The organism is Halobacillus trueperi, assembly GCF_003386945.1.
GTDB classification, from domain to species: domain Bacteria; phylum Bacillota; class Bacilli; order Bacillales; family Halobacillaceae; genus Halobacillus; species Halobacillus aidingensis.
In genome coordinates, this window is record NZ_QUAE01000003.1 from 1 (window position 1) to 56576 (window position 56576).

The following is a 56576-nucleotide window of genomic DNA, read 5'->3' on the forward strand; positions in this document are numbered from 1 at the left end:
TCCCACTGTTAGGAGTATAAAGCGCTCAGTATCAAGCTTTCAGGATTCAAACACCTCTGCACGGGAATTTGATCCTTATACTCCCATCGCTGGATTGTTGCTTATTCGAGAAGGAGGTTTCGAGACACTAATTAGGCAAAGGGGCGGAGGGGAATGGGGAGACTCCTGCGGGAAAAAAGTGCTTGGTGAGACCCCGCAGAGCGAAGCTCGAGGAGGCTCACCGCGCTCCCGCGGAAAGCGACTCATTCCCCGCAGCCCCATCCACTCAACAAAAGTCTCGAAACTGAGTCTTCCACAATACTGCCATATAGCTTAATAAAGAACATGAATTGAAATAAGCTGGATGTGATTTTTCAGACTTCTTTTCTTATCGTATTTTTATTTTTCTGAAACCTTTATAATCTTAGTACGTACTACATGAAGAGGCAGAAAAAGGAAGGAGATATACAATAGATGAAAAATTGGAGAGGTAAGTTAGTTTGGCTGCTTCCTACAATCATTGTTCTAATCGCTGTAAGCTTGCTGTTTTCTCATAATTATCAAAAAGTCACTGAACCGCCGGATGAGGGTTGGAGCCGCGCCTTGGATATTGGAACAACTCCTGTTTTACGGCCACCCAATGTAGGCATCCACGATGGAAACCCATCCGTTTCTTTTCTTACCGAAAAGGGGATCCATCAAAACATTTACAATGATCAATATGAAATAAAGGAACAAAACTCATATGATATTCCTGTCGATAAATTCACTCAATTCTACATAAGTGAAAACAAGGTAATTCATGCCGATTATTATGGTATGTACGATCAAGAGACAGGGGAGAAAATCACTGACCTTCAAGCTTTTTATCCTCTCGAAAGCAGGGCTTTTTACAGAAATGAGGATAAAATTTATAGCTTTGACGTAAATGAATCTGCTAGTGAAGAGCTTTTGTCACTGGAAAACCCGAAAGCCTCTGTCCATATGGCAGAGACAGACAGTGGTACTTTTTTATTGACAGATGAAGTGACGTCCTCAGGAAATTTACTGACATACTACCAGGTGGAAAAGAACAGCATAACCCCACTAGGTGAAGCAACGTTCTCTGTCAAAGAATCTGAACAGGTCAATGATATCCAATTTACGACCAAAAATGACAGTTACCAATTGCTTGTCACAACGATACAAAAACAAAGTCAGTCCGGTAAAATACAAAATTACTATTACTATGCAGAGGCTCCTTTTGGAGAAAACCCTAACCTGAACAGAGTGAATTTTCAAGATCCGTACTCCACATATGAACTGAAAGAAATATCTGATCTCAGCATTCATAATACAGAGAACGGACCAGTACTCCTCTTTAAAGCAAACGGTTGGACTGACACGCTTTTCCGGCCTGGCCTGCAATTTAACATATACCAAGCAACCATCAGTGAGAGTAGTGCTACAACAGTAACACGATTAAGCAATACGCCTTCATTTTCTAATTTTCCAGTTAGACTAAATGAACAATCGGTTTTATGGGTAGACAATGGAGGAGAGAGTCATAAGCTACTATTAGCTTCAAGCAAACCTGAAGTAATTGAACGGGCCGACCAGATAACAAAACAAGGTTTGTTGCTAGCTTCAGGAAAGACTATTGGTATGCTTTCCTCAGGGTTATTTGCCCTAATCATCTCTACCTTCTGGTTCTTATGGCCTTTGCTATTCATGATTTTTATTATGTTCTCGAAAGCCGACGCTCTTGACCAAGACCGTTCCTGGGTTCTCTATACAGGAATACTCATTTACTTAATGGCAGCCATTGTAGCAAGGGATCCGATGTTTTCGGATGCGCTTCTCGCTAGAGCTCCAGAGTATTTAAGTTTTCCAGGCAGTCCTATATTGTTTCTTCTTGGCTTTGCAGGAATTGCTTACGGGATATTAAAGGCCGGGGCACGTTCAAAGGATTGGTCCACCCCTATCCAATTGACCTATTTCATAGGGATGCACATCCTGTTCATAACTGTCTTTTTTGGTCCATACCTTATGTAGAAAAAAACGACCAGAGCTATTCTCTGGTCGTTTGTCTATTTCTTTTCATGAAAATTCAAACGCTCGATCCAATGGAATAAATCTCTGCATTTATATGTGGGTTGGTGTTCCTTATCCTTGATTTCATCGAACGTACTCAAACCAGTTTCCACCATTAATGTATCCATGCCAGCTGTCATTCCAGCTTTAATATCTGTGTTGTAATTGTCCCCTACCATTAAGACATCCTCTTTATGATAACCTAACCGTTTGAGTGCCCGAGACATAATTAACGGCTCAGGTTTACCTACAAACACTGGCTCCACACCGGTACTCACAGAAATGACGGATGTCAAAGCTCCATTTCCTGGCACAAGACCCCGCTCTGTAGGAATGGCAATGTCTCCATTTGTACTTATGAAAGCAGCTCCATTCCTCACTTCCAAACAGGCCAAGGCCAGCTTCTCATAATTAATTTCCCGGTCAATACCAATCACCACGAAGTCTGCTCCCTCTTGCACCAATTCCAAGCTCTCTTGGCGTAAAGCGTCGTATAACCCTTCTTCACCGATGGCAAAAACGCGGGCTTTTTCTTTTTGACTGCTTATATACTCCGCTGTTGCAAGACTGCTCGTATAAACTTGCTCTGGCTTAGCACGGACTCCGATATGATTGAGTTTCTCTGCAATTTGATCAACGGTTTTTGAAGAGTTATTTGTCAAATACATAAATGGAAGGTCTTTCTTTTTTAAGTGATCGACGAATTCTGACGCTCCTTCAATTCGTTCAGCGCCTTTGTACATGGTTCCATCGAGATCAATGAGATAACCTTTGTATTCTTTCATGTACATACCTTTACACACTCCTCAGGTTTTGGAAAAGGCAGACACGGGTCCAAGCTCATTATCCAAGTAATTACGGACACGTTTTGGGAAAGCTTGTAACGAGTGTTCTTGTTCCTGCCAAACTTTAACGATTTGATCATGGTCTACTTCTGTATATTGTTGTACAATCATTTTTCTAAGTTGAACAAACTGCTTGTATGCTTCCTGCTCATCCTCAGGTAATACCTTTTCATCTGTCAGGATGTCTATAATATCTTCATAACTTCCTGGGTCTCTCATGATAAAACCATCGATCATCATGTTCCCAACATCAATGATGGCTTCTATGTTCAAGTGTGTCATCCGTTCTAAAAGAAGCTGGTCTGCAAAACGCTTATTAGAGTGTGCCGCCATTTCTTCTTGTATCTTTTCCATATATGATAAAATCTCTTCAATTTTTTCTCGATTGACAAAATACATCTTGTTAACCTCCCACAAAAATGACCTTTTTCATTCATGATACCATAAAAGTCTTACTCTCACGCTGCCTGATTTTTAGTGTCTGATTTCATAAAAATCGGGCATACTATTGCTAAAGTTTTTTCGTAGCGGATTATAAAACCAACGAACAGGAGATGATTACATCATGGCACAACGTCCGCTTTTAGAAGACGTCACTCAAAGTACAAGCACTCGATTTGTTTCATTCACAGCAGGTAGTCACCGTTTTGAACTTGCTCTCATGAAGGCCGATTATTTTCAAAACCAAACGATGGTCATCAACTTACCAAAAAACCGTCAAGCCTTGCTTGATCATAAGAACATCAACGAAATCGGCCATTTGGAACATATGTTTCAACTCAGTGCAATGGAAGCAGAAGAATTAAGGAATTACCTTCCTGATCTCCTCTGAGAACGGGCATAAAAAAACCTCCTTCGACAAAAAATAATGCGGAAGGAGGTTTTTTTATGGGTAAAGAAAAACGTAAGTATTCGGATTTTGCCAATGTCGAAGCCCAACGTAATTACTTGACTCCCGAACAACTTCCTGAAGGGCCTTATGGTGCACCCAGAAACAAATATGAACCTGTAACCAATGATAAGAGTGCGCCATGGACCGAGGAGCAGCGATATTACAGTGCTTTTAATTATGAAAATAAAGGGCTCCACCAGGATCTTCCTCGTCAAGAGGATGGTGCTCACCCCACTCATGATGAAAAAGATAAAAATGTAAAGCCCTCTGAGGAAGCTCATTAAAACAAAACAAAAAACGGCGTGCGATGATTGGCGCGCCGTTTCTTATTGACGAATTCTTTTCAGTACAAAGTAGGAACAACCGAAATTACAGTATTCATACAAATAATCTTCAAGCGTACTGATTTTGGTATCAAACGTTGCTTTGGAATTTTGATCATCATAAAACCCTTTTAAACGTAATTGACCATAACCCCAATCTCCAACGATAAAATCATATTTATTCAGGATATCACTAAAACGACTTTCCACTTCTTCTTGTTGAAAGCCTTCTTGATAGTCCTCCAGGATCTCATATGTTTTCCCAGCCAGCTCAATCATTTGTATCACCTCTATCCTTTTTCAGTGTATCACATTTTTTCACATGTTAGGAAATACAACAAAAGCAAAAAGTATGTTTCCGATAAAACTGCTCAATCTAATGATTATAAACAGTTACATGAAGGAGGAACTATAATGAAAAAGATATGGAGAGTATTCACCCTACTGTCCCTTGTCACACTCATTGTTGCGGGATGTCAGGAAACAAAAGAAGAGCAAGCAAAGAATATGATGGATGATGACACGTTGAATGGCAATGCCATGGACGGATATAACGAGAAGCCAAAAGATGGGCAAGTTGGTTATGTGCGCTTTAACAAAGATCAATTAAATCAAGATGCTGAAGAACATCGTGAAATCAAAGTCAATCGTGAAGAAATGGCGGATATGATTTCCCGGATGATTCTCCGCTATGATCAATTCGAAGACGTAGCCACAGTAGTTACGGATAATGAAGTGCTCGTCGCGTACAAAAAAGCAGACGACACCGATCGAGAATCAGCGGCCGATATGGTTCAGAAGACGGCTTATTCTTTAGTCCCAAGCTTTTACCATGTGTATGTCTCTGACAATCCTGCTTCCTTTGGAGATATTCAAAGTTTAAGTAATTCCACCGTGTATGATCAAGGGTATAACGATACGATCGACAGCATCATCAAAAAAATGAAGAAGTCACCACAAGGAAAAGTCGAGGAATCCAACCCTCAACAACCGGATGTTGGACCAAATATGAATACAGAAGAAGAAACCGGGATGGAAAACTGACATCACCCCAATTTTTCCATTCATAACAAAAGCATGCCTGCCTCATGCTAAAGATATCAAAACATTGAAGGTGAGTTTATGAAATACATCGGTTCAATGATCTTATGTCTTAGCATGTGCGTACTTTTCTCTGCAGGTTCCATACATGCAGATGAAGAGAGCGATGCACGAATGGCATTATATAAGAAAACTTCAGCTATTACTGATATCCCCTGGGAGTATCTGGCGGCTATCGATCAATACGAAAGGCAAGTTCATGACGATCCTAAAGAGGGGCGGGTTACTGCTATTGAAGCGGATCCGATGTTCTGGACTGGTTCTGCTGGAGAAATGCCCTCAACATTCTTCCCGGAAGGCTGGGGTTCAGATGGAGATGGTGATCAAAAGATTCAGTTGGATAATGACGAAGACGTGTTATATTCGATAGGCACATACTTGAAGTCCTACGGTACCACGAGTGATGATATTAAAATCGCCCTTTGGAATTATTACAAGAGAGACCTTACCGTTCAAACCATTATGAATACAGCAAGAGTATTCAAAAAATTTCAGACCGTTAATTTGACAAACCGTGACTTCCCCCTCCCCCTTCAGGCAAATTACAGTTATAGAAGTACATGGGGGGATGCTCGAGGCTTTGGAGGAAGACGCATTCATGAAGGCACGGATATTTTCGCTAATTACGGCGTTCCCGTTAAATCTACAACTTATGGAGTTGTAGAGATGAAAGGCTGGAATAAGTTTGGTGGTTGGCGGATTGGAATTCGGGATATTTATAACATTTACCATTATTACGCCCATTTGCATAGCTTTTCAGAAGATATTAAAGTGGGGGACATCGTACAACCTGGTGATGTAATTGGATCGGTAGGAGCTTCTGGATATGGACCTCCTGGAACATCCGGAAAATTCCCTCCACATCTTCATTACGGGATGTATCAAGATAATGGAAAAAATGAATGGTCCTTTGATCCTTACCCTTTTCTGAGGAAGTGGGAAAGGATGACAAAAAATTAAAAGCGCCGCACTTCATTGTGCGACGCTTTTCTTGTTATTTTGATTTTTTTACGGCATTCGTAATACTGGCAGCCAGGCCGCCCCATATCACGAGCATTCCGATAATCATCATTGTCACTGCACCAGCTGTCATATTAGCTTACCTCCTTTTTTACCTCTTCAACGGCTTTTGAATCCCAACGCTTCAATGTCATCAAGAAGCCGAAGACAATGGCGAAGGCTGCCACGAACCAGCCGCCGAATAAAATAAATCCATCCGCATATCCTTCGTAGTTCCCTGTTTCTGTATCGAACTCTTTAAGAAGGTTCTTCTTGAATAAGCCAAACATCATAAATCCAAGAACAATTGGTGTGATGATACCAAGACAGACCTTCCACCATCCACCAAGGCGGAGATCAGAAATACCGTTCGCATGAGTTTGGAAGTCATTGAGGTTACGTAAGAACCAAGCAATAACCACGACTTCAACAAGGCCGACGAACGCCACTCCGAATTGGTTAATGAAGTAATCAGCAGCATCAAGGAGATAAAGTCCCCCTTGTGTCGCGAAAAGCAAGGAAATAACAGCTGCAAGTCCACCACCAAGTCCTACAGCAGCTTTTCTTGAAAGTCCAAATTTTTCGCTCAGAGCAGCTACGTATGTTTCTGAAATAGAGATTAACGAAGATAGTCCGGCTAATACTAATGATGCGAAGAATAGGAAACCGAATAATCCATTCAGTGCAGGGAATTCATTGATGATTTGCGGGAATACCACAAACGCAAGTCCTACCCCGCCACTAACGACTTCACTCACGGGTACGCCGCTCTGGGAAGCCATAAATCCTAATGCACCAAACACTCCTATACCAGCTAATAGTTCAAAGCTTGAATTACCGAAGCCAGCAATGAACGCATTGTTCGTTAAGTCCGATTTCTTCGGTAGGTAACTGGAGTACGTAATCATAATCGCAAAGGCGATCGATAAACTGAAGAAAATTTGACCATAGGCCGCTACCCACACGGAACTATTAGCAATTGCACTAAAGTCTGGAGCAAAGAAAGTCTGAAGACCTTCTGCCGCCCCCGGAAGAGTGATCGCCCGGATGACAATAATTATGAAAAGGACAACCAATGTAGGGATAAAGATTTTGTTTGCCGCTTCAATCCCTTTTTTGACTCCTTTGAAAAGGACCCCAAGAGTAATCAACCAAACGATAAGAAGTGGAATAAGAACACCAGGTACAAGGCTTCCTGTCTGACCAGGATCTACGGATAATTGCAAATAATCGCTAAACAAAAAGCCTTCTGTGTCATCACCCCATGAAAGGTTGAATGCAAAGAAACTGTATGAAATTGCCCAGGCAATAATGACGGCATAATATGTTGAAATAACAAATGATACAAGTACTGCCCACCAGCCAAGCCATTCTGTTTTACGGTTCATTCTGAAGAATGAAAGTGGTGCTGACCCTCTAAATTTGTGGCCGATGGTGAATTCCATAACAAGTAGCGGAATACCCGCTGTTAACAGAGCAAATAAATAAGGAATGAAAAATGCCCCACCACCATTTTCATAAGCTACTGCCGGGAAACGCCAGATGTTACCTAAACCGATGGCTGAACCGACGGCTGCCAGTATGAAACCGGCTCGTGTTCCCCATTGTGCACGATTTTCCATGCGAAAGACCTCCCTGAGTTAAACATCCTAAAAAAGATGTTTTTTAATTTTTATTTTTCTGATTATTCTGCTTTAAATTATAACTAGCAATGCACAGCTTGTCAAAATAATTTTTAAATTTTCAGAAATTGGAAGGGGAGTTAAAAGCCTTGAGTAAAATGTACTACCATAATATGGATTAATATGTTTTTATCATACACGATATATACTATATGGCAGGACTTTGTAAGTCACGAAACTGAGTCTTCAACAATCAGCCTATGTAAAGAATTTTTGAATGGGGAGATGATGACAAAAAAAGAGAGTATGGATTTGCACGTTCCATACTCTCCCACAAAGTATTCCTTTTTATTTTACTCCGTTGGCTGCCGATTAAACTTGTGAATAATGAACGCTACAAATGTGACAATAATCAACGTCATCAACAATGGCAGCCACACTCCACCAGACAAGCCTAAGATAACATAACCGATGGAAGCAGCTCCTGCAGCGATAAGGGCATAAGGGAGCTGTGTGAGTACGTGATCAATGTGGTTCGATCCTGCCCCTGTCGAGGAAAGAATTGTCGTATCGGATATCGGTGAACAGTGGTCACCAAACACAGATCCAGCGAGTACTGCTGACAGTGCCGGCAAAATCAGTGTAGGGTCGGATACTGCCGCGATTTCTCCTGCAATCGGAAGCATAATTCCGAATGTTCCCCAAGATGTACCTGTTGATAATGCCATGAAGCCAGACAATAAGAAAATAATCAAAGGCAGATAGGCAAGGTTGATATCTGCTTGAGTAAATTGCTGGGCTAAATATTCACCAGTTTGAAGCTGGCCGATAATATCACCGATCATCCAGGCAAAAACCAAGATGTAAATCGCTGGTAACATGGCTTTCATCCCTTGACCAAAGACGAGAGAAATTCCTGATTTAGGTTTTGGTTGACTGATATACAGCACAAGCGCAACAACAACAGAAACGACTCCACCTGTGAACAATGAGATATTCACATTTGTGTTTGCAAAGATGGAGAGAAGATCGACACTGCCTTCTGTGTTGCGCATTCCTGTGATGACCATTGTTAACACAGTTCCGACAACAAGAGCAAAGATAGGCCAAATCAGATGAGAGATCTTCCCATGGTTATGCTCCTTGAATTCATCATTCAAATCACCAGGAACGTCCCTTTTTTCAGGGTTGTTCAATTCTCCTGTTTCAATGGCTCGTTTCTCATGAACTTTCATCGGACCAAGATCCAATCTTAAGTAAATCGTCAAGAATACGAGCAATAACGCCGCAAACACATAGAGATTTGCTGGAATCATTAACACAAATGCTTCAAAAGCTTGATACTGTGTGATTTCATTCGCAGCCAGGATACTTCCGATCGTTCCAATAATATAAGCTCCCCAGCTGGAAATAGGTGAAATAACAGTAATCGGAGCCGATGTGGAATCGATATAATACGCCAATTTTGCCCGGGATACTTTATATCGATCGGTTACAGGGCGCGCTACTTGTCCTACAGCCAGTGCATTGAAGTAATCATCAATAAAGATGATGATTCCCAAAAGCGCCGGAACAAGTGTTGCCCCTTTTCTCGTGCGAATACGTTCGACAGCCCAACGACCAAACGCACGACTTCCTCCTGATGCTGTCATGAAGGCAGTGGTAATTCCTAATAAGAATAGAAATGATAACAAATAAATGTTGCCCATATTCAGTGCGCCTTCACTGACGAAGATGTTTGCGAAAATCGACCAGATTAACGCTAGTCCTCCGCCAATATCCATTTGTGTGAGCAGGAATGCTCCTACGATGATCCCAATCCCTAAGGATAGGATGACTTTCCTTGTCAGCAGAACAAGGATTAACATTAATACTGCTGGAATTAAAGAATAGATGGTTCCTTCCATGATGTTTCCCCTCCGTAAATCTTGATGTAACGGGATTGGAAGGCTACTGCGGATAAAAATGAGGAATAAAAAAAGACAATGATAGAAAATAACCTACCATCGCCTTTGTAAGTGGCAATTTGATTATCCTCCATTTCGATCAGTAGCGCCCCATGCACCCAAAAGCATGCATGACAGTGTATCTCTTGTTCAGATATACACCAGCGTCTTATAGTTTGACGAACTACAAAACACTTCGGCAAACATCCCCTTCCATCAATCATCGTCGCTTGTCTCGCTCCAATTGATTACTGATGGTGTTTGCACCTCTACCTCACCGATCTGATAAGGTCACGCATATTCAATTCTCAGTAATTTTAACAATTCCAAGCATTTATTGCAAGGGTTCCATTGGATAGGAAAATGATGGATCCCCTTCCCCTCCCATACCACCATAAAAATTAGGAACTTTACCTAGGATGGTAGCTTGATCAATAGGAATATTATTCGTTACGACAGTTGTTTCTGTAGAAAATGGAATAACAATCCGGACATTCACTTCAAAATGAATCGTCAATTCAAATAAAGCAGCGTTAATCCCATATTCCGTCATCTTGATATCGACTTCTGATTGAACGTCTCCAATCACTCTAAGTTGAACAGGAACTTTTGGCCCAAGGTTCGCTAGTAAACTGTTGTTTGTTGCTACCCCAATAGGAAGTTCAATAAGTGTTGCTGGTTGTTCTCCTAATTCCTCCTGTGTGCGATCGGGATCAATATTCGGCTCCAAAGAAGTATCCTCCATCGGAAGCTCGCCAAGCTCCATCCTTTTTAAAAAGTTCTGAACACGTATGGTCGTATCACGAAGTGCGCGGTTAACAACTACAGAGTTCCATCCCATATAAACAATATTTCCTTGGTTATCTTTTTCCATATTCACAAGGTCATTAAATTGTAGATCTTCTGCGATCGTTTTACTGACTGCTTCATTAATGGCATCCCTAGCCAGCTGTTGAGCTTTTGTTTCAGCAATTTCAACGAGCGCCGGAGTCACACCTCGGTTAATGAACCAAAGGCTTAACGCTGTGAAAAGGGCGAAAAACAGCAGACTAAGCACAATCCTTTTTCCGATCGTGGAACCAGTAGTCGCACTCTTTTTTGGCATAGAACAACCCTCCTCATCTATCTATATGAAAGAAAAGAAGGGTTTAAGCATCAACTTACCGATGTCAGATGACAATTCTTGATCAGGATATTCAATTCTTTGGACAAGTCGATGTCTCTTCCTCTTGTACCATCTCTTTTTATTTCCCTTACTATGGGACGATCGCTTCACGTCCATCTTCTATATACACATAAGTAATATCAAAGCTTTTTAACCGTTCAATGATCCGCGGTGTAAAAGCTACACCTTGTTGGAGGAGCGCTTGACCGCTTTCATTGTATATGGTTTTAGCTAATACAGCTCCGGGTACTAGAGAATTTGTTGCAACGACTCTCATAATAAACTCCTTACAATCCGTTATGTAAGAGAGCTACCTACAAAGGTAGCTCCCAGTGTTATGACTTAAGTGCTTCAGATAAAAGGTCTCGCAATAGTTCCGGCATAAAATATTTCTTTGTCTTGGAATAGGCGATTTCAGGAAAGAATCGGCCAAACGTAAATGTGTCCGCTGTAGCAAACCGATACGTACGATCATAATCAATCGGTTCACCAGCAAAAGTGACATGCTTTACATGTTCTTCTCCATCATCATCCATTTCTATGTCAATACCTGCAAAAACCATCTTCCCAATCACTTCACCTCTAAAGCCAAAGCCTTTCAGCCTTATTTCCGTAAGTTCTTTCGTATGAGCAGCTCGTATCACTTCCATCAGCTCATCCCCTCTCAATTCCACAAGACAGGGGTTCATCGGGTGTGGACAAATGCGATGAATATCTTCATAAGTAATTTCCCCAGCGGATAAATGGTCGAGGAGCACACCTGCATTTAACATCGCTATATCCGCCGATGTCCATAAGCGTAATTGTTCAGTCAAGCGGTTCATAAGCGGGGTGTCATGAAACCATGCAATGTGCAGAGGTTCCCGGAGATAAGCTACGGGAGTGCCTAGTTCATGAACAGCTTTAGAACGAATCTCTTTGACTTTTTTTGTGACTCCATCATCTTTTTTCAGTTGTTCCGTTGGTATGGCATAGGCCTCTTTCTTCTCTAGATGGCGCGTATCGATGTTCCATTCCACAGCAACTTCACCGAGATGCGTCCCGTGTTTACCTGCTGCTGTCAACAAGGCACCATCAATATATTCACCATTCTTAAAAAGGTGGTGCGTGTGGCCCCCGATAATAATATCAATGTCTGAATAACGCCTCGCGATTTCTTCGTCTTCATTAATACCAAGGTGTGATAGTAAGATAATGATATCCGCTTGATTTCTCAACTCTTCAATTATCCCATCCAATATATCGAATGGCGAGAGCACATCCCACCCTAATTGCTGGTAAAACGCTTGAAATGGTGCAGTCAAACCTAATACGCCGATTTTCGTCCCATATTTGGACTCAAGAATGTGGTAGGGCTTTAACCAAGCAGGTGAAGAGGAGCTCTTACAATCCAAATTGGCACAAACGACACGAAAAGTTGCATGATCGTATAAGGAGTGAAGATCTTCACTCGCTAAAGTAATGCCTTCATTGTTGCCGATCGTTGCTACATCATATCCAGCTTCATTTAATAACTCAACATTGCCCTTCCCCATCAAGCCCTCAGCGATCGGATGAAAACGATCGACATGGTCTCCATTATCAAAAAGCCAGTACTCTTCCCCTTTTTTCTCGTGTTTCTTTTTCTTTTCGTTAAAATACCCGACGATTTGTGGCCAATTTTCAAAGTGACTGTGCAGATCGCTTGTATAATAAAAGTATAATTTTTCCTTCATCATCAGTCTCCTCACCCTAAACCTTGCCAAATTAAACGTATGCCAATCAATACGAGCAGTACCCTCAGAAATCTCTCCACGACTTGTCCATCAAGGCGTCGATTGACCCATGCTCCAAGTGTTCCTCCTAAGTAGGCTCCTGGAATAAACCAGAGCGTATGACTCCAATCCACATGCCCTAAAAGAACATGGGTCGCAGAGCTTGTTATGCTTGCAAAAAAAATCATAAACATAGAAGTCGCTGTTGCAATATGAGGGGGGATGTTCAATAGTAAAATCATAGCTGGGACCATTAAAGATCCTCCACCTATGCCTAATAAACCAGATAACATTCCTACGCAAAACGATAAGATAAACCCAACCCAAAAAGGCATCCGGTACTTATACACTTTCCCGTCCACTGTTTTCTCTCTAGACATACCTGTTTTAAATAAGGAATGACCTGATGGTCTCCGCGGAATGAAAAACAGTAAAGAAACCGCAATCATAACAATTCCAAAGAAAAGAGAGAAACCATCCGTTTCAAAAAATTGATTCAGCCAAGAGCCTAAAATGCCTCCCGGAATGCTGCCAATCAAAAAAACTAGTCCAATTCCTGTATCCACACGGTTGTGCTTCATGTACGAGATGGCTGAAGACATCCCTGTAAAAATCATCACAACTAAAGAAATCCCCACGATTGCCTGGGGGTTTACCCAATCGAAGGAAGCAAAATGATCACCTAAAAACAGGAGAACAGGAACTAAAATAACGCCTCCTCCAAGGCCTGCCACACTACCGACTAGGGCTGTGATTAAACCGATCAAAAACATAACCAAAAACATATCGAATCTTCCTTAACTCTTAATAGATAATATTATAGTATCATGTTTTGTATTCATAAAACATCTTGCCTGGAATGGAGGATCAAACAAGAGCAACAAAATAGGCGCTGTTAAACTCACATAAGCTCCCGATCGTGGAAGACTCAGTTTCGAGAATTTTGTTGAGTGGATGGGGGCTGCGGAGAATAGCTCGCTTTCCGCGGGAGCGCGGTGAGCCTCCTCGGACTGCGTCCTGTGAGGTCTCACCATGCACTTTTTTCCCGCAGGAGTCTCGCCATTCCCCTCCGCCCCTTTCATATAAGGATCTCGAAACCACTACCACAAATAACAAAGTTCCCAATCTCTGTCGAAATGCAGAACTCTATGGCCTCCCCATTGAAATGCTGTTCCAGCGTGCTTTATGACTCCTGGACAAGGAAGTTGGAAGACGCTTCTTCTAAGTATAGTGGGTTCGTTTTTCACACTCATCTAATGGGGTGGTTGGGAAGCTGCGAGACTCCCGTGGGAGAAAGGAGATAGGCGAGATCCCGGAGGACGCAGTCCGAGGAAGCTCGGCACTCCCCCACAGGAAAGCGAGTAGCTTCCCAGCCACCCCTGACGCCAAACAGGGCAACGAACCCCGGGAACACCGGCCCACGATGAAAAAGCCGTGCAGATGATATCTGCACGGCTTTATTCCTTTTATTAACCGATGGAACCTTCCATTTCAAATTTGATTAGACGGTTCATTTCCACGGCATACTCCATTGGGAGCTCTTTTGTGAACGGCTCAATGAAGCCCATCACGATCATTTCTGTAGCTTCTTCTTCAGAAATACCGCGGCTCATCAAGTAGAACAACTGCTCTTCTGACACTTTAGAAACTTTCGCTTCGTGTTCAAGAGAGATGTTCTCATTCATGATTTCATTGTAAGGAATCGTATCGGATGTGGACTCATTATCCATGATGAGCGTATCACACTCAACATTGGAACGAGCACCTTCGGCTTTTCGACCGAATTGAACAATTCCTCGATACGTTACTTTACCACCATGTTTAGAGATGGATTTAGAAACGATCGTAGAAGAAGTGTTCGGTGCCAAGTGGTGCATTTTAGCACCGGCATCCTGATGCTGTCCTTTACCAGCTAGAGCGATGGAAAGCGTCATACCACGCGCTCCTTCACCTTTAAGAAGCACAGCAGGATACTTCATCGTCAATTTGGAACCAAGGTTTCCGTCGACCCATTCCATTGTAGCATTGGACTCTGCAACGGCACGTTTTGTTACAAGGTTGTACACGTTGTTCGCCCAGTTTTGAATCGTGGTATAACGGCAATAGGCGTTATCCTTAACAAAGATTTCTACAACGGCACTGTGCAGAGAGCTTGAAGAGTACGTTGGTGCTGTACAGCCTTCTACGTAGTGAACAGAAGAGCCTTCGTCAGCAATGATCAAAGTACGCTCAAATTGCCCCATATTCTCCGAGTTGATACGGAAGTACGCTTGCAAAGGCGTTTCAACTTTCGTATCTTTCGGTACATAAATGAAGGAACCTCCGGACCAAACCGCTGAGTTTAGTGCAGAGAACTTGTTATCGGATGGAGGGATGACCTTACCGAAGTACTCTTTGAAAATGTCTTCATTCTCTTTAAGAGCAGAGTCCGTATCCTTGAATATAACACCCAAGTCTTCAAGATCCTTCTCCATGTTGTGATAAACAACTTCAGATTCATATTGAGCTGAAACACCAGAAAGATACTTCTGTTCTGCTTCAGGAATCCCAAGACGATCGAAGGTGTTCTTGATTTCTTCGGGAACTTCATCCCAGGATCGTTCAGAACGCTCTGATGGTTTCACATAGTACGTAATGTCATCAAAGTTAAGCTCTGAAAGATCGCCACCCCACTGTGGCATTGGCATTTTATAAAACTGCTCAAGAGACTTCAGACGGAAGTCGAGCATCCATTTTGGTTCTTCTTTATAGTTGGAGATCTGTTCAACGACTTCTTTCGTCAAACCCTTTTGCGTACGGAAAATCGAAACATCTTTTTCGTGGAATCCGTATTGGTACTCTCCCACTTCTGGCGCTTTTTTGGCCATGTTACATACCTCCTTTTGGTATTGACAAAAGCTTAGTCTTGTTTCTCTTCATCGACACCCTTTTCCATCGCTTTCCAGGCTAGTGTCGCACATTTGATACGAGCCGGGAACTTTGAAACCCCTTGTAGAGCTTCAATGTCACCCAGGTCAATATCTCCTTCATCAACATCATTGCCTTGCATGAGTTCAGAAAAGAGTTCAGACATTTTCAGTGCTTCGTCAACGGGCTTCCCTTTGATAGCCTGCGTCATCATGGAAGCAGATGAAAGACTGATGGAACAACCTTCTCCATCAAACTTAGCTTCTTGGACATGACCATCTTCAATTAACAACTGAAGCTGAATGCGATCCCCACACGTTGGATTATTCATATCAACCGTCATAGGGTTCCCGTCAATCGACCCGCGATTACGCGGATTTTTATAATGGTCCATGATGACTTGACGATATAGCGTATCTAAATTATTAAAAGACATCGCCAAAATACTCCTTTGTTGTTTGTAATCCTGCAACAAGTCGATCTATATCTTCTTCATTATTATACAAGTAAAAACTTGCTCTTGCCGTCGCTGACACTTCCAACCAACGCATCAACGGCTGAGCACAGTGGTGCCCTGCACGTACAGCAATTCCTTCAGCGTCTAATACCGTAGCAAGATCGTGAGGGTGAACATCTGAAAGATTGAAAGTGACAAGACCTGCTCGATGCTCTGGACCATAAATGGTCATGCCATCAACTTTATTCATTTCTTGCATGGCATAAGAAGCCAGTTTCTCTTCATGCTCTTTGATTTCATCCAAACCAATGTCCGTAAGAAAATCAATGGCTGCACCTAGGCCGACAGCTCCGGCAATAATGGGTGTTCCGCCTTCAAACTTCCAGGGCAGTTCTTTCCATGTCGAATCATAAAGGTTAACGAAGTCGATCATTTCTCCACCAAACTCGACAGGCTCCATTTTTTCAAGAAGCGCCTTTTTTCCATATAAAACTCCGATTCCAGTTGGGCCGCACATCTTATGACCTGAAAACGCATAAAAATCAGCGTCCAAGTCTTGAACATCGATCTTCATGTGAGGAGCACTTTGAGCACCATCAACAAGCATGACTGCTCCTTGGTTATGAGCAATTTGTGCAATCTCTTTCACCGGATTGATCGTTCCTAGAACATTCGACACGTGCATGACGGCAACAATTTTCGTTTTAGATGTTACTGTCTTTTGAACATCTTCTAAAAGAATCGTGCCATCAGATTGCAATGGAATATACTTCAAAGTAGCTCCTGTTTCCTTAACAATCTGCTGCCAAGGGATAATGTTGCTGTGGTGTTCCATTGGAGTGATGACAACCTCATCACCTTCACGCAAGTTCGCCCGACCGTAGCTTGCTGCAACGGTATTGATGGCTGTTGTTGTCCCACGCGTAAAGATGACTTCTTGGGAGCTGGACGCATTAATGAAGCGTCTCACTTTCTCACGGGCACCTTCATACTCGTCTGTCGCTCTTGTGCCAAGCGTGTGTACACCTCTATGGACATTAGAGTTGTATCCGCGATAGTACTCATCAAGCTTTTCAATCACCTTGATCGGCTTCTGAGAAGTCGCTGATGAATCCAAATACACGAGCGGATGTCCATTTACTTCCTGGTGTAGAATAGGAAATTCGTCGCGTACCGCTTTTACATCCATTAATATACTTTCCTTTCAATCACTTGTTGTAATTGGCGTTTTACAGCTTCAACAGGCAATTGGTTTACTACTGGCGCAAGGAATCCATGAATGATTAAACGCTCAGCTTCAAACTTGGAAATTCCACGGCTCATCAAGTAATACAGTTGAATCGGGTCCACACGTCCAACCGATGCAGCGTGTCCCGCTGTTACGTCATCTTCATCAATGAGAAGAATCGGGTTTGCGTCCCCACGTGCGTCGCTGCTCAGCATAAGAACACGTGACTCCTGCTCGGCATTAGACTTGCTTGCCCCATGTTCAATCTTACCGATTCCATTGAAAATAGCAGAAGCCTTATCCTTCATCACTCCGTGTTGAAGAATATAACCGTCAGAGCCTTTTCCGAAGTGCGTAATGTTTGCTGTGAAGTTTTGCTTCTGTTTTCCACGTCCAATAGCAACGGTTTTCGCATTAGAGTGTGAATTATCACCAATCAAGTGTGTGATGTTTTCAGAAACGGTGTCGCCTTCGTTCATTTGACCAAGGGCCCATTCAATGACTGAATCACGATAAGCGACTCCACGACGATTGGCATATACAGTTGTACCCGCTTCAAAGTTGTCGACCGCGCCGAAGGATACTTTCGCTCCATCTTTAGCGATGACTTCTGTCACAATGTTCGCGGAAGTTTTTTCTTCTTTATTGTGAGAAATATAGTTCTCTACATACGTCACAGAGCTATTCTCTTCAGCTACGACTAAAATGTGGTTGATCAAGGAAGCTTTTGGATCTTCCTGCCAGAAAATCGCCTGAATAGGATCCTCTATTTGCACATTTTTTGGAACGTAAAGGAAAACCCCTCCGTTCATAAGAGCTGCATGAAGAGCTGTCAAACGATGCTCGTCCATGTGAACGGCATCGTTCATGTAATACTTCTCTACCAATTCACTGTGCTCTCTAAGTGCCGTACCGATATCTGTGAAGATGACCCCTTGATCTTTCAATTTTTGATCAATGGTTCCGTAAGCCACTGTATGGTTACGCTGAATGACCAGGTTTTGCTGTTCTTTTTCTTCATCTAAGAAATCTTTGATTTCATCTGGAAGTTCATCAAGAGATTCAATACGATCACCTGTTACGTGATGGTCGAACTCTGTGAAGTTCCATTTGGAGATATTCGTTTTATCTGGTTTCGGAAGCGGTAAAGATTCCGATTTCTCCAGGGCGCTAAGACGAAGGTTCTTCATCCATTCAGGCTCATTCTGCCCTTGGGAGAATTGTGAGATGTACTCTTTGTCATATGGTAGTGAGACTTCTACTGTCATGATTACCCTCCTATCTTAATTACGCGTTAACGGTTTCGTCTTCGATGCCAAGTTCCTGTTTAATCCAGTCATAACCTTCCGCTTCCAGACGCTGGGAAAGTTCTGGTCCACCAGATTTGACAACACGTCCTTGCATCATAACGTGTACTTTATCAGGAGTAATGTAGTTCAATAGACGCTGGTAGTGAGTGATGATCAAGCAGCCGAAAGCATCGTTGCGCATTTCGTTAATTCCTTTTGCAACGACTTTCAATGCATCGATATCAAGCCCTGAATCAATTTCATCTAGAATGGCAATCGCTGGTTGAATCATCATTAATTGAAGGATTTCATTACGTTTTTTCTCACCGCCGGAGAAACCTTCGTTAAGATAACGCTGCGCCATGTTTTTATCCATATCAAGCGTATCCATCTTAGCATCCATCTCTTTGATGAACTTCATAAGAGAGATTTCATCGCCTTCTTCACGGTGAGCATTAATAGAAGAACGCAGGAAGTCAGAGTTTGTTACACCACTGATTTCACTAGGATATTGCATAGCAAGGAATAGACCTGCTTGAGCTCGTTCGTCCACTTCCATTTCAAGAACGTTTTCGCCATCAAGCAATACTTCACCTTTTGTTACTTCATATTTAGGGTGACCCATAATTGCGGAAGCCAGTGTAGATTTACCAGTTCCGTTCGGTCCCATAACAGCGTGGAATTCCCCACCGTTGATTGTTAAATTTACACCTTTAAGGATTTCCTGACCTTCGATTTCTACATGAAGATCTTTGATTTCTAACGTTGATCCTGCCATAAATGAATACCTCCAGTATCTATTATTATAGAATGTCCATGTTGATCGGAAACAAAGAACTATTCTCAATTTATTCTCATTACAATCTTATATCATTTAGTGCTTGTTATCAACTTTTTCCCATTAACTAAAGCCAAGAGTCCGGACATGTAACGAACAATTTTCTACATTTTTCATGTGTATTATAACATGAAAAAATCAGGTGGCTAAAACACACCTGATTTTTTCATTTAATCGAATGATTTATCTATGCAATTGACGGTCGACCTGGGCAATCATTTTCTGACTCTCTTCGAATTCTCGTTGGCGTTTTTCTTCTACTTTCAAGCGTGTATCCAACTTCCTGCTGTACTCCGCATAACTCATGTTATGAGATTGGTGCATGGCTTTCTCCATATCAGCAGTGTAATTCAAATTCAGATCGTCACTAATAACGAATCAACCCTTTCAGATTATTTACACAATTTAAGGTACCACAAATACTATTCCCAAATAAAACTTCTTAAAACTTTAAATTCATGCAAAAGTGATCTTCATTATTGATGTAAGCGTTTACTGCAAGTGAGTATATAGAATACATCCGATTTCCTTGAATTTTCTAATAATTGAATCAATTGACCGTTGTCGTCAAGTCCATGTACGCATCCTGCACAAGCGTTACGGCCTGACTTAAAGCCGCTCCACCTCCAAATGCCGCAGCAACACCACAGGCTTCTAATATTTCCTTTTCCGTTGCACCCTGGTCGACGCAGCCTTGCGTGTGGTAGATCATACAGTACTCGTCCTGTGCAACAATGCTGATTCCTAATGCCATCAATTGCTTCTCTTTTTTAGATAATTCTCCAGCTTTAAAACATTCTTGTGTGAATTCATCAAACTTATGAGAAACTTCCGGCATGTGCTCTCTGAAGGCTCCCATTCCTTCTTTATAATCATGTAAGTACGTTTGCGTCCACGTCATATTTTGTTCCTGCATATGAAAACCTCCCAATAAAAATAAGTGACTGCGGTTAGTATAAACCGCAGTCACTTATTTTATCCGTTATTCAGCATCACTTGAGACCGGTACAACAGCACCGTCATATTCTTCTTTGATGAAGTTGACGATCTCTTCAGAACGAAGAACTTCTACAAGCGTATTTAACGCTTCATTGTCTTTATCTTCGCTATTAGCAGCAACGACGTTCACATAAGGAGAGTCAGACTCCTCGAGAATAATTGAATCTTCGCTGGGAGACAGACCAGCCTCAATAGCATAGTTTGTATTAATCGCTACAAGCACGTTTTCTTCACGCTGGTAAACTTGTGGAAGGTTAGCTGCATCTACTCCTGTATCAAATTCAATGTTTTTAGGATTTTCTACAATATCCTGTACAGTAGCATCTACTTTTTCCACACTTTCATCCAATTTGATTAGTCCCTCTTTCTCTAAGAGTGAAAGGACTCGACCATGAGTGGATACAGAACGACTCATGACTAGCTGCGTACCTTCTTCAACGTCTTCCAGGTTTTCATATTTTTGAGAATAAACTCCGATAGGCTCAATATGGATACCACCAAGGTTTGCAAAGTCATACCCTTTCTCTTCCTCTTGGGTCTCCATATAAGGAATCGTTTGGAAATAGTTAGCGTCAATACGACCTTCATCTAAGTCTTGGTTCGGTAAAATGTAATCCTGATATTCTTCAATCTTTAATGTGATTCCTTCTTCTTCAAGCATAGGTTTTGCTTTCTCGAGAACTTCAGCATGTGGAACACTGGTAGCTCCTACCTTAATCTCCTTTGTTCCACCTTCTTCACCTTCAGATCCTGATGCATTTTCTTCCTCGTTCGATGACCCGCAAGCTGCAAGAACAAGGATAAGCAATACAGCGATTAAACTCGTCCATAGTTTTTTCATTATTAATTCTCTCCCTTTTATTTATTTTATCTTTTATCCAATTTTCGTGAGATGGCATCTCCGATGAATTGGAAAATAAACACAATTAAAATGATTAAAATAGTACAAATGAATACAACATCAAAGTTACTTCTCTGGAACCCATAGAAATAGGCGAAATCGCCAAGACCACCAGATCCGATGGCACCGGCTACGGCGGTGTATCCAATCAATGCGATAGCTGTTACGGTTATCCCGGATATCAAAGCTGGCATCGATTCCGGAAGCAATACTTTAAAAATGATGGTCGAGTATTTAGCTCCCATAGATTTTGCTGCTTCCACGACACCTTTATCGACTTCTTTCAATGCAATTTCCACCAACCGGGCATAGAATGGCGCTCCACCAATAATCAGGGCAGGCAATGCTGCTTGTGGCCCTCGAATGGTGCCCAGCAGAAAATCTGTAAAGGGGAACAATAATAAAATGAGAATGATAAACGGAATTGCTCTGAATATGTTAACAATGGAAGCAGTAATCCAATTCAACGTTTTGTTATCCCAAAGACCCCCAGGTCCGGTCAAATAAAGGAGAAGACCCAAAAGCAAACCTAAAACGAATGTCCCAGCGACAGAAACCAGCGTCATATACAAGGTTTCATTTGTAGCTGTAATCATGTCTTCCATTCTTACGTTCGGGAACCATTCATTAAACATGTGGATTCACCTCCACTTCAACAGATGTGGATTCAATATATTCAATGGCACGCTCGACTTCTTTTTTGTCTCCATCAAATTGAACAAACATTGTTCCATACGCACCCTTTTGTGTTTGGGTAATCTTTCCATGTAGAATGTTGACGTCTAATTCAAACTTCCTTGATAAATCACTGATCAGTGCCTGATTTGTACTTTCTCCGACAAAGTGAAGACGTATAATTTCTCCAGAACGGTAATTATCTTTGATCAATTGCAAGGAGGTTTCTTTTTCTGGATCTCCCATCACTTGATCCACAAACTTCTTCGTGACTGGTTTTTGAGGATGAAGAAAAACGTCCAACACTTCCCCTTGTTCAACAATTTTACCTTCTTCCATAACCGCCACCTGATGACAAATTTTGCGAATGACGTGCATTTCATGTGTGATCAGAACGATTGTAAGGCCAAGCTTTTCGTTAATATCCACAAGAAGATCAAGAATCGAATCCGTGGTCTCAGGGTCCAACGCGGATGTGGCCTCATCACATAAAAGAACTTTCGGATTGTTTGCAAGCGCTCTGGCTATCCCCACTCTTTGCTTTTGTCCACCGCTCAATTGGGATGGATAAGAACCTCCCCGGCCTTTCAACCCGACCAATTCAATTAATTCATCGACACGTTTTTGCCTTTCCGCTTTAGGGATCCCGGCAATTTCCAATGGAAAAGCGATATTATCATGAACGGTACGTGACCAAAGCAAATTGAAATGCTGGAAGATCATTCCGATTTCTTGTCTGGCCAACCTTAATTTTCCTTTGCTTAATGAAGTAAGTTCCTGCTCATCGACAAGAATGCTTCCTTCTGTGGGATCTTCCAAACGGTTCAGTAAGCGAATAAATGTACTTTTACCGGCCCCACTATATCCGATCACTCCATAAATTTCCCCTTTGTTAATATTAAGACTTAAATCATCCACTGCTCGTACATCCTGATCTTTCGTGTGGAATATCTTTGATAGTCCTTTAATTGTAATCATGCTGCTTTCCCTCCACTTCAAAAAAAGCCACTCTGTAATGAGAACAGAGTGGCTTTTTTAATCATACCTAAAAATCTGTTCTCTCATCTGTCAAAGCTTAATACTTTGCAGGAATTGGCACCTGAGCAAAACAGTTTTGCCGGTTGCCGGGCATCATCGGGCCAGTCCCTCCGCCACTCTGGATAAGAGATTTTAATTTATTAAATTATTATCGCTTTAATTCGTTTAAGTAGTACAATAATGGATTGTAGCACCGTACGAATTTTGTGTCAACTCATAAACAGATTGTTCAGAAAAATAAAGTCGATCAAAACTGAAGAAATGCTTACATCTTCCATACAAAAACATCTAATATTCACTCGATTGACACAATAAAAAAATCCCTTCTTTAATAGAAGAGATTCATCGCTTTTACATTTCTCATCTATCAAAGTCAAAGACTTCGCAGGATTTAGCACCGTTCAGTTTACCTGCCGGTTGCCGGGCATCGTCGGGCCAGTCCCTCCGCCACTCTGGATAAGTGAAGATGTCGATATGAAATTAATAATTATGTTAGCATGGGAAATATATAAGCGTCAATCCATAACCTTCGCCTGATAAAAAGGAGAATGACATTGAGTAAACAAGCCCCTTTATTTGAACTACCTTACATCCACAACCACTCTTCCATTTATAAACTTGAAGAGGACTTAGGGAAAGTTATTGTCTTGACCTTCTGGGCTTCCTGGTGTCCAGATTGTGGAAAAGACTTACCTATGAAAGAACAACTTTTCAAAACGATGGACCATGATAAAGTAAAAATGATGACGATCAATGTAACTGGAAGGGAACGGAATATAGAGGAAGGCATCGAATTCAAGGAAAAGTTTTTAACACAACCAACTCTTTCTGACGAAGGACGATACGTCTATGACTTGTACAATTGTGATGGCGTTCCTTCCACCATCATCATTAATCAACAAGGAGAGATCCATGCGAATTTTGGCGATCAGTCCTCCTTTTTAGATATTGTAAGCAAATTAGGAGAAATCGTATGATATTCATAACAAAAAGACAGCAAAGACTCCGGAGTCTTTGCTGTCTTTTTCATTATCGAACTACTTCCACATTACATATAAGTTTTTTAGAGAATTTTTAAATTCTACAGTAGTGGTCATTTCCTGGGAAATACATACACTATTCAACAAAACCAACCACTTTCTCATACATATAGGAGACAGAATGAAAAGCATAAATCTTTTCCTCTACCTCCCCGCCCCTAGTAACCAGCAGACATGGAACACTTTTAATCTTAAAATGCTGCATCCATTCGGGGTGCAGAGAAGCATTCATTTCCTTAAAAACTTCTCGATCAAATACAGACTCCAGTGTTGTGAGCATTTGACGCGCAAGGTGACAAGTTGCACAAAAAGGGCTATGAACAAAGGTGAGGGTCGTTTGTGGAGATTCGAAGAACTTCTTTACTTCTGTTGTTTTTATTTCCTCCACAGTCATCCTCCTATATTAAATAGATCGACTTTACATTGAAATGTCTACTGAGTAAGGCTCTTGCCAATTCAGGTTCCGGCGTAGCTGCTACTTCCCTGAAAGCCTTATCTATGTAGATATGCTCGGCGTGAGGAAGCTCTTCCGTCAATTGTTTTCTTAATTTGTAGCCAGAGTCATCTTCATCCACTAGAATATACACGGTCCGATCATCTAAGTTATGATCAAAAATCATTTCTTCCATCCGCTCGATTCCTAAAGTACCATGGGTGCAGATGATTTCAATCTCTTCATCAAGAACTTTATTCAACTTCTTCTTATCTGTAATTCCTTCAACAATGACGATTCGTTCTCCATCCATCTTCATCACCTACTATATAGAAACAGACCATGCCAATCAGGCATGGTCTGAACATGATTAAGATCAAACGTGATCATGTCAGACAAGGTTTCTTAAAGCCCTGCCTGTCCAATGCACTATCCTTAGTCTTCATCGATCATTGCTTCATATTCTTCCGGGGTCATCAAGTCGTTGATTTGAGAGTTGTTACTTGGCTCAACAACAACCATCCAAGCTTTATCGTATGGAGATTCATTGACAAACTCTGGACTGTCTTCCAGGTCTTCGTTTACTTCTACAACTTTACCACTAAGAGGGGCATAAAGTTCAGAGACAGTCTTCACAGATTCTACGCTGCCAAATGGCTCATCCGCTTCTAGTTCATCCCCGACTTCAGGAAGTTCTACGAATACGATATCCCCAAGTTCTGATTGCGCGAATTCAGTAATGCCGACTCTTACTTTTTCCCCTTCTTCTTTCACCCATTCGTGTTCTTCAGAATAACGCAGATCTTTAGGTACGCTCATTTCAATTACCTCCAAATAATAATTATAGTTCAACACCAAATATAAACATAAAAGCTATAGGCTTCTATTCCCAATAATGTGCTCACTGAGACCAAACGTTCTCTAATTCTTCTTGCTTGAACCCTACCGTTGTTTTTTCACCATCGGTAAGGATGGGCCGCTTAATCAGCATGCCGTCAGATGCAAGCCACTCAATCATTTCTTCCTCTTCTGCTTCTTTTAGCTTTTCCTTCATGTTCAGTTCTCTATACTTTTTCCCACTAGTGTTAAAGAATTTTTTTGCAGGCTTATCACTAGTAGCTATAAAGCTCTTTAACTGCTCTTTCGAAGGGGGATTATTGACAATATGTACAGATTCGTAGTCAAACCCTTCCTCATCCAACCATTTTTTTGCTTTTTTACACGTACCGCAATTCGGGTACCAATAGAAGGTTAAAGACATCTACACACCCTCCTTCATTCTTGTTGTCTAATATTTTATCATAACGAAGGCAAAGATTTCATTTATTTCTATTATTGTCTTCACAATCACCACATAAAGTTCTTCCATAATAGCTCCCGTTTGTGGAAGACTCAGTTTCGAGACTTTTGTTGAGTTGATGGGGGCTGCGGGGAATGACTCGCTTTCCGCGGGAGCGCGGTGATCCTCCTCGAGCTTCGCTCTGCGGGGTCTCACCATGCACTTTTTCCCCGCAGGAGTCTCGCCATTCCCCTCCGCCCCTTAACCATTTAAGAGTCTCGAAAATACTCCCAAAATAAGCAGCTTTCGAGCGTAATAGAAGTTGGTGAATTCACTCTTAAAACAAGAGCACTTGTATTCTGAAGCTTTCTATAGAGCCCTTTTCAACTAGAAATCTGTAGTTTTGGAAGATGCTCCTACTGTGTATGTGGGTTCGTTTCTCACCTACATCGAATGGGGTGGTTGGGAAGCTGCGAGACTCCCGTGGGAGAAGAAGACAGGCGAGATCCCGCAGGGCGGTAGCCCGAGGAAGCTCGGCGCTCCCCCACAGGAAAGCGAGTTGCTTCCCAGCCATCCCTGACGCGCAACTCAGCAACGAGCCCCAAAACATCTCGAAACTGAGTCTTCCACAATCCTGCCATATTGTTTAACAAGGAAAGGTCATAACGAAGGCCTGCACCTTCGCGTTTTCGAAAGTGCAGGCCCTGTGTCACATTCATTCTATATTTTTTAGACTGAATATTTTTCGGCTTCGATCAATGCTTTGGCGATCTCGCGCTTCTTAGGAATAACGTTCGTCGGTGTATGGCGTGTCAGTTTCCTTAATGCACCAAGCATCATTCTTAAAGAATCCCCGGATTCCGCAGCAATCAATGTTTCCTTCGCATGTCCTTCGATTCGGTTGAAGGCTTCCTGCACATAAACTTGTGTATAAAGAAGTTTCTGTTTGTTCTTCTCTTCACCCGTTTTGTTGATCGCTTTTTCTGTACGAAGGACGGCAGATTCCATATTATAAATCTCGCCTACTATGTCCGCGATATTAACAAGGAGTTCTTGTTCATTTTCCAGTTTCTCTCCGTATTTCTGTGCGGCGAGACCAGCGGCAAGGAGACCAATCTTCTTCGCATTCTTCAATAAATATTTCTCTTGTTCCAGTACTTCTACGCCTGGCTCCTCAGGCATCATCATCATGATTTCTTCTTGAAGGGCTTGAGCTTTTTGAAGTAAAGGCAACTCGCCTTTCATTGCTTTTTTCAACAATGTGCCAGGAACGATCATACGGTTGATTTCGTTCGTTCCTTCAAAAATTCTGTTGATTCGAGAATCACGGTACATTCTTTCTACTTCGTATTCAGCCATGAAACCATATCCACCGTGTATTTGTACAGCTTCATCAGCAGCAAAGTCAAGGAGCTCTGTGCCGAATACTTTGTTTAATGAACACTCAATGGCATATTCTGCAATGACTTTTGCAACGGCTGCTCCGTCTTTCAGTTCTTCCTCTGATAATTTACCCATACTTTGTTCGAATAAGCCTACCGTACGATAGACGGAACTCTCATTTGCATACGTGTTGGCGGCTACGGAACCGATCTTTTCCTGAATCAATGGAAAGCTTGCAATTGGAGTCTTAAACTGTTTACGGTCCTTTGCATACTTGACCGAAAGTTCAATCGCTCGCTTAGCTCCACCTACTCCACCAATAGCCAATTTATAACGACCGACGTTTAAAATGTTGAAAGCGATGACGTGCCCACGGCCAATTTCTCCAAGCACATTCTCGACAGGCACTTCAGCATCTTCAAGGATCAATGTACGAGTGGAAGAACTCTTAATTCCCATCTTCTTCTCTTCCGGCCCTGTAGATACGCCAGGATAATCGCGCTCCACAATAAACGCCGTAAACTTATCTCCGTCGATTTTCGCATACACGACGAACACATCGGCGAACGCAGAGTTCGTAATCCACTGTTTCTCACCATTTAGAACATAATGAGTACCTGCATCATTTAACTTGGCCGTCGTTTTCGCTCCCAGAGCATCGGATCCTGAACCAGGCTCTGTTAGAGCATATGCTGCTATTTTCTCTCCTGTAGCAAGCAACGGAAGGTATTTTTGTTTCTGGTCTTCATTACCGAAGAAAACAATCGGCAGGGATCCGATTCCTACGTGAGCACCATGGGTAACGGAAAAGCCTCCAGCACGAGAAAACTTTTCAGTGATCAATGAAGAGCTAATCTTATCTAACTGTAATCCACCGTACTCTTCTGGTACATCAGCACCTAACAATCCCAACTCACCCGCTTGCTTCAATAAAGCAACGGAATGCTCGAATTCGTGGTTTTCAAGATTATCAATTTTTGGAACAACCTCACCAAGGACAAAATCTTCCGCTGTTTTTGCGATCATTAAATGTTCATCAGTAAAATCTTCCGGTGTAATCACATCTTCTGCAGCCAAATCTTCGACAATGAATCCTCCGCCTTTAATCATCTCTTTCAAATCGCTCATCTTCCTGTTCCTCCCCAAGTTAAATTAATTCAAATACTCCAGCGGCTCCCATACCGCCACCAATACACATGGTCACAACACCGAATTGCTCATTTCTGCGTTTCATTTCATGAATCAGGCTCAACGTGAGCTTTGTTCCTGTACATCCTAACGGGTGGCCTAAAGCAATAGCCCCACCGTTCACGTTAACTTTTTCTTCATCTAACCCAAGTTCACGTATGACTCGAAGAGATTGAGAAGCAAACGCTTCATTTAATTCAAAGAGGCCAATGTCGGATAAAGAAAGACCAGCCATACGTAAAGCTTTCGGTACAGCTTCAATCGGTCCGACTCCCATGATCTCCGGCTCCACTCCAGCCACTGCGAAGGAGCGGAATTTAACTAAAGGAGTAAGACCTTCAGCTTCTGCTTTTTCCCGGTCCATAACCATAACGGCTGCTGCACCGTCACTCATTTGCGAAGAGTTCCCGGCTGTTACAGAACCTGTTGTTGAAAAGGCAGGCTTCAATTTACCAAGCACATCCGGCGTAGTACCTGCTCGAACTCCTTCATCCATAGAGAATAGGGTTTTTGATTCTTTTATTTTGTTGTCTTTCCCAAGCTCACGGTTTGTTACTTCAACTGGAACGATTTCATCCTCAAATTTCCCTTCCTGGATCGCTCTAGCTGCACGTTCGTGACTCTGAACCGCAAATGCATCCTGATCTGCTCTTGAAATTTCAAAACGATTCGCTACTTCTTCAGCGGTATGACCCATGGACATATAGTACTCAGGAGCGTTTTCGACCAACTGAATATTCGGCTTAATCACATGGCCTCCCATAGGAATGAGGCTCATGGACTCCGCTCCACCTGCAATCGCTGTGTCACTGTGACCAAGCATAATTTTTTCTGAGGCATAAGCGATACTTTGCAAACCAGAGGAACAATAACGGTTAACTGTAATTGCTGGCACTTTATGATGAAGTCCGGCAAGGCCGGCAATGTTCCTAGCCATGTTCATTCCTTGTTCTGCTTCAGGCATCGCACACCCGATAATGACATCATCGATGTTGCCCTCATAATTGTTCGCTCTTTTCAAAGTTTCTTTAATTGTCAGAGCGGCCAAATCATCGGGACGCGTATGTGCAAGTGACCCTTTCTTCGCCCGGCCGACTGGTGTACGAGCTCCTGATACGATAACTGCTTCTCTCACGACTCTTCCCCCTCTTTTTTATTAAATTAATTACGTAGCGGTTTGCCTTTCATGAGCATGTGCTGCATACGAGCTTGAGACTTCGGCTCGCCTACAAGACTTAAAAAGGCTTCACGTTCAAGATCTAATAAATACTGCTCATCCACGAGCGTTCCTTCTTTCAACTTTCCTCCTGATAGCACAAAAGCTAGTTTTTCAGCGATTTTAAGATCGTGTTCACTCGCATATCCACTTAGAGCGAGTGATTTGGCTCCTAAAACCATTGTTGCATAGCCTTGCTCACCTACTACCGGAATTTTCGTCCGTTTAGGCGCCTGGTAGCCTGACCTCGCTAACCCGAGCACTTTTTGTTTTGCATCATGGAGAAGGTGATCTCCGTTGACACTAATCGCATCTTGTTGGTCTAAGAAACCATTCTCCTTCGCTTCCTCCGCTGAAGTGGAAACTTTCGCCATAGCGATTTTCTCAAACACACTGTTCGCAACCTTTTGAAGGTCAAAATCAATGCCTTCAGGTATGTTCCTCAAGTGCTTGATATAAAGTTCTTTATTTCCACCACCACCAGGGATCAGACCGACACCAGCTTCTACAAGCCCCATATAAGTTTCCTGTGAAGCCTGGATAGCATCAGCAGGCAGACAAACTTCTGCTCCACCTCCAAGCGTCATTCCGAAAGGCGCGGCAACGACTGGCTTATCCGAGTATTTCATTTTCATCATGCTGTCCTGGAAACCTTTTACGACCATTTCGATTTCAAAAAAGTTGAAATCCTGCGCTTCCATAAGGATCATTCCAAGGTTTGCACCGACACAGAAGTTTTTCGCCTGGTTTCCGATGACAAGACCTTCGAAGTTCTCATCTACATGATCGATGGCAAAATTAATCATCTGAATGATATCAAGCCCAATGGCATTGCTTCTGGAATGGAACTCCAAGCCGGCAACCCCATCGCCAAGGTCGATCAAGCTGGCACCAGCATTTTTCTTAATAACCTCCCGCTCTTCTTTCAAGCGTTTAAGGTTGATGACCTTTTCATTAAAGGACTGCTGCTTGTATTCTCCTGCATGATAGAAGTAAACGTTTCCATTTTCTTTTTTATAAAATGTATCGATTCCTTCATCCAACATTTTCTCTACCCACGTTGGAATCGTCTCTCCTTCTTTCTTCATACGCTCAACCGAAGTTTTCACTCCGATGCTGTCCCACATTTCAAATGGACCAAGTTCCCAACCGAATCCCCAGCGCATGGCCTCATCAATCGACGGAACATCATCAGCAATTTCACCGTATAATTCGGCTGAATAGAGTAGAACTGGTTTGACTACAGACCATACCAAGTCCCCCGCACGGTCCCCTTCAGCATGTACGAGCGTTTTCAATTTTCGCTGCGGGCCTTTTTCCTGTTTCGCCATTTCAGTGGCCTTGGTTTTTAACTTGCCTCGCTTCTCATATTCAAGGGTTTCAGGGTTAAGCTGCAGGATCTCACTACCCTTCTCACCTTTCTGCTTAAGGAAGAAGCCTTGCCCGCTCTTCGATCCCAACCAGCCTTTTTCAAGCATATTTTTCATAAAGGAAGGGGTTTCGAAAGCTTTTTTCTCTTCTCCTTCTACTTGATCGTACACGTTGTTAGCTACATGGATGAAAGTGTCAAGGCCTACGACATCAAGGGTACGGAACGTAGCGCTTTTCGGACGCCCGATCATCGGTCCTGTAACAGAATCCACCTCTCCGACTGAGTAGCCTTTTTCAAGCATTTGCTGGACAGTCACTAAAAGGCCATACGTTCCAATTCGGTTTGCAATGAAATTAGGCGTATCTTTCGCTTCGACGACACCTTTACCAAGAACATCCTCTCCGAATTCTTTCATGAATTGAAGAACATCTGGACTTGTATGTTTCGTCGGAATCACTTCTAATAACTTCAAATAACGTGGCGGATTGAAGAAGTGTGTGCCAAGGAAATGAGCCTTGAAATCCTCGCTGCAATCTTCGGACATAGTCTCAATGGAAATTCCAGAAGTATTGGAACTTACAAAAGAGCCTGTTTTACGGTGGCGATCAACGTCGGCTAAAACCTTTTTCTTGATATCAAGGTTCTCAACGACTACTTCAATGACCCAATCGACTTCGGATAAACGTTCCATATCATCTGTAAAGTTTCCGACTTCAATTAGATTAAGGTTTTGTTTACTCGTTAGTGGTGAAGGTTTTTGTTTAAGAAGTGCTTTTTTATTTTCAGCAGCAATTCGGTTCCTCACAGCTTTATCTTCCAGCGTGAGCCCTTTTTTCGCTTCTGCATCCGTCAGTTCACGAGGGACGATATCCATCATCAAAGTAGGAATTCCTACATTCGCTAAATGTGCGGCGATCCCTGCGCCCATTACTCCTGATCCAAGGACGGCTGCCCGCTTGATTTTGTGATTCATTACATTTCCCCCTATCTTATTTGAATGAATACTCATTCATTTTACAGCCAAAAAAATAAGTACGGCTAATTCGTATCTATGTATAATATAAAATATTTTCAGACATTTCGCAATCCTTTTCTCCATAATTCTGTGAAATCTTACCTTGGATTTTTCTGGTTCATGTATTCTATGCATGATTATCTCAAAGGATGCCCGCATAACCGCGGGCATCTAATTATTTTCCGAATACACCTTTTAACACAAAAGCAACGTTCGCCGGTCTCTCAGCGAGCCTTCTCATAAAATAGCCATACCAATCATTTCCATAAGGGACATACACGCGCATCTTATAACCTTCTTTAACTAACTCCTCTTGTCTTTCCACTCTGATTCCATAGAGCATTTGGAATTCAAATTGTTCCTTTGATATATCCTTTTCTTCAACAAGAGATTTCGTGTATTCGATCATTCGATCATCATGACTGGCTACGGCTGTGTAATTTCCGTTAAGCAAATGGATACGGATAATTTTTTTCAAATTTTCATCTACGTCTTGCTTGTCAGGGAAAGCGACCTTCGGTGACTCTTTATAAGCGCCTTTAACAAGTCGTAAATTCGGATTGTATTTATCGAGTTCTTTTATATCATCAACGGTGCGATATAAGTAGGACTGTAATACGGTTCCGATATGCTCGTAATCCTCACGCAGCTTCTTGAAAATTTCAAGTGTTTTTTCGCATCTTTCGTAATCTTCCATGTCAATGGTAACAAACACATCTTTTTCTTCAGCGACATCCAGGAGCCTGCGCATATTCTCCATGACAAGGTCTTCTGATATATCAAGACCCATGGAAGTTAATTTCAAAGAAAGCTGGGAATCCAACTGATGTTCTGCAATCGCTTCAATCGCTTTTATACAGCCTTCCGCTGCTTCCCTTGCTTCGGCTTCACTATCGATAAATTCCCCTAAATGGTCGATGGTCACAGCCATCCCCTTCTTGTTCAATTCTTTGATTGTTTCAACGGCATCCGGGACCGTTTCTCCCGCTACAAACTTTCCTGCACCAAAGCGAAGACCATATTTCTTTGCCAATTTCGTAAAAAAGCGATTTTTTGATAAAAAAAGAAAAAAGTTTCTGAGTATCCGTTCCATTCTCCAACCCCCTAAACCTTGTTCCCGTTCACAAAAATTGCTCAGATTTTTCTGTCATGTAATCGTTAACATACTACTATTTTATCATTTATTAGATGAAATGGGTAAAAATAATGTTTCCTTCGACAAACTCCCAGCTCTTTCACCAACGTATTTCCTACCTTTGATTGCTGACTTAATTTTTTCTTATATAAATGAGGATGGAGGTCATAATAAAAAATGAAAAAAGAAGGAGGAAACGTGATGCAACAACAAAATCAATCCATGCAGCAAGCCCAGCCTATGTCTCAAGTACCTGACATCGTGAGCACAAAAGATCAGCTTTATCTTGCTGATATGTTGTCCTGGAATTTGAATGCTTGTAAGAAAGCTCATTTCTTTGCACAAAACTGTCAAACACCGGAAATACAGGCCGCTTTAGAAGAAGCTGGTCAAATGCACCAGCGTCATTATGATAAGCTGCTAAATCATTTGAATTCTCAATCCCAAACAACCAACTGAGGAGGAACATCATGAATCAGACTCAAAAAATACAGAATCCTGAAACAAACGTGCCTAAAACTCCACAAATGAATGAGAGAGACTTTGTTAATGATCAGCTGTCAACAGAAAAGTACATGACCGCTTCTTATAACATTGCATTGAACGAAGCTAGCAATCAAAACCTTTATCAGGATCTTGCTACCATTTTCAAGGAAACGCAGGACTGTCAACGCAACTTATACAACCTCATGTTTAAAAATGGATGGTATGCGCTTGAGCAGGCGGAAAAACAAAAAATCGATCAGACGTATCAACAATTCACAGGGTATAAGACCCAATTGCCATACAACGTCCAGTAATTTATAACGATTGTAGAGCTAAAAAAGAAGCCCGGGCATCCCGGGCTTCTTTTTGTTTATCCTACAGGCTCATACCCTTGAGCCTCTACGGCTTCTTTCATCATCTTTTTGCTTACATAAGCTTCATCATATGCGATGTTTACTTTCCCGCTGTCTAAATCAACTTCAACACCATGTACCCCTTCCAGTTCTTGAAGGGCACCCTTTACGGACTGCTCGCAGTGATTACAAGTCATACCATTTACTTCTAATGTCATTTCCATGATTTCACAACCTTTCTCAATCTAAGCTCTTATTGAACTATTCCACAAAATAGTGATTCTTTAACATATTTTTATAAAAGTATGTGCTTTAAGTATTAAAAAACCCGCTTCCTGTATAAGGAGCGGGTCAACTAATAGCTACAATATTTTTTTAGAGCCTGATGCAGAGAATTCATAAAAATAATCTCTGATGAAAAATGAATGATTTGAATACGCTTCACCTGCTCTGGACGAATGCCGGTGATGATGACTTGTAAGCCCATATAACATAATGAGGTCATTAAATTTTTCAATAATTGAGCTCCATCCTCGTCGATTTGTCCTACTGCGGTAAAATCAAAAAGAACCTTGTCCGTATCCTCATTCTGAGTGGCGTGCAGCAATGGCTCTTCCACTGTGTACATTTTATCAGCCGTAATATGACCAAAGAGCGGGATTAAAGCTGTTTCTTCTGTTAAGCGTATAAATGGAGCAGAAAGGCGATTTCCATGTTGAATGGCCTCTTCCAATTTTTCCTTTTCTTCCAGGAGTTGAAAGTTTGTATCATTTAATCGGGAGCGCAGTTGATCCATGGTCTTCGTGACTTTCGATAACTGTTCGTCCTTTGGAATAATCAACACTTCTGCATACAAATCATTTTTCCACTTCACATGCATATCGCATGTGACTGGATTTTTATCTTCCTTTAAAGGTTTGAGAGCAATTTCTATAGAGAGTTTATGAACCTCAGGAGTAACCCATCTCTTTATTTTAGACAGGCTCCCTTCGTCCATGATCTCTAATAAATGGTTTACTTCACCGAACATCGTAACAGCTTCATCAGATAAGGACTCAATTTTAAAATTTTTATTCATGATTAAGTGCGGCAAAGGGAAGCTGCGTTCAACTCGTTTCATTAATCGTTTCTTCCCTTCCTTCGTTGAACCACCGCTTTAGATCACCGAGGTCCTTGACAACCATTACCTGATCGGATTCAAACTCTTTCAAATCGTATTCCTTTGCTAATCTGCCACCAATCATAATCAATGGGTTCCAATCTAATTCAGCAAAACGCTCCAACACCATTTTAATCGTCTTTAAACGATAAGGTAAAGCCGCCGAGATTCCGATAACGTCAGGGCGATACTTTTCAATTTGGGTAAAAGAGTGTTCCATAGGAAGAGCCGGTCCTAAATATCTCACTCTCCATCCATGCTCTTTAAACGTATCGGCCACCATTTTCAAACCTATGTAATGCTGCTCTTCTTCTACACCAAACAGCATAGCTTTGAAATTTTTTTGTTGTTTCCTGCTTACATGACCGCTTTCCGCGTCTAATTTCGAAAGCACAAAATCACAAATGGTGGTAGCTAAATGTTCGTCCGCCACGGATATTTCATTCCTCTCCCATAATTCTCCAACATAATACATGGCGGGGGTGATGATGTCTCCATATAGGTAAGCTCTCGGATATGTTTCTAGCATCGTTTTAATAAATTCTATTGCACCCTGGTCATCTCCCTGAAGGAAATAATGGGCTAATTGTTCGTGTTGCATTTCCAAAGTACTCACCTCTTTGAAAGTGTTTCCAAATGTTGTAAGGCCGCTTGTAAATATTTGATATAACACTGTTTTTCTTTCTCATCTACCAGGTCCATATCTTTCAATAAGCGAACGAGACGTTCATAATTATCAATGATTAAAGAAGTAGGAACATTCCTCGAGGTAAGAACCGTATTAAGCCACTTCGTATAATCCATAAAAAAATCGATACTATCCATCTCATAGGCCGCTTGTAAATGATCTAAATGATGGAAGTTATCTTCTTCGGTTCGGTCTCTTCCGTTCTGACCGAACTTTTCCCAAAGGTACGGATATGCCTCGTAAATTTCATCTGCTACTAAATGAACTAAGCGGCTTTGCTCAGACTTATTCACGTTGCGACCACCTCGTATTTAGAAACCTTCGGCACGATCCCTTGAAGTTCCTGATCAGGATACTGCTTTTCTAATTCATGAATTTTCTTAAACTGTTCACTACGAGCCCATTTAAGATAAGCATCTTTAGATTCCCACTCCAAGTGTACCGTCAGCTCACCGGGCTTTTTGTCATTTTGTAGCAGTTGAAAGGAAATAAAACCATCCGCCTGGTCTACGAGGCGTGATCTTTTTTTGTATATATGAATTAACTCATCTGCTTTATGGTCTGGTACCTTCACCATAGAATCTACGACGAACATGTGTCATTCCCCAATCTGATTTATTTTCATTAAATATTATTTTATCATAACCATTTCTTTTATGTATAATGTTAAGATTCTCCTTAAGTATAACGAAGATAGGTCATTACCGTCCTGTGAGAAACGCCCCTATAAGTAAGGTACAGGGAGGGATTACGAAAATTGTTATTCCAGTCAAATGATTTACTGCTCCTCATTTAAAACTTCCCAAATAAAAAAGGTGCCGGCTTTAGCACCAGCACCTTTCTGAGATTATTGCACAACTTCATCAAGAACATGCATCTCTTCATGGTCGAGAAGGTTCTTGTTGATCATGTCTTCGGCTTCTTTATTCATATTGTCCTGCAGATCTTTCAGCTCTTCTTTATCACCGACAAGATAGAAGCGCTCCCAGCCATAATCTTTAGCTAGTTTATCAATCTTAGGAGCTACACTCTTGTACCATCGATAACGGTTGGCTTCGAAGCGCTCTTGGAATTGATCTCTCTTGGAAGTCTTGGCACCACCAGATCCCATGGAAGGCTGTGCACGGTGTGGCCCTTGATGCTGCCTCCAATCTTCCGTATCCAGGTCAAGTTCAAACAACTGGGTATCATTCAATGTTCCAAGTTCTGCATCAATCAATTTGATTTGATTCTTCTGAGTTAAGACGATTCCTGTTTTAGGGAACTTGTTCTGCATCTCTTTCAATTGATCCAGGACAGGTGTTTCTTCCCAGTAGAATTCTGTCTTCACTGGCATTTGGAAACGCTCAGCAAACCATACCGTGTCATCGCCAGTGGCAAATAAAACAACACTCTTAGCGAAGTTTTGTTCATTTTCTTCTATGAATTGCTCCACTTTTTCTTTTACTGCCCAATAGTTTCTCTTTTCATCCGAATCTCCATCTTCTTGAAGATAGGATTCGAAATTATTCAATCCGTTTTTCAAATGGATCTTCCATTCTCCCCCTTGTTGATCGGGGTCGGAAGGGTCGGTGTTTAGATACATCGTAAATACTTTTTGTGGTTTTTCTAAGTGTACTGCCTCTAGTTTCTTTATTTCTTTATTTAAGTCCATAAAACAGCGACTCCTTTCAAGAATTGTAAATCGAATCTATTCTTTATGTTTCCTGAAAAAGAAGTGCTTAAACTTATTTCCTAGAGGTCATTGGTTTTTCTCGATAATTTTTTGTTTGAGTTTTTTCAATTCAAGCTCAAATTGCTCTTTTTCCTCGGTTGTTAACGTTTGACTGCCATACCGCACTTTTTGATAAAGGACGGTCGATTCAATAGTAAGACCAATCCTATGAAACCAATCCTCGATTGATTCATTTGAATATCTGCCACATCCATTCCGGGCTGCAAAATGTTCAAAGGTGCGAAACTGCTTTCTCACCCATCCTTCTGTGCGTGACCTATGAAAAGAAAAAGACGAGGAAGATCTCTTTTTCTCATCTTCACCATACGCATAATACTGATAGTTGAGAACATCAGTGGCTGTTTCCATATCTATGTTCACTCTTTTTCTCAAAAAGAAAAAGGTGATCAAAGCCAAAAAAAGTGCAACGACGATTAGGACGACGGTTCCTGTTTCAATCGCTTCTGCTACTTTTTGAGTGGTTTCTTGATTGCTATCATTCATTCGTTGGAGCTCTTCTTGCCTTTCTTGAGATGAAAACTTCATTTCCGGTAAAGAACCTTCTTCCATAGGCTCGATTCTAGAAACGTCAAGACCTATTTTGGCGAGGAGTGTCAAAACCCCGTTGATTCCTACAAGAAAGGCGTACGAAACTCCACTCCAGATTGTTCCAATCAATGAACGTAGATATGGAAAAAGAAGCAAAATAACCGAGGTACCTGTGATTAAAGAGAGAAAGATGACGGAGAGACTCTTCCATCCTCCTTTTCTCTCCCTTCTCGCTACGTTGTAATAATGTGAAAAAGCATACCCTCCCCACGTTACAACGTATAAGGAAATCAGTGCGTAGACTACGTCCCAGGATTGGAAAAAGAAAATCATGATAAAAGTCAAAATCGATGTGTACAAAATTAATGATATTTCATGATTCAAATCAGGATCTCTTTCATGACGGTAATATCTCCATACAAGAAATGATCCGACGACGAATCCTAGCAATAAACTAGCGCCCACAAAATAGGCAATCATTATGATCATCGCTAAACTAAACAGATAGGGGAAAAAGCCTGACGACCATCTTCTTATAAGAAAAAATAGAACGATGCTAACGATCACATATGTACTAAACAGAACATAGGAAAGGGATAGAGACGTCCATTGAATCAAAGGGAAAAGAAGCACGAAAAAAAGCATCGCTTCCCCTAAGGTCTGATAAACAAAAATGATATTCCTTTGACCTTCCACCATATTCAAGCACCCCCTCTTTGTAAGGCGGGGCGTAAATAGGCAGATGAACCATCCATCTGGACCTGAAGCACAACAGTACCTCTAGATTGCCAATCTTTTAACTTATCTACGTTTCCATCAGGAATTTCCCCCACAATGAGAACAACTTTACTGCTTAAGCCGCGCGATCCGAACCAATGGAACAGTTGATCCATGGGCAGCAGCCGTTGTTCTTTATCAATCCGGGCCAACATTTCCAGGGAGTGTCGTAAATGGACACTGCCCTCCCCTTTTTCTTGATAAAAATAAGGGTTTCTTTGAGGTTTTCGCATATTAATGATCATTTCATATGGATAGCCCCGTTCTGTTGCCGTATAGCATAAATAACAGGCATAGGACAACAATGACTCGAGGCGGGGAGACAAATGCTCATTTCCTAGCCTCGTTTGTTCCACTACGTTGACGATGATCGTCCAACTCCCATCCACCTGGCGCTCTAATACTTTCGTCTTCAAAGATTGTGATTTCGCACTCGCTTTCCAATGGATTTTATGAAAGGCGTCCCCCTGTTCGTAATCACGCGTTCCCACCGGTGTTAGAACATCTTCATAGGGTGAAAAATTCGCGCGTTGTTCCCCGATGGATGGATGAATAAATTCTCTGACACCAAGTACAGGTACCGGAGTTGGATAAACGATAAACTCTGTTTGATACGGTTTTTTATACCACATTTTTATAGGAGTGAAATTCAGTAAATGGGGAAACCGGAACGAAATATTCCTTGCTTTTGTTACGCCGCGTTTTTCAGCTCTTACTGGTATATGCACAATGGATTCCCCACGACTCATTAACGAAAAAGGTAATTTGAATGAATAGGAATGGTTCAATTTATTCATCATTTCGCTTCGACTACTTACCATTTTTCCCGTTTCAAAGGACAACGTTCCATTTAACATAGGAACCCTTGAATAATTGTTCATGTGGATTTTCCATTCTGTTTCATCTCCTGGAAACAAACGAACGGTACGTTTGACATTTTGCAGCTCAAAATCCGAACCACTATAATGATCGAAAATCTTACTTCCAAGTATAAATATGATGAGAAGACCAGTAGGGAAATAAAAAATCGGCTGATTGATGATAAACCCGACCAATCCGGTGAAGATCACCGCAGCCAAAACACCATCATAAAACCTTCTTCCCAATCCGAGTTGCTTTTCCCAATGATTCACTGTACCGACCCTGCTTCAACGGGAACCGGAACTTCCTGAATCACTTCCTGGATCACCTGGCTTTTTGTTTTCCGTATGGACCCCTCCATAGAAAGGACAATACGGTGTTCCAACACATAAGGGGCTAAAAATTTCACATCTTCCGGGCGGACAAAATCATTTCCCAATAGTAACGCCCGAGCCTGACTCGCTCTCATAAAAGCGAGGGCTCCCCTCGTACTGACGCCTAACTCGATATCCTCACTTTCACGTGTCAACCGAACAAGATCCAAAAGATAATTCATCGTATCATCGGCAATGGCAATGTCTTTTGATTGTTCACGGATATATAAAATTTCTTCTAACGAGATTTGTGGCGTGAGTGTTTCAAACGGTTCATTTTTTTGATATGTTCTTAAAATGTTTTTTTCTTCTTGTTCCGTGGGGTATCCCATGTCGATCTTGAACAAGAACCGATCCAATTGGGCTTCAGGAAGAGGAAACGTCCCATGGTTTCCTTCCACAGGGTTCTGGGTTGCAATGACAAAGAGTGGTGGAGCAATCTTTAACGTTTCACCATCCACAGTCGTTTGCTTTTCCTCCATGACCTCAAGCAGACTGGACTGCGTCTTCGGAGTAGCCCGGTTGATTTCATCTGCGAGGAGAACATTCGTCATGACCGGACCTTCACGCAATTCGAATTCCTGGTTTTTAGGATTAAAGAATTGAATGCCTGTGACATCACTTGGAAGGACGTCCGGAGTAAATTGAATCCTTGAGAAATGACCATCCATCACTTTAGCGAAACTTTTAGCTAGTTTCGTCTTCCCAGAGCCAGGCACACTTTCCAGAAGTGCGTGTCCATCTGCAATGATGGAGACAAACAACAGCTCCACAACCTCATCTTTTCCGAGGATCACTCGACCGATCGTTTCTTTCGCTTTTCTTATTTTCTCTATACTCATTATGTAAAAGCTCCTTTGTACTAAAACTTCAGTTATCCATTATACCAAATTATGTTAGATAATTCTTTCAATTCAGATGAGTCGCTGTCCTTATGAATGTTCCAACATAAATATTTTTACTCGTGACTGGTGAATGATCAGTTGGTCTGAGTCGTTGACTTGGAAATTTAATTTCTGACTCTTTATGTTTGTAAAAGGATATAAGAGCATAAAAAAGACCCGCTCTGAGGAGAGCGGGTGTTGGGTTATTATTCTTTTGTCCATTCATCGATAAGGTCTTGATGCTCGTCAATCCACTTTTGAGCACCTTCTTGGGCGTCTCCAGCTTCATTAATGCTAGCCATTAGGCTGCCAAGCTGATCATCGTTCAACATAAAGTTGTCAAACCACTTGACCACTTGAGGCTGATCCTCTTCTAATCCTTTGCGCGCAGCGTAAGAGATGTTTTCGGAATCGCCATAAACGTTTTTAGGATCTTCCAAGAACTTCAGATCCATTTCAGAGAATCCCCAGTGCGGCTTCCATAGAGTCGCTACAATAGGTTCTTCACTTTCCATGGAACCCTTCAACTCTGTAATCATTGTTGGCTCAGAAGATGCTGCAAGTGTATAATCCAACCCATATTCACTGATAACTTTGTCAGTCAGAGACATGATACTTGCTCCTGCATCAATTCCTACGATCTGCTTATCAGGAAATGCATCGGAGCCTTTCAAATCTTCAATCGAATTAATATCTTCCATATAACTTGGTACAGCCAGACCTAATTTTGTTCCTTCATACCAAGTTTCTCGCCAGTCGATATCTTCTTTATATTTTTCATAAAACGCTTTGTCCGTGTTCGGAAGCCAGATTTCCATACCGATATCTAGATCCCCACTGGATAAAGCCTCATATAGAAAACCTTTTTCTACTTGTTCCAGCTCTACGGTGTAGCCCTTTTCTTCAAGAACAAGCTTCCACATGTTCGATACAGCAACGTTCTCCGCCCAGTTGTTCATACCAATTCTGACGGTTCCTTTTTCTTCAGAAGTTTCAGCATTGTCTCCTTCGTTTTCGTTACCATTTGATGTATCTTCTCCTGAGTCGTCGCCACAAGCAGCTAAAGTTAAGAGAATACCAAGAAATACAGCCGGTAACCATTTACGCCATTGTTTCATAACAAATGACCTCCTCTAAGTATTCATTTATTTTCTATGTGATTCATATATTCAAACACAATTTGAAATTATACCATAAAGTAATTCAAGTTCAAACAATTTAAACTGTATAAAATGTACCCCTGTATGATTATTCCACACCAGGTCATCCAAATTATGGATGACCTGGTGTGGCTATATTTACCAATTATTGTTTTTTGTGAGCGCGGCGGTCTGCGGCTTCTGCTCTTTGTTGAGCGATTTTATCTTCGCGATCCGCTAATTCTTCAGAGAACTCTACATCAATGTTCTTCTGATTTTTAGGCGTTTGAGGTAACTTGCGTTTTTGTTTCCCTTTGTTTTTACGGTGTTCGTCTCTACCCATGTTCTTCCCCTCCTTCTTAGTTGGAACAATGGTAGTATTTTTCGAATCACCAAAAATATTCTTAAGATAGAGCCGAATTATTCGGTCCAAAAATCTACCTTATGGGGGTTTTCACACTTTTTACATAAAAAGAACCTAAAGTCCCCACATTTGTTAAGGAATCGTAAAGGATGAACCATTGGTTGGAATCTCACTTTTTTTGGAAACTCTTACAAAATCTATTTCAAACGCTTCCAATCGCTCCATAATAAGGCCGGTGGTTCTTATGACTTATGGGAACGATTCCACATTTCCTATATTGCCAGTTTTTCACACTCGGTATACAGTTGATTTTGCGCAACCGGTTGACGCAAAAAAACTATCGAGGTGAAAAGCGAACATGCACAAACCATCCAAAAAAATCTCCCGCTTAGTTGCTACTACAGCTATCGCAGCTACGGTAATAGCAGCACAAGCGCCGAATGTACTAGCGGTAACACAACCCCACCCTGATCAAGAGCTGAACCAGGAGGCTGTAAAAAAACAACTTCAAGTAGAAGGTTTGGAACAGCTTGAAAATGGAGTGAAGCTTGATTTATCCTCTGATCAAACCGCTTTTATCCGTCTTTTTTCAGAAGATATGGCAAAGGTTTCTATTTTAAAAGAAGGGGAAGAAGAGTATTTCTCTGAAGCCATCAGCAAAAAAGAATGGGACACCCCTTCTTTTGATGTTTCTGAAGAGAATGGCGAAATCACTCTCACTACAGACGAAATCACCATCAAAATAAAAAAAGAACCTTTCGGCGTTAAATTCCTTGATAAGGAAGGAAACGTAATTAACGAAGATTACATGCAAAACGGTTCTGGATATGACGGTGAAAAGCCTTACGTATATAAAAAGACGACAGAAGATGAAGCTTTTTACGGATTTGGCGAACAATCCGGACTTGAAGTAAACCAGCGTGGTGAAAGCATTGGAATGTTCAATACGGACGCTTATGCATATGGAACAGACACAAAATACTTATACACATCCATTCCATTCTTCATCGGTCTAAAAAATGAAAAAGCATACGGCATGTTCTTCGATAACACGAACCGTTCTTATTTCGAAATGGCGAGTGAGAGTGACGATTATTATTACTTCTACGCAGATGACGGTACATTAAACTACTACTTCATGTACGGTCCTGAAATTGAAGATGTACTCGATCGTTACACTGAATTGACAGGTAAAATGGACAAGCCTGCCAAGTGGACGCTTGGTTTGCACCAATCCAAATGGGAATATTCAGCTGAAGATATTGAACGTGTAGCTGAAACGTATCGCGAAAAAAAGATTCCCGTAGACACCATGCATTTTGACATCGACTATATGGATGAATATCGTGTCTTTACGTGGGCTGATAAATTTGGTGACGAAGCTCTTCATCAAAAACTAGATGACATGAACTTCAAAAAAATCACAATCAACGATCCTGCTGTCAAGAAAGATCCTGGTTACTTCATGTACGATGAAGGGACAGCCAACGATTACTGGGCAAAGAATCCTGATGGATCAAACTTTGTAGGTGAAGTATGGCCTGGAGATTCCATGTTCCCTGACTTTTCAAAAGAAGAGGTGCGTGACTGGTGGGCAAGCAAGCACGACATCCTTTTTGATAAAGGAATCGATGGCGTATGGAATGACATGAACGAACCAGCTGTATTCGACGGTCCTTACCACACCATGCCACTGGATGTAACCTTTGGCGAAGGTGAAAACAAACGAACACACGAGGAATACCATAACCTCTATGGACATGATGAAGCAGAAGCTACATACGATGCTTTTGAAATGTACAAACCAAATGAGCGTCCGTTTGTATTGACACGTGATATGTACGCAGGTTCTCAACGGTACGCAGCTCTTTGGACAGGTGACAACGTCAGTGAATGGGATCACTTAGAAATGTCTCTTCCAATGAACATGAACGTCGGCCTTTCAGGTGTACCGTTCGTAGGAAATGATATTGGTGGTTTCGCTGGACGACCTGATGCAGAAATGTTTGCCCGCTGGATCGAAGTCGGTGCCTTCCTACCATTCTCTCGTATTCACTATGATAGTGATAAAAAAGCTGAAGGTAAGAAACAGGCGCAGGAACCTTGGGCTTTCGGTCAGGAAGTCGAAGATATCAGTAAGAAATACATTGAGATGCGCTACAAATTGATGCCTTACCTTTATAATGCATTCATCGATGCTGCCGAACAAGGGACTCCTGTTCAACAACCGCTTGTTTACCAATTCCAAGATGATGAGAAAACCTATAATGTAAGTGATCAATTCATGTTCGGAAAAGCAATGATGCTCGCACCAATTGTGGAACAAGGACAAACTGAGCGTGACGTTTACTTGCCTGAAGGAGAAACGTGGGTGGACTATTGGACGGGTGAAGAGTTTGACGGAGGTCAGACCATCACGACAGAAGCACAACTTGATCACCTTCCTATCTACGTCAAAAAGGATTCTATAATCCCTACTCGTGAAGTACAGCAATATACAGGTGAAAAGCCACTTGAAAACCTTGTTCTAGATACCTATCTGAATGAAAAAGCGACCTATTCCTTCTATGAAGATGATGGCGCAACATTAGATTACAAGGATGGCGAGTACAATGTGACGGACCTGGAAGTGAAGCGTAAAGGGAAGCACATTGAATTCAAGAAAAAAGAAAAGGCTACTGGTTTCGATACGGACTTAGAATCTTACACACTGAAGCTTAATGGCGAAGAAGCACCTAAACGTGTACGTGCTGCAAAAGCGAAGTACAAGGAAGTCAGCTCTGTAGAGGAAGTAAAATCCACTCAAGAGACCTTCTTTTATGACAATGAAGAAGAAGCTCTTTATGTGAATGTTCCAGCTGATGAAAAGCATAAAGTGAAGATTTTCTTCAATGGTAAAAAAGATAAAGCAGGTAAGCCTGATAAGAAAAAATAAAGGGCATCCAAGCCTATCTTTAGGATTGGATGATTACAAATCCTGAAGGAATCTCCATCTAACATATTCAATAAATCAACATGGCTAGCAGATCATCTGCTAGCCATTTGTTATAAGGCTGATCTATATATGAGAACAAAATACTGCTAGCACGATCATTTATAATGATTGTTCTACTCTTCATCTTTCAATAGTTTGATTCTAAAGCGGAAAGCACGTAGATCCAAGACCTTTATAAAGATCAAGCAAAAACCAGGTGACCATGCACACTTCAGACCTCAAATAAACAGTTCCTTCGATGGCCGACTCTCCTTTTACCCTCCCTCACTTGGAATACTGGGAAAGGAATGCAGTTGAATATAAAGGAGAATAAAAAAACCCCACCGCGTCCGGTGGGGTTCTTATGTTATTGCTGCATAGCTTCCTGCTCATACGTTTGTCGCCCACGAGTAATGGAGAAATAGGCGGTGGCCAAAGCGACAAGCACGAAAAATCCTCCAACAGTTGCGTTATGAATAACGGAACTCTGCTCAATGACAATTCCACCGATGGAAGAACCAAAAGCAATTCCGAAATGCAATGCAGAGTTGTTCAAGCTTTGCTGAATATCTGACGTTTCAGGTGCCGAGGAAATCAGATAATTTTGTTGTGCAGGTGTTACAGCCCAGCTCAATGCACTCCAAATCACCATCACCATTAAGAATAATGGAAGGGAAAATGTGACATGCGGAATTGTGAAAATAGCGACCGCAAAGACGAGGATAATGCCGAGAATGCTTCTCTCAGACCCAAATTTGTCCGATAAAAAACCTCCGACTCCTCCCCCCATAACGGCAGCGACACCGAAGATGAAGTAAACAATGCTCACCCAAGTCCCGTTCATCCCCATTTCCGATTTAAGAAATGGAGTCAGATAAGCATACAAGGCAAGGTGCCCTGTCAAAAACAAAAACGAAGTCAGCTGTGCAGAAAAAATCTTTTTATTTTTTAACGTACGTAGTTGTTCTTTCACAGAAATGACAGGTTTCGGAGCAATATTCCCTAATGAAACCCACACAGCCACAAAAGAGAGTAAAGACAGTACACTAATCAGTAGAAAAGGTGCTCTCCATCCAAAGCTGTTTCCAATAGTCAGCCCGATAGGCACTCCAAGAACAAGGGAACCACTGATTCCCATAAAAATGGTACCAATCGCTCTTCCTCTATACTCTTTAGTAACAATGGCAGAAGCAATTGTCACAGCGAGCACCACAAGCAATGATCCACTCGCCGCTGTTAATACCCTTGCAAGCATAATTGTGGAATAATTCGGGCTCAAATAGGCGAGCATGTTTCCAAGAAAGAAAATAACTAACGTGACAAGCATCAATTTTTTCCGGTCAAACCGAGCGGTTGCCGTAAGTAAAACCGGTGATGCCACCGCAAATACTAAGGAAAAAATAGTGATCAATAGACCCGCTTGACCAAGGGTGATACCAAGATCATCGGCAACAAGGTCTAAAATCCCACCGATAATCAATTCAACGGTTCCGACGACAAAGGCAACAAGTGCTAACAAATAAACTTTTTTATTCATAATTGCATGACCCTTTCTATTAGGTTACCACTACAATGGTAACCATATGAAAAGGATAAAACAAGAGGAAATGTTTACGTTTTTCATTCCTCCATGTATTCTAAACCTAATGCATCAATAAAAAACTTCTATTACACTAAAGCTCCCTATTCTTGAAGACTCAGTTTCGAGGCTTTTGGTGAGTGCATGGGGGCTGCGGGGAATAGCTCGCTTTCCGTGGGAGCGCGGTGAGCCTCCTCGGACTGCGTCCTGTGGGGTCTCACCAAGCACTTCTTTCCCACAGGAGTCTCCCCATTCCCCTCCGCCCCTTTGCCATATAAGTATCTTCCGGAATAAGCTGCTTTTATGCACATGGTAATTGGAGGGGAATCAACTCCCAAGGACGCTATTGCGTATGCGGAAAGGTTGCTATAGTGCGCTTTATGCTTAAAACACCAGGATAGTGGAAGGCATCCTCCCACAGTGAAGGGGTTCGTTTCGCTCCTGAATCGAATGGGGTGGTTGGGAAGCTGCGAGACTCCCGTGGGAGAAAGGAGATAGGCAAGATCCCGCAGGACGAAGTCCGAGGAAGCTCGCTGCTCCCCCACAGGAAAGCGAGTTGCTTCCCGACCACCCCTGACGCTCAACATGGCAAACGAACCCCGGGAACATCTCGAAACTGAGTCTTCAACAATCCTGCCAATATATTGAATAAGGTTATTCTACAACTAATCTAAAATCTGTTCACAATAAGCGAGGTACATGATGTTACAGAAATTCGGATTTACTCAATATGAAAGCCAAGTTTTTGAAGTACTCACAGCAAGCGATGAGCCTATGGATGCTACATCCATCGTGAAATACTCCCAAGTTCCAAAGTCTAAAATCTATGAAGTCCTTCAGCGCCTAGTTGAAAAAGGGTTGATTCTTACTTCTTTTCAAGAAAGGAAAAAACTTTACACGGCCCTTCCACTGGAAACGACCATTGATAAGCTGACAGATGAATTTCAAGCCAACATCGACGAAATAAGAAATACGACTTTTAAACTTCATGACTCGGATGAACGGGTTTGGACCATCCAAAATAATTCTTCCATCAATGCTTTATTAAGAGAGCGGATTCAAACTGCAAGGAAGGAAATACTGGTTACCGGTTGGAGTGATGAATTGGCCCCCCTTCTTCCTCTTCTTGAGGAAAAAGAGAATGAAGGCATCAAGGTGGAACTTCTTTCTGTTGGTGAACTGGATACAGGAAAGCTGCATGCCCATGTCCTCCTGCCCGACGAAAAACACGAAGCACTTGAAAGGCATAAACTTATCATCATTGATCACAAGGAAATATTATTCGCAGGTGTGGAGAGTGATGTGTTCCAAGGCATTCATACCTTATCCAAACCATTAGTAAAATTCTTCACTGAATTCTTCCACCATGATGTCGCACTGACTGAAATCACGAAAAGATACGAAAAAATACTGATGGCCGACGAGGAGATTAAGGAAATTCTTATGAAGCTAAGATATTGATGTTTTAAAAAAAAGGCGTCCTTAATGGACGCCTTTTTTTATACCTTTTCTACCACATAAGCTTTCTTTTCACGGAAGTACTTTTCTCCATCCTCAGAGGAATGTTCAAAAAACCCATCAAATGCATCAACGACTTTATACTCTCTTTCAGGTTCTGTGAAAAGTTGTGAATCATTGTTAGAAAGAACAAGTACATCTGTCGTGGATACAAAACTGTCTAACTCTTTTGCCTTGTAATTTTTACCGACTTCTACATCACTCAAACGATGTTGTGTCATGATCACATTCCACCTTTCTAGTTCAAGGTTTTCCCAGAAAAATGGATGATCAAACAAAAGAAACGTCTAAATCGGTAACAACCTTTTACGATACAAACGAATGATGAACTCTATAAAAAACCGCGGGAATTTTTTCGGGACATAACGGCGCTGATAAAAGGTTTCATAGGCTTTTTTCAAGTCACGCCAATGCGGACAATCAAACTCCTGCGTGAAGCGGACCACATCAATCACTTTCACTTCACCATCTGTAGTGAGCAGGATATTCTTCAAATGAGTATCAGAAGGATTGAAACCTAACCGGCACGCAAATTCAAGCGCCTCATCCACACGTTGGACCATCTCTTCCGTAATTGCCACTCCATTGACGAGACAGTCATAAAAAGTGATGCCCTCCACGTACTGCATCGTCAAATAGCCCTCTCCCTGTTCATAAAAAGCTGGAAAGAAATCATGATTGTTCAGCTTCTCGTACACTTTCCCTTCAATATGTGCCAAATCCTCGTAACCTGGATAAAAAATCTTTATCGCCAGGTCTGTTCCCCTCAAACGGTAGACCACGGCACTTCTTCCCTGGCCAATCCACTGGAACTCTTGGGGAACAACGATGGCACGGTCCCCGTCAAACTGTACTTTTCCCACCAAATCTTTGATATTCCCCATAAAGATTCTCCTCTATGAAAAAGCCATTTTATTTATATCATTATACCAAAATTCTTAGAAAAAGAAGTGTATTTTTGTTTGACATTGATAATCATTATCAACTATTATTATTTTATCACCTTGAAAGGAGAATGGCTATGGAGAATACCTTAACCGTTCTACAAACGTTCACATATGAAAAAGGCAATCAAGATTGTACGTGCCATGAAATCATTGAATTTACCCAAGGCGATCATCTTCACATCCTTGAAGACCCCTTTTATGTAGACAATGCAGGCTGGTATATCGCTGTTAGAAAAAATGATGCTGATCCTTTTTATATGTCCATTCCTTTTATCGATGAAAAGTATGAAGACCGTTCACTCTATACAGAAATGGATCTGGATTTAGCAATTCTTGTCCATCAACATCAGATCGATCAGTCCCTCGTATGTAAAAATAAATCCGAATTCCTTTACCATAAAAAAGAACTTGATCAGTTAATGATGATGCATCCCAAACACATGTTAGCTAAAAACGAATAAGCTTATTCGAATGGATGACAAGGTTTTAAAAAAAGAGGCGCTGGTATGCGCCTCTTACTTTTGATCTTGTTCCATCTGTTGTTGGGCTCTGCGAATCAATTCTTTTACCATCCGTCCGCCAATCTGTCCGCCGATTTTACCTGCATCCCTCGTAGCTAAATCACCATTGTTTCCTTTTTTTAAAGGGATCCCTTGTTCCTGGGCCACTTCATATTTCGTCTGTTCAGGGGAAGATGACTTTAATAGTTCAGCCTTCATTTGATCGAGTCCTGCCCTTGCTTCTGGAACAAGCAGTTTATTCCTTCTGGCCATCATCAGTCACGCTTCTTTCCCTTTTTGATATCTTCACCTTTATGGCTGATTAACTGACCGTTTTCATCCACTTCATCAATCTTGGCGTCGTACGTACCCTCTGTAAGTGTGTCGGATACTTGCTCATGGGTAGTTGCTAAGCCCTGAGAACTGAAGTCATCTGTGTTTTGATTATGATTACGATGGGATTTATTTTGCTTTTGCTTCATACCTAACTCCTCCTTTGCGCTTAGCTTTTGCATGTTTGAACAACCCATTCGTTGTAAGCTTTTGCCTATAGAAAACATGGATAAAAACCGCGCATTACTCCAAAATAAGCTTTAGGAGGTGTGCTTATGAGTAAGAAAAGCAATGCATTCAAACGAAATGCCGGCAACACAGTGAACCCACAGGGACTTTCAGAAGATGTCGCTGATCAGCAGCCTCGTTCTCAGTTGGAACAAAAAGCAAAAAAAGCGAATGCTAAACGATAAAAAGCTGACATTTACTTGTCAGCTTTTTTTGATATAAACGGTTGAATGGTTTCTAACGCTTTATTGTCATCATAAAGTTGATAAATGGTTTGCGAGAGCCGTACAGGATCTCCGAAGAAGAACCGTTCATAGAGTGTTTGTCTGGAACCAAAACTGCTCATCGTCAAATCCCAGGCTAACCGAAAAAGCGAGACTCGATCTTCTCCTTTTACTTCGACCCCTTGCAAGAAGTGATCCAGCTGTTTTCCGACTTCCCCTTCAAAATCAGCCTTATGTGGAATCGACATCATCCCACTGGCTCCGAGAATCTGGAGGATTTCAGCAAACCTCGGATAAGATTCCTGAAACTGATTCACAGCCACATATAATGGTTTTTTGGCAGGAACCATGATACCAGTAGCATCGACAGCCGCTTCCTGTTCGGATTTGATGACCAACGCCCTCATAATTTCCAACCCTTTGACTATTTCCACCACTTTACTTTGAACATGTTGATAATCGCCAATTTGTATGGTATCAACGATCCCCTGGGCGATTCCTAAAAGAAATTCCGTTTTAATAATCTGCCGTGAAACGATTTGATGTAACGTGAAGGGAACAAATTTCCCTTGGACATACAAACGGGTAGCTGCTCGGATATTATCGTGTATGAAGACACGCTGCCAGGGAACGAGAACATCATCAAAAATGACGATGGTGTCCATCTCTTCAAAACGTGAGGACAAAGGATAATCATAAGATGGTCCATCACTGGCGAATGATTCCCTACATACAAACTTTAACCCTTTCGTGTTGCTCGGGATAGAAAAACAGTAGGCGTGAGCATTATCCTGAGCACCAGGAGCGGAAAAGACGATGATCTCATCCGTTATTCCTCCTTGTGTTGCCAGAAGTTTGGAACCTTTAATGATCAAACCTTGGTCGGTCCGGTCCATGATCCTAGCGTTGGTGACATCCTCTTCTAGAAAAGCTAACTTTGATCGGTTGCTTTGAGGGTTAACGAAAGTATGTGTGAACGACAAATCATTCTCTCGAGCATATTCATAAAATTGCAGAAGCCGTTCCGGATGACAATTCTCTTCCCCATCCAATACATCAATCGATGCAGCAAAAGCGGCGATTACAGTGTTCATGTAATCCGGGCTTCTCCCCATTACCCCACCTGAATGAAGAGCCCACCGCTGAATCATTTTCCTCCTTCTTTCTAATTCCCCTTTCGTTCTTGGAATTAAGTAAGACAGTCCTAATCGGTTCCCTGTCGTTTCCGAGGGAAAAGTCATATCGTCTTGATTGGCACACTGAAGATCGTAGAGTTCTGCTTGACTGCGGATGATTCCCCTGAAGGCCGGGTGTTCGGAAATGCTACCCGTGACTTTACTTCCTCCCACCCAAACTTCCGCATTCATCGCGTCTATGCGTTTTTTATATTCTTCACCTGAAATCACCGGCATGATATCACTCCTGATTTTCACAATCACTGAAAATAACTGATATCATACCATATTAATTCGGCGAAGAATTGTGCTTTGTGGACAAGAAAAAGAAACGCCCGGAGGTTCACACTCCAGGCGTTTCTCACTAAATCATACGCTCCTGTTATGAAGGGCTGACGGTTTCAGAGTTGAATTGTTCAGTCTCTGTGGAACCCTTCAATGCCGTTGTGGAAGATGTTCCACCCGAGATCACTTGAGCGACTTCATCAAAATATCCTGTTCCCACTTCACGCTGATGTCGTGTCGCTGAATACCCATGAATCTCACTCGCAAACTCTGCCTGCTGAAGCTCAGAATAAGCTTCCATACCACGATCTTTATATTGACGAGCAAGTTCGAACATGCCATGGTTCAAGGCATGGAACCCTGCCAATGTAACGAATTGGAACTTGTATCCCATTTCCCCTAGTTCCCGCTGGAAGTTTGCAATCGTTTCATCATTCAGCTTCTTCTTCCAGTTGAAAGAAGGAGAGCAGTTATAAGCCAAAAGCTTTCCAGGGTATTGTTCGTGAATAGCTTCTGCAAAACGTCGGGCTTCCTCCAGGTTAGGCTCTGATGTTTCACACCAGACAAGATCAGCATATGGCGCATAAGCCAAACCACGTGCAATCGCCTGATCCAATCCAGACCTTGTTTTAAAGAAACCTTCGGCCGTTCTCTCTCCAGTAATGAATGGCGCATCATAAGGATCCACATCACTCGTGATCAGATCTGCCGCATTCGCATCGGTTCTTGCAATAATGATGGTCGGAGTTCCCATCACATCCGCAGCAAATCTTGCGGAAATCAGGTTTCGAACCGCTGTTTGTGTCGGTAAAAGGACTTTCCCACCAAGGTGACCACATTTTTTCTCCGAAGAAAGCTGATCTTCAAAGTGAACAGCTGCAGCACCTGCTTCAATCATTCCTTTCATCAACTCGAACACATTCAGCTGGCCACCAAAACCAGCTTCGGCGTCTGCGACAATGGGCGCAAACCAATCAATGTCCTCTTTGCCTTCCATATGATGAATTTGATCCGCTCTTTGCAAGGCTTGATTGATCCGCTTCACCACTTGTGGTACGCTATTGGCCGGATACAAGCTTTGATCGGGATACATATGCCCTGAGAGGTTGGCATCGGCGGCTACTTGCCATCCACTCAAATAGATGGCTTTCAAACCCGCTTTCACCTGCTGCATCGCTTGGTTTCCTGTCAAAGCACCTAACGCGTGGACAAAATCTTCTTCGTTCATTAACTTCCAAAGCTTTTCGGCACCTTTTTCCGCTAACGTATGCTGAATATCCATGGAACCTCTTAACCGAATGACCTCTTCAGCTTCATATGGTCTTTGTACCCCGCTCCATCGACTCTCGTCCTGCCACTGGTGACGCAATTTTTCTACACGCTCATTCATAATGAAATCCCCCTTAAGATAAATGGTCATAAGCTTCTAAAGTTAAAAACTCAGCAAAATCATCATTTCGAATCAATCGGTCAAACAATTGGGCGGCTTCCATATAGGAACCCTTTTCAAAAGCACTCTCTCCTACTTCCCAGCGAATCGCTTCCATCTCTTCTTCTTTCAACGATGCGTAAAGCTCCATCGTAATCTCCCTGCCATCTTTTAAAATCCCTTTCGGATGTCTGATCCATTGCCACACTTGAGCTCTCGAAATTTCCGCAGTTGCCGCATCCTCCATCAAATGATGAATCGGTGCTGCTCCTCTTCCATCCAGCCAGGAGGCCATATATTGAATCCCTACATTTATATTTGTTCTTAACCCCTGCTCTGTAATAGATCCATCAGGAACTTCAAGCAATTGCTCTGCACGATAGGAGACGGAAGGTTGATTTTTTTGGATCTGATTATCATCTGTCATATGTTTGTCAAAAATCTCCATCGCTGTCTCTACCATGGCCGGGTGGGCGACCCATGTCCCGTCGTGCCCATCTTTCACTTCCCGCTCCTTATCCGCACGTACCTTTTCAAAAGCAGCATCGTTTTTCTCTTTATCATTTTTTACTGGTATTTGAGCGGCCATTCCACCCATGGCATGAGCCTCTCGCTTATGACAGGTTTGAATGGTTAACCGCGAGTAGGCCCTCATAAATGGAACAGTCATTGTCACATCTGCACGGTCAGGCAATAAAAACCTTTCATCATGACGGAACTTTTTTAAGTAGCTGAAAATATAATCCCAACGGCCACAGTTCAATCCAGCGGAATGATTTCTTAATTCATAAAGGATTTCATCCATCTCAAAAGCGGCTAAAATCGTTTCAATTAAGACGGTCGCTTTCACCGTTCCTTGTGGGATATTCATATAGTCTTGAGCAAAGACAAACACATCGTTCCATAACTTCGCCTCACGATGGTTTTCAAGCTTCGGTAAGTAAAAATACGGCCCCGAACCATTTTCAATGAGTTTTTTAGCATTATGGAAAAAGTAGAGTCCAAAGTCCACAAGACTCCCGGAGAGCCGTTCCTGATTGTAAGTCATGTGTTTTTCTTCTAAATGCCATCCACGCGGGCGTACTTTGAGTACAGCAGTCTTCTCGTTTAACTCATAGACCTTTCCGGTTTGATTTTCAAAACGTATATTCCGTCTTACTGCATCTCTCAAATTGATTTGGCCATGAATGGTATTCAGCCAAGTTGGAGAGTTCGCATCTTCAAAATCAGCCATGAATACCTTCGCTCCGGAATTGAGGCCATTGATGACCATCTTCCGGTCAACAGGACCTGTAATTTCTACCCGACGATCCTTAAGATCGTCAGGTATGGGGGATATCGTCCAGTCAGCATTCCTGATATGCTCGGTTTCTTTCAGGAAATCCGGCCGCTGTCCTTGATCGATTTTCTTTTGTGTCTCTATTCGATCTGCCAGTAACTGTTTTCTTTTGTCATTAAATTTTTCATGTAATTGAATGATGAAGGATAATGCTTCATCATTTAAAATCTCTGAAAATCCGTCATGCATTGTTCCGTGAATTTGTATTCCAGACAATTTGGTTTCCATTGAATCGCCACCCTCTGTTGTATACTAACAAACAATTAACCCTACTGATATATAACAGTTAAAACAAAAAAGTTATTCATCTTTTTTGGAAAGGCAACGATCACATTCCATCATGTAATTGTAAGTATGACCTTCGATTTTCGAACCACACTGCGGACAAGGGACATTTTGTTGTTTTTTCATTTTAGCTCCTCCTTTGATATAACAGAAGTTATTTCGTTTATCTGTTATGGTACAGTTTACTGTGAGGAAGAGGAAATTGCAACCGTTTTCTGAAAGTTTTTTTAATTTAGGCATATGTTGGATACAAAAAAGGCGCTGTCAAAGGGTTCAGCGCCTTTTTTGTATTTTTATTTCCTTACATTCTTTACTTTTGAAATCAAATTTTACCATAAACCCCTAACAGTACTGTTTTAATACAGTCAAAGTCCTCTTCATTTTTTCTCGTAAAGCAGCTCGGTAAACTTCTCTAGCGATGGAGATAACCACTTCTTTTGGTGATGAATGATTTGGATGTATAAGTCCAATTCTTCATGATCAAAGTCCAAAGCACAAAGACTTCCATCCTCAAGTTCTCTGGCTACCGTCATTTCAGGCAGCATCGCTATACCCAGCTCGTCAATCACACATTGTTTGATCGCTTCAAGACTTGTAAATGAAATCACAGAACGTGGTTCTACTGCACGTTTCTTTAAAAGCCTTTCGAGCATATTTCTATAAGAACAATCTTTTTCTGTCAGAATGAGCGTTTCATCCTCTATCCGCCGTAAATTAACCCTCTTCTCACCAACAAGAGGGTGTTCATTCGCAGCGACAATAACCATTCTTTCTTTTCGTAGAAGTGAAGTTTTCAGAAGAGGATGCTTCACTTCTTCATCAAGAACAACAGCGAGATCATAATGGCTTTCTAACACACCATCTTTGAGATTTGGACAGAGTCCGGATTCCAACTGTATTCGTAAGTCAGGGTTTTGTTCTTTAAAAGCTTTCAATGATTTCGATATGAAATAAGCGGCTAAGGATTCAACAGCTCCAATCCTCACAGTCCCTCGCATATGAATATTGTCTGAAAGCATGCTTTCCGCTTCTTCCAATAAACCGATGACCTGGTCGACATAATATAGAAGCTGTTCTCCAGACTGGGTTAAGCGCATCGTCTGTCCAGCTCGCTCAAAAAGTCTCACTCCATAGTAATCTTCAAGCTTTTTAATTTGCGTCGTCACACTGGACTGAGCATAACCGAGTTCTTCCCCCGTACGGGTATAGCTCCCCCACTTGGCCACTTCTTTAAAAGTATAAAAATAGGATACATCCATACGTACACCTCTATCATTTTTTACAATAGTTATTATCAATAAGTATAGATAACAATGATGA

At 41.8% G+C, this 56576-nt stretch carries 61 protein-coding genes and 3 riboswitches; of the genes, 12 read left to right on the forward strand and 49 right to left on the reverse strand.

Annotated elements, in window-relative coordinates; translation table 11 throughout:
• Positions 1-453 precede the first annotated feature (453 nt).
• Positions 454-2013: a hypothetical protein gene (locus DYE48_RS04810; RefSeq protein WP_115822642.1), complete on the forward strand. Its 1560-nt coding sequence runs from the start codon at positions 454-456 to the stop codon at positions 2011-2013.
• A 35-nt stretch (positions 2014-2048) separates the two neighbouring features.
• Here the strand turns inward: DYE48_RS04810 and DYE48_RS04815 are convergent, their stop codons facing one another.
• Positions 2049-2837 (reverse strand): TIGR01457 family HAD-type hydrolase, encoded by a 789-nt coding sequence (locus tag DYE48_RS04815; RefSeq protein ID WP_115822928.1) that lies wholly within the window; start codon positions 2835-2837, stop codon positions 2049-2051.
• 21 nt (positions 2838-2858) lie between these two features.
• Complete coding sequence (gene hepT, locus DYE48_RS04820; RefSeq protein ID WP_115822643.1) at positions 2859-3296, reverse strand: type VII toxin-antitoxin system HepT family RNase toxin; 438 nt, start codon at positions 3294-3296, stop codon at positions 2859-2861.
• Positions 3297-3462: 166 nt separating this feature from the next.
• Here hepT and DYE48_RS04825 point away from each other — a divergent pair, with 166 nt between their 5' ends.
• Positions 3463-3729: a DUF3055 domain-containing protein gene (locus DYE48_RS04825; RefSeq protein WP_089654149.1), complete on the forward strand. Its 267-nt coding sequence runs from the start codon at positions 3463-3465 to the stop codon at positions 3727-3729.
• Positions 3730-3785: 56 nt separating this feature from the next.
• Positions 3786-4073 (forward strand): cytosolic protein, encoded by a 288-nt coding sequence (locus DYE48_RS04830; protein ID WP_115822644.1) that lies wholly within the window; start codon positions 3786-3788, stop codon positions 4071-4073.
• Between the two features lie 42 nt (positions 4074-4115).
• Here DYE48_RS04830 and DYE48_RS04835 read toward each other — a convergent pair whose 3' ends face one another.
• Complete coding sequence (locus DYE48_RS04835) at positions 4116-4391, reverse strand: YutD family protein (RefSeq protein ID WP_089654151.1); 276 nt, start codon at positions 4389-4391, stop codon at positions 4116-4118.
• A 135-nt stretch (positions 4392-4526) separates the two neighbouring features.
• Between DYE48_RS04835 and DYE48_RS04840 the strand changes: the two genes are divergently transcribed.
• Positions 4527-5156: a YhcN/YlaJ family sporulation lipoprotein gene (locus tag DYE48_RS04840; protein WP_089654152.1), complete on the forward strand. Its 630-nt coding sequence runs from the start codon at positions 4527-4529 to the stop codon at positions 5154-5156.
• Positions 5157-5234: 78 nt separating this feature from the next.
• On the forward strand, positions 5235-6173 hold the full coding sequence (locus tag DYE48_RS04845) for a M23 family metallopeptidase (protein WP_115822645.1): 939 nt from the start codon (positions 5235-5237) through the stop codon (positions 6171-6173).
• A gap of 34 nt (positions 6174-6207) precedes the next feature.
• Here the strand turns inward: DYE48_RS04845 and DYE48_RS04850 are convergent, their stop codons facing one another.
• The 17 genes from DYE48_RS04850 to DYE48_RS04930 all read right to left on the reverse strand — a co-directional run bounded on the left by DYE48_RS04850 (position 6208) and on the right by DYE48_RS04930 (position 22971).
• Positions 6208-6306 (reverse strand): MetS family NSS transporter small subunit, encoded by a 99-nt coding sequence (locus DYE48_RS04850; RefSeq protein ID WP_115822646.1) that lies wholly within the window; start codon positions 6304-6306, stop codon positions 6208-6210.
• A gap of 1 nt (position 6307) precedes the next feature.
• Positions 6308-7834, reverse strand: coding sequence for a sodium-dependent transporter (locus DYE48_RS04855; RefSeq protein ID WP_115822647.1), 1527 nt, complete (start codon positions 7832-7834; stop codon positions 6308-6310).
• Positions 7835-8187: 353 nt separating this feature from the next.
• The gene (locus DYE48_RS04860) at positions 8188-9741 is read right to left on the reverse strand and encodes a Na+/H+ antiporter NhaC family protein (protein WP_115822648.1); all 1554 of its coding nucleotides are present in this window, start codon (positions 9739-9741) and stop codon (positions 8188-8190) included.
• 135 nt (positions 9742-9876) lie between these two features.
• A riboswitch (Lysine riboswitch) is annotated at positions 9877-10060 on the reverse strand.
• 54 nt (positions 10061-10114) lie between these two features.
• Positions 10115-10885 carry a sporulation protein YunB gene (gene yunB, locus DYE48_RS04865; protein ID WP_089654157.1) on the reverse strand — a complete coding sequence of 257 codons (771 nt, stop codon included), beginning with the start codon at positions 10883-10885 and terminating at the stop codon, positions 10115-10117.
• Positions 10886-11036: 151 nt separating this feature from the next.
• Positions 11037-11222 carry a hypothetical protein gene (locus DYE48_RS04870; RefSeq protein ID WP_115822649.1) on the reverse strand — a complete coding sequence of 62 codons (186 nt, stop codon included), beginning with the start codon at positions 11220-11222 and terminating at the stop codon, positions 11037-11039.
• A gap of 58 nt (positions 11223-11280) precedes the next feature.
• The gene (locus DYE48_RS04875; RefSeq protein ID WP_167449448.1) at positions 11281-12660 is read right to left on the reverse strand and encodes a bifunctional metallophosphatase/5'-nucleotidase; all 1380 of its coding nucleotides are present in this window, start codon (positions 12658-12660) and stop codon (positions 11281-11283) included.
• Positions 12661-12671: 11 nt separating this feature from the next.
• Positions 12672-13484, reverse strand: coding sequence for a sulfite exporter TauE/SafE family protein (locus DYE48_RS04880; RefSeq protein ID WP_115822651.1), 813 nt, complete (start codon positions 13482-13484; stop codon positions 12672-12674).
• A gap of 684 nt (positions 13485-14168) precedes the next feature.
• Positions 14169-15566, reverse strand: coding sequence for a Fe-S cluster assembly protein SufB (gene sufB / locus DYE48_RS04890; protein ID WP_115822653.1), 1398 nt, complete (start codon positions 15564-15566; stop codon positions 14169-14171).
• A 32-nt stretch (positions 15567-15598) separates the two neighbouring features.
• Positions 15599-16042: a Fe-S cluster assembly sulfur transfer protein SufU gene (sufU, locus tag DYE48_RS04895; protein WP_115822654.1), complete on the reverse strand. Its 444-nt coding sequence runs from the start codon at positions 16040-16042 to the stop codon at positions 15599-15601.
• Complete coding sequence (locus DYE48_RS04900; protein WP_115822655.1) at positions 16032-17252, reverse strand: cysteine desulfurase; 1221 nt, start codon at positions 17250-17252, stop codon at positions 16032-16034. Before DYE48_RS04900 ends, sufU begins: the two co-directional genes overlap by 11 nt.
• The gene (gene sufD, locus DYE48_RS04905; RefSeq protein WP_115822656.1) at positions 17252-18559 is read right to left on the reverse strand and encodes a Fe-S cluster assembly protein SufD; all 1308 of its coding nucleotides are present in this window, start codon (positions 18557-18559) and stop codon (positions 17252-17254) included. Before sufD ends, DYE48_RS04900 begins: the two co-directional genes overlap by 1 nt.
• Before the next feature lie 19 nt (positions 18560-18578).
• Positions 18579-19358, reverse strand: a complete 780-nt coding sequence (gene sufC, locus DYE48_RS04910; protein ID WP_089654165.1) for a Fe-S cluster assembly ATPase SufC — start codon at positions 19356-19358, stop codon at positions 18579-18581.
• Positions 19359-19601: 243 nt separating this feature from the next.
• Entirely contained in the window at positions 19602-19742 is a 141-nt protein-coding gene (locus DYE48_RS21105; protein WP_167449447.1) for a YuzK family famiily protein, read from the reverse strand.
• 226 nt (positions 19743-19968) lie between these two features.
• Positions 19969-20334: a carboxymuconolactone decarboxylase family protein gene (locus tag DYE48_RS04915; RefSeq protein ID WP_115822657.1), complete on the reverse strand. Its 366-nt coding sequence runs from the start codon at positions 20332-20334 to the stop codon at positions 19969-19971.
• Positions 20335-20400: 66 nt separating this feature from the next.
• Positions 20401-21258, reverse strand: coding sequence for a MetQ/NlpA family ABC transporter substrate-binding protein (locus DYE48_RS04920; protein WP_115822658.1), 858 nt, complete (start codon positions 21256-21258; stop codon positions 20401-20403).
• Between the two features lie 26 nt (positions 21259-21284).
• Positions 21285-21953: a methionine ABC transporter permease gene (locus tag DYE48_RS04925; RefSeq protein WP_115822659.1), complete on the reverse strand. Its 669-nt coding sequence runs from the start codon at positions 21951-21953 to the stop codon at positions 21285-21287.
• Positions 21946-22971 carry a methionine ABC transporter ATP-binding protein gene (locus tag DYE48_RS04930; protein WP_115822660.1) on the reverse strand — a complete coding sequence of 342 codons (1026 nt, stop codon included), beginning with the start codon at positions 22969-22971 and terminating at the stop codon, positions 21946-21948. The genes DYE48_RS04925 and DYE48_RS04930 overlap by 8 nt, the downstream gene beginning before the upstream one ends.
• Before the next feature lie 80 nt (positions 22972-23051).
• Positions 23052-23160, reverse strand: a riboswitch (SAM riboswitch).
• A 228-nt stretch (positions 23161-23388) separates the two neighbouring features.
• Positions 23389-23494: riboswitch (SAM riboswitch) on the reverse strand.
• 91 nt (positions 23495-23585) lie between these two features.
• Between DYE48_RS04930 and DYE48_RS04935 the strand changes: the two genes are divergently transcribed.
• Positions 23586-24008 carry a TlpA family protein disulfide reductase gene (locus tag DYE48_RS04935; protein ID WP_425269286.1) on the forward strand — a complete coding sequence of 141 codons (423 nt, stop codon included), beginning with the start codon at positions 23586-23588 and terminating at the stop codon, positions 24006-24008.
• Positions 24009-24147: 139 nt separating this feature from the next.
• On the opposite strand, the gene DYE48_RS04940 is transcribed toward DYE48_RS04935, so the two are convergent.
• The 8 genes from DYE48_RS04940 to DYE48_RS04980 all read right to left on the reverse strand — a co-directional run bounded on the left by DYE48_RS04940 (position 24148) and on the right by DYE48_RS04980 (position 33050).
• Entirely contained in the window at positions 24148-24465 is a 318-nt protein-coding gene (locus DYE48_RS04940; RefSeq protein ID WP_425269287.1) for a thioredoxin family protein, read from the reverse strand.
• A 4-nt stretch (positions 24466-24469) separates the two neighbouring features.
• Positions 24470-24817 carry a toprim domain-containing protein gene (locus DYE48_RS04945; RefSeq protein WP_115822662.1) on the reverse strand — a complete coding sequence of 116 codons (348 nt, stop codon included), beginning with the start codon at positions 24815-24817 and terminating at the stop codon, positions 24470-24472.
• 122 nt (positions 24818-24939) lie between these two features.
• A complete protein-coding gene (gcvH, locus tag DYE48_RS04950) occupies positions 24940-25323 on the reverse strand; it encodes a glycine cleavage system protein GcvH (RefSeq protein WP_089654172.1) in 384 nt (127 codons plus the stop codon).
• An 82-nt stretch (positions 25324-25405) separates the two neighbouring features.
• On the reverse strand, positions 25406-25765 hold the full coding sequence (locus DYE48_RS04955) for an arsenate reductase family protein (RefSeq protein ID WP_115822663.1): 360 nt from the start codon (positions 25763-25765) through the stop codon (positions 25406-25408).
• Between the two features lie 747 nt (positions 25766-26512).
• Positions 26513-28294, reverse strand: a complete 1782-nt coding sequence (locus DYE48_RS04965) for an acyl-CoA dehydrogenase family protein (protein ID WP_115822665.1) — start codon at positions 28292-28294, stop codon at positions 26513-26515.
• 19 nt (positions 28295-28313) lie between these two features.
• The gene (locus DYE48_RS04970; RefSeq protein WP_115822666.1) at positions 28314-29489 is read right to left on the reverse strand and encodes an acetyl-CoA C-acetyltransferase; all 1176 of its coding nucleotides are present in this window, start codon (positions 29487-29489) and stop codon (positions 28314-28316) included.
• A gap of 26 nt (positions 29490-29515) precedes the next feature.
• Complete coding sequence (locus DYE48_RS04975) at positions 29516-31915, reverse strand: 3-hydroxyacyl-CoA dehydrogenase/enoyl-CoA hydratase family protein (protein ID WP_115822667.1); 2400 nt, start codon at positions 31913-31915, stop codon at positions 29516-29518.
• A 217-nt stretch (positions 31916-32132) separates the two neighbouring features.
• Positions 32133-33050 (reverse strand): proline dehydrogenase family protein, encoded by a 918-nt coding sequence (locus tag DYE48_RS04980; RefSeq protein WP_115822668.1) that lies wholly within the window; start codon positions 33048-33050, stop codon positions 32133-32135.
• Between the two features lie 243 nt (positions 33051-33293).
• Here DYE48_RS04980 and DYE48_RS04985 point away from each other — a divergent pair, with 243 nt between their 5' ends.
• Positions 33294-33551 carry a hypothetical protein gene (locus DYE48_RS04985; protein WP_115822930.1) on the forward strand — a complete coding sequence of 86 codons (258 nt, stop codon included), beginning with the start codon at positions 33294-33296 and terminating at the stop codon, positions 33549-33551.
• Between the two features lie 11 nt (positions 33552-33562).
• Positions 33563-33892: a spore coat protein gene (locus tag DYE48_RS04990; RefSeq protein WP_089654179.1), complete on the forward strand. Its 330-nt coding sequence runs from the start codon at positions 33563-33565 to the stop codon at positions 33890-33892.
• Positions 33893-33948: 56 nt separating this feature from the next.
• On the opposite strand, the gene copZ is transcribed toward DYE48_RS04990, so the two are convergent.
• From copZ to DYE48_RS05045, 11 genes are all read right to left on the reverse strand, one after another.
• A complete protein-coding gene (gene copZ, locus DYE48_RS04995) occupies positions 33949-34155 on the reverse strand; it encodes a copper chaperone CopZ (RefSeq protein WP_089654180.1) in 207 nt (68 codons plus the stop codon).
• A gap of 131 nt (positions 34156-34286) precedes the next feature.
• Complete coding sequence (locus DYE48_RS05000; RefSeq protein WP_115822669.1) at positions 34287-35051, reverse strand: STAS domain-containing protein; 765 nt, start codon at positions 35049-35051, stop codon at positions 34287-34289.
• Positions 35038-35691: a cobalamin B12-binding domain-containing protein gene (locus DYE48_RS05005; RefSeq protein ID WP_244199384.1), complete on the reverse strand. Its 654-nt coding sequence runs from the start codon at positions 35689-35691 to the stop codon at positions 35038-35040. The genes DYE48_RS05000 and DYE48_RS05005 overlap by 14 nt, the downstream gene beginning before the upstream one ends.
• Before the next feature lie 11 nt (positions 35692-35702).
• Positions 35703-36071 carry a hypothetical protein gene (locus tag DYE48_RS05010; protein WP_115822671.1) on the reverse strand — a complete coding sequence of 123 codons (369 nt, stop codon included), beginning with the start codon at positions 36069-36071 and terminating at the stop codon, positions 35703-35705.
• Positions 36068-36373: an antibiotic biosynthesis monooxygenase family protein gene (locus DYE48_RS05015; protein WP_115822672.1), complete on the reverse strand. Its 306-nt coding sequence runs from the start codon at positions 36371-36373 to the stop codon at positions 36068-36070. The genes DYE48_RS05010 and DYE48_RS05015 overlap by 4 nt, the downstream gene beginning before the upstream one ends.
• A gap of 252 nt (positions 36374-36625) precedes the next feature.
• The gene (locus DYE48_RS05020) at positions 36626-37432 is read right to left on the reverse strand and encodes a VLRF1 family aeRF1-type release factor (protein WP_115822673.1); all 807 of its coding nucleotides are present in this window, start codon (positions 37430-37432) and stop codon (positions 36626-36628) included.
• An 87-nt stretch (positions 37433-37519) separates the two neighbouring features.
• Positions 37520-38740: an LTA synthase family protein gene (locus DYE48_RS05025; RefSeq protein ID WP_115822674.1), complete on the reverse strand. Its 1221-nt coding sequence runs from the start codon at positions 38738-38740 to the stop codon at positions 37520-37522.
• 2 nt (positions 38741-38742) lie between these two features.
• Entirely contained in the window at positions 38743-39951 is a 1209-nt protein-coding gene (locus tag DYE48_RS05030) for a DUF58 domain-containing protein (protein WP_115822675.1), read from the reverse strand.
• Positions 39948-40895: an AAA family ATPase gene (locus DYE48_RS05035; RefSeq protein WP_208639631.1), complete on the reverse strand. Its 948-nt coding sequence runs from the start codon at positions 40893-40895 to the stop codon at positions 39948-39950. The genes DYE48_RS05030 and DYE48_RS05035 overlap by 4 nt, the downstream gene beginning before the upstream one ends.
• Before the next feature lie 248 nt (positions 40896-41143).
• Entirely contained in the window at positions 41144-42055 is a 912-nt protein-coding gene (locus DYE48_RS05040) for a glycine betaine ABC transporter substrate-binding protein (RefSeq protein ID WP_115822676.1), read from the reverse strand.
• A gap of 187 nt (positions 42056-42242) precedes the next feature.
• Positions 42243-42419 carry a YfhD family protein gene (locus tag DYE48_RS05045; protein WP_089654190.1) on the reverse strand — a complete coding sequence of 59 codons (177 nt, stop codon included), beginning with the start codon at positions 42417-42419 and terminating at the stop codon, positions 42243-42245.
• A 379-nt stretch (positions 42420-42798) separates the two neighbouring features.
• Here DYE48_RS05045 and DYE48_RS05050 point away from each other — a divergent pair, with 379 nt between their 5' ends.
• The gene (locus DYE48_RS05050) at positions 42799-45375 is read left to right on the forward strand and encodes a glycoside hydrolase family 31 protein (protein WP_115822677.1); all 2577 of its coding nucleotides are present in this window, start codon (positions 42799-42801) and stop codon (positions 45373-45375) included.
• Positions 45376-45781: 406 nt separating this feature from the next.
• On the opposite strand, the gene DYE48_RS05055 is transcribed toward DYE48_RS05050, so the two are convergent.
• Entirely contained in the window at positions 45782-46951 is a 1170-nt protein-coding gene (locus DYE48_RS05055; RefSeq protein WP_115822678.1) for an MFS transporter, read from the reverse strand.
• A gap of 744 nt (positions 46952-47695) precedes the next feature.
• Here DYE48_RS05055 and DYE48_RS05065 point away from each other — a divergent pair.
• Positions 47696-48454, forward strand: coding sequence for a TrmB family transcriptional regulator (locus DYE48_RS05065; RefSeq protein WP_115822680.1), 759 nt, complete (start codon positions 47696-47698; stop codon positions 48452-48454).
• A 38-nt stretch (positions 48455-48492) separates the two neighbouring features.
• Here DYE48_RS05065 and DYE48_RS05070 read toward each other — a convergent pair whose 3' ends face one another.
• Positions 48493-48732, reverse strand: coding sequence for a hypothetical protein (locus tag DYE48_RS05070; protein ID WP_115822681.1), 240 nt, complete (start codon positions 48730-48732; stop codon positions 48493-48495).
• Positions 48733-48798: 66 nt separating this feature from the next.
• A complete protein-coding gene (locus DYE48_RS05075; RefSeq protein ID WP_115822682.1) occupies positions 48799-49395 on the reverse strand; it encodes a serine/threonine-protein kinase in 597 nt (198 codons plus the stop codon).
• A gap of 137 nt (positions 49396-49532) precedes the next feature.
• Between DYE48_RS05075 and DYE48_RS05080 the strand changes: the two genes are divergently transcribed.
• Entirely contained in the window at positions 49533-49919 is a 387-nt protein-coding gene (locus tag DYE48_RS05080) for a hypothetical protein (RefSeq protein ID WP_115822683.1), read from the forward strand.
• A 54-nt stretch (positions 49920-49973) separates the two neighbouring features.
• Here the strand turns inward: DYE48_RS05080 and DYE48_RS05085 are convergent, their stop codons facing one another.
• Positions 49974-50234, reverse strand: a complete 261-nt coding sequence (locus tag DYE48_RS05085) for an alpha/beta-type small acid-soluble spore protein (RefSeq protein ID WP_341865609.1) — start codon at positions 50232-50234, stop codon at positions 49974-49976.
• Positions 50234-50440 (reverse strand): YozQ family protein, encoded by a 207-nt coding sequence (locus tag DYE48_RS05090; RefSeq protein WP_115822684.1) that lies wholly within the window; start codon positions 50438-50440, stop codon positions 50234-50236. Before DYE48_RS05090 ends, DYE48_RS05085 begins: the two co-directional genes overlap by 1 nt.
• A gap of 126 nt (positions 50441-50566) precedes the next feature.
• Here DYE48_RS05090 and DYE48_RS21110 point away from each other — a divergent pair, with 126 nt between their 5' ends.
• Positions 50567-50704: a hypothetical protein gene (locus tag DYE48_RS21110; protein ID WP_167356006.1), complete on the forward strand. Its 138-nt coding sequence runs from the start codon at positions 50567-50569 to the stop codon at positions 50702-50704.
• Positions 50705-50715: 11 nt separating this feature from the next.
• Here DYE48_RS21110 and hpaB read toward each other — a convergent pair whose 3' ends face one another.
• From hpaB to DYE48_RS05115, 5 genes are all read right to left on the reverse strand, one after another.
• Positions 50716-52155, reverse strand: coding sequence for a 4-hydroxyphenylacetate 3-monooxygenase, oxygenase component (gene hpaB / locus DYE48_RS05095; protein WP_115822685.1), 1440 nt, complete (start codon positions 52153-52155; stop codon positions 50716-50718).
• Between the two features lie 145 nt (positions 52156-52300).
• A complete protein-coding gene (gene aceA, locus DYE48_RS05100; protein ID WP_425269288.1) occupies positions 52301-53593 on the reverse strand; it encodes an isocitrate lyase in 1293 nt (430 codons plus the stop codon).
• Between the two features lie 13 nt (positions 53594-53606).
• The gene (gene aceB, locus DYE48_RS05105; protein WP_115822686.1) at positions 53607-55199 is read right to left on the reverse strand and encodes a malate synthase A; all 1593 of its coding nucleotides are present in this window, start codon (positions 55197-55199) and stop codon (positions 53607-53609) included.
• 72 nt (positions 55200-55271) lie between these two features.
• Positions 55272-55382: a YhfH family protein gene (locus DYE48_RS05110; RefSeq protein WP_115822687.1), complete on the reverse strand. Its 111-nt coding sequence runs from the start codon at positions 55380-55382 to the stop codon at positions 55272-55274.
• 251 nt (positions 55383-55633) lie between these two features.
• Complete coding sequence (locus DYE48_RS05115) at positions 55634-56515, reverse strand: LysR family transcriptional regulator (RefSeq protein WP_115822688.1); 882 nt, start codon at positions 56513-56515, stop codon at positions 55634-55636.
• Positions 56516-56576: the final 61 nt, after the last annotated feature.

What these genes read in the sequence shown, in the direction of transcription:
- DYE48_RS04810 (WP_115822642.1), top strand. Translation starts at nt 454, where the DNA reads ATGAAAAATTGGAGAGGTAAGTTAGTTTGGCTGCTTCCTACAATCATT.
- DYE48_RS04815 (WP_115822928.1), bottom strand. Translation starts at nt 2,837, where the DNA reads ATGAAAGAATACAAAGGTTATCTCATTGATCTCGATGGAACCATGTAC.
- hepT (WP_115822643.1), bottom strand. Translation starts at nt 3,296, where the DNA reads ATGTATTTTGTCAATCGAGAAAAAATTGAAGAGATTTTATCATATATG.
- DYE48_RS04825 (WP_089654149.1), top strand. Translation starts at nt 3,463, where the DNA reads ATGGCACAACGTCCGCTTTTAGAAGACGTCACTCAAAGTACAAGCACT.
- DYE48_RS04830 (WP_115822644.1), top strand. Translation starts at nt 3,786, where the DNA reads ATGGGTAAAGAAAAACGTAAGTATTCGGATTTTGCCAATGTCGAAGCC.
- DYE48_RS04835 (WP_089654151.1), bottom strand. Translation starts at nt 4,391, where the DNA reads ATGATTGAGCTGGCTGGGAAAACATATGAGATCCTGGAGGACTATCAA.
- DYE48_RS04840 (WP_089654152.1), top strand. Translation starts at nt 4,527, where the DNA reads ATGAAAAAGATATGGAGAGTATTCACCCTACTGTCCCTTGTCACACTC.
- DYE48_RS04845 (WP_115822645.1), top strand. Translation starts at nt 5,235, where the DNA reads ATGAAATACATCGGTTCAATGATCTTATGTCTTAGCATGTGCGTACTT.
- DYE48_RS04850 (WP_115822646.1), bottom strand. Translation starts at nt 6,306, where the DNA reads ATGACAGCTGGTGCAGTGACAATGATGATTATCGGAATGCTCGTGATA.
- DYE48_RS04855 (WP_115822647.1), bottom strand. Translation starts at nt 7,834, where the DNA reads ATGGAAAATCGTGCACAATGGGGAACACGAGCCGGTTTCATACTGGCA.
- DYE48_RS04860 (WP_115822648.1), bottom strand. Translation starts at nt 9,741, where the DNA reads ATGGAAGGAACCATCTATTCTTTAATTCCAGCAGTATTAATGTTAATC.
- yunB (WP_089654157.1), bottom strand. Translation starts at nt 10,885, where the DNA reads ATGCCAAAAAAGAGTGCGACTACTGGTTCCACGATCGGAAAAAGGATT.
- DYE48_RS04870 (WP_115822649.1), bottom strand. Translation starts at nt 11,222, where the DNA reads ATGAGAGTCGTTGCAACAAATTCTCTAGTACCCGGAGCTGTATTAGCT.
- DYE48_RS04875 (WP_167449448.1), bottom strand. Translation starts at nt 12,660, where the DNA reads ATGAAGGAAAAATTATACTTTTATTATACAAGCGATCTGCACAGTCAC.
- DYE48_RS04880 (WP_115822651.1), bottom strand. Translation starts at nt 13,484, where the DNA reads ATGTTTTTGGTTATGTTTTTGATCGGTTTAATCACAGCCCTAGTCGGT.
- sufB (WP_115822653.1), bottom strand. Translation starts at nt 15,566, where the DNA reads ATGGCCAAAAAAGCGCCAGAAGTGGGAGAGTACCAATACGGATTCCAC.
- sufU (WP_115822654.1), bottom strand. Translation starts at nt 16,042, where the DNA reads ATGTCTTTTAATAATTTAGATACGCTATATCGTCAAGTCATCATGGAC.
- DYE48_RS04900 (WP_115822655.1), bottom strand. Translation starts at nt 17,252, where the DNA reads ATGGATGTAAAAGCGGTACGCGACGAATTTCCTATTCTACACCAGGAA.
- sufD (WP_115822656.1), bottom strand. Translation starts at nt 18,559, where the DNA reads ATGACAGTAGAAGTCTCACTACCATATGACAAAGAGTACATCTCACAA.
- sufC (WP_089654165.1), bottom strand. Translation starts at nt 19,358, where the DNA reads ATGGCAGGATCAACGTTAGAAATCAAAGATCTTCATGTAGAAATCGAA.
- DYE48_RS21105 (WP_167449447.1), bottom strand. Translation starts at nt 19,742, where the DNA reads ATGCACCAATCTCATAACATGAGTTATGCGGAGTACAGCAGGAAGTTG.
- DYE48_RS04915 (WP_115822657.1), bottom strand. Translation starts at nt 20,334, where the DNA reads ATGCAGGAACAAAATATGACGTGGACGCAAACGTACTTACATGATTAT.
- DYE48_RS04920 (WP_115822658.1), bottom strand. Translation starts at nt 21,258, where the DNA reads ATGAAAAAACTATGGACGAGTTTAATCGCTGTATTGCTTATCCTTGTT.
- DYE48_RS04925 (WP_115822659.1), bottom strand. Translation starts at nt 21,953, where the DNA reads ATGTTTAATGAATGGTTCCCGAACGTAAGAATGGAAGACATGATTACA.
- DYE48_RS04930 (WP_115822660.1), bottom strand. Translation starts at nt 22,971, where the DNA reads ATGATTACAATTAAAGGACTATCAAAGATATTCCACACGAAAGATCAG.
- DYE48_RS04940 (WP_425269287.1), bottom strand. Translation starts at nt 24,465, where the DNA reads ATGACTGTGGAGGAAATAAAAACAACAGAAGTAAAGAAGTTCTTCGAA.
- DYE48_RS04945 (WP_115822662.1), bottom strand. Translation starts at nt 24,817, where the DNA reads ATGGATGGAGAACGAATCGTCATTGTTGAAGGAATTACAGATAAGAAG.
- gcvH (WP_089654172.1), bottom strand. Translation starts at nt 25,323, where the DNA reads ATGAGCGTACCTAAAGATCTGCGTTATTCTGAAGAACACGAATGGGTG.
- DYE48_RS04955 (WP_115822663.1), bottom strand. Translation starts at nt 25,765, where the DNA reads ATGTCTTTAACCTTCTATTGGTACCCGAATTGCGGTACGTGTAAAAAA.
- DYE48_RS04965 (WP_115822665.1), bottom strand. Translation starts at nt 28,294, where the DNA reads ATGAGCGATTTGAAAGAGATGATTAAAGGCGGAGGATTCATTGTCGAA.
- DYE48_RS04975 (WP_115822667.1), bottom strand. Translation starts at nt 31,915, where the DNA reads ATGAATCACAAAATCAAGCGGGCAGCCGTCCTTGGATCAGGAGTAATG.
- DYE48_RS04980 (WP_115822668.1), bottom strand. Translation starts at nt 33,050, where the DNA reads ATGGAACGGATACTCAGAAACTTTTTTCTTTTTTTATCAAAAAATCGC.
- DYE48_RS04985 (WP_115822930.1), top strand. Translation starts at nt 33,294, where the DNA reads ATGCAACAACAAAATCAATCCATGCAGCAAGCCCAGCCTATGTCTCAA.
- DYE48_RS04990 (WP_089654179.1), top strand. Translation starts at nt 33,563, where the DNA reads ATGAATCAGACTCAAAAAATACAGAATCCTGAAACAAACGTGCCTAAA.
- copZ (WP_089654180.1), bottom strand. Translation starts at nt 34,155, where the DNA reads ATGGAAATGACATTAGAAGTAAATGGTATGACTTGTAATCACTGCGAG.
- DYE48_RS05000 (WP_115822669.1), bottom strand. Translation starts at nt 35,051, where the DNA reads ATGAAACGAGTTGAACGCAGCTTCCCTTTGCCGCACTTAATCATGAAT.
- DYE48_RS05005 (WP_244199384.1), bottom strand. Translation starts at nt 35,691, where the DNA reads ATGCAACACGAACAATTAGCCCATTATTTCCTTCAGGGAGATGACCAG.
- DYE48_RS05015 (WP_115822672.1), bottom strand. Translation starts at nt 36,373, where the DNA reads ATGTTCGTCGTAGATTCTATGGTGAAGGTACCAGACCATAAAGCAGAT.
- DYE48_RS05020 (WP_115822673.1), bottom strand. Translation starts at nt 37,432, where the DNA reads ATGGACTTAAATAAAGAAATAAAGAAACTAGAGGCAGTACACTTAGAA.
- DYE48_RS05025 (WP_115822674.1), bottom strand. Translation starts at nt 38,740, where the DNA reads ATGGTGGAAGGTCAAAGGAATATCATTTTTGTTTATCAGACCTTAGGG.
- DYE48_RS05035 (WP_208639631.1), bottom strand. Translation starts at nt 40,895, where the DNA reads ATGAGTATAGAGAAAATAAGAAAAGCGAAAGAAACGATCGGTCGAGTG.
- DYE48_RS05040 (WP_115822676.1), bottom strand. Translation starts at nt 42,055, where the DNA reads ATGAAACAATGGCGTAAATGGTTACCGGCTGTATTTCTTGGTATTCTC.
- DYE48_RS05045 (WP_089654190.1), bottom strand. Translation starts at nt 42,419, where the DNA reads ATGGGTAGAGACGAACACCGTAAAAACAAAGGGAAACAAAAACGCAAG.
- DYE48_RS05050 (WP_115822677.1), top strand. Translation starts at nt 42,799, where the DNA reads ATGCACAAACCATCCAAAAAAATCTCCCGCTTAGTTGCTACTACAGCT.
- DYE48_RS05055 (WP_115822678.1), bottom strand. Translation starts at nt 46,951, where the DNA reads ATGAATAAAAAAGTTTATTTGTTAGCACTTGTTGCCTTTGTCGTCGGA.
- DYE48_RS05065 (WP_115822680.1), top strand. Translation starts at nt 47,696, where the DNA reads ATGTTACAGAAATTCGGATTTACTCAATATGAAAGCCAAGTTTTTGAA.
- DYE48_RS05070 (WP_115822681.1), bottom strand. Translation starts at nt 48,732, where the DNA reads ATGACACAACATCGTTTGAGTGATGTAGAAGTCGGTAAAAATTACAAG.
- DYE48_RS05075 (WP_115822682.1), bottom strand. Translation starts at nt 49,395, where the DNA reads ATGGGGAATATCAAAGATTTGGTGGGAAAAGTACAGTTTGACGGGGAC.
- DYE48_RS05080 (WP_115822683.1), top strand. Translation starts at nt 49,533, where the DNA reads ATGGAGAATACCTTAACCGTTCTACAAACGTTCACATATGAAAAAGGC.
- DYE48_RS05085 (WP_341865609.1), bottom strand. Translation starts at nt 50,234, where the DNA reads ATGATGGCCAGAAGGAATAAACTGCTTGTTCCAGAAGCAAGGGCAGGA.
- DYE48_RS05090 (WP_115822684.1), bottom strand. Translation starts at nt 50,440, where the DNA reads ATGAAGCAAAAGCAAAATAAATCCCATCGTAATCATAATCAAAACACA.
- DYE48_RS21110 (WP_167356006.1), top strand. Translation starts at nt 50,567, where the DNA reads ATGAGTAAGAAAAGCAATGCATTCAAACGAAATGCCGGCAACACAGTG.
- hpaB (WP_115822685.1), bottom strand. Translation starts at nt 52,155, where the DNA reads ATGCCGGTGATTTCAGGTGAAGAATATAAAAAACGCATAGACGCGATG.
- aceA (WP_425269288.1), bottom strand. Translation starts at nt 53,593, where the DNA reads ATGAATGAGCGTGTAGAAAAATTGCGTCACCAGTGGCAGGACGAGAGT.
- aceB (WP_115822686.1), bottom strand. Translation starts at nt 55,199, where the DNA reads ATGGAAACCAAATTGTCTGGAATACAAATTCACGGAACAATGCATGAC.
- DYE48_RS05110 (WP_115822687.1), bottom strand. Translation starts at nt 55,382, where the DNA reads ATGAAAAAACAACAAAATGTCCCTTGTCCGCAGTGTGGTTCGAAAATC.
- DYE48_RS05115 (WP_115822688.1), bottom strand. Translation starts at nt 56,515, where the DNA reads ATGGATGTATCCTATTTTTATACTTTTAAAGAAGTGGCCAAGTGGGGG.